The 53,554-nt window shown below is 69.3% G+C and carries 34 protein-coding genes; 12 read left to right on the top strand and 22 right to left on the bottom strand.

The window, feature by feature from the left end:
- Both ABTU92_RS17365 and ABTU92_RS17360 read left to right on the top strand, forming a co-directional pair.
- Positions 1-1,846, top strand: a 1,846-nt coding sequence (locus ABTU92_RS17365; protein WP_408092814.1) for a murein L,D-transpeptidase, incomplete at its 5' end; no start/stop codon positions are given.
- A 614-nt stretch (positions 1,847-2,460) separates the two neighbouring features.
- Positions 2,461-4,383, top strand: a complete 1,923-nt coding sequence (locus ABTU92_RS17360) for a DUF882 domain-containing protein (protein ID WP_408092812.1) — start codon at positions 2,461-2,463, stop codon at positions 4,381-4,383.
- Between the two features lie 474 nt (positions 4,384-4,857).
- Here ABTU92_RS17360 and ABTU92_RS17355 read toward each other — a convergent pair whose 3' ends face one another.
- From ABTU92_RS17355 to ABTU92_RS17320, 8 genes are all read right to left on the bottom strand, one after another.
- Positions 4,858-6,372 carry a glycosyltransferase family 4 protein gene (locus ABTU92_RS17355; RefSeq protein ID WP_408092810.1) on the bottom strand — a complete coding sequence of 505 codons (1,515 nt, stop codon included), beginning with the start codon at positions 6,370-6,372 and terminating at the stop codon, positions 4,858-4,860.
- A gap of 310 nt (positions 6,373-6,682) precedes the next feature.
- On the bottom strand, positions 6,683-8,113 hold the full coding sequence (locus ABTU92_RS17350; protein WP_408092808.1) for an FAD-dependent oxidoreductase: 1,431 nt from the start codon (positions 8,111-8,113) through the stop codon (positions 6,683-6,685).
- Positions 8,114-8,213: 100 nt separating this feature from the next.
- Positions 8,214-9,206, bottom strand: coding sequence for a cytochrome d ubiquinol oxidase subunit II (gene cydB / locus ABTU92_RS17345; protein ID WP_408092806.1), 993 nt, complete (start codon positions 9,204-9,206; stop codon positions 8,214-8,216).
- A 5-nt stretch (positions 9,207-9,211) separates the two neighbouring features.
- The gene (locus tag ABTU92_RS17340) at positions 9,212-10,621 is read right to left on the bottom strand and encodes a cytochrome ubiquinol oxidase subunit I (RefSeq protein ID WP_408092804.1); all 1,410 of its coding nucleotides are present in this window, start codon (positions 10,619-10,621) and stop codon (positions 9,212-9,214) included.
- A 64-nt stretch (positions 10,622-10,685) separates the two neighbouring features.
- Positions 10,686-11,933 carry a cupin domain-containing protein gene (locus ABTU92_RS17335; protein WP_408092802.1) on the bottom strand — a complete coding sequence of 416 codons (1,248 nt, stop codon included), beginning with the start codon at positions 11,931-11,933 and terminating at the stop codon, positions 10,686-10,688.
- 379 nt (positions 11,934-12,312) lie between these two features.
- Positions 12,313-13,263 (bottom strand): AEC family transporter, encoded by a 951-nt coding sequence (locus ABTU92_RS17330; RefSeq protein WP_408092800.1) that lies wholly within the window; start codon positions 13,261-13,263, stop codon positions 12,313-12,315.
- A complete protein-coding gene (locus ABTU92_RS17325) occupies positions 13,260-14,216 on the bottom strand; it encodes a VOC family protein (RefSeq protein ID WP_408092798.1) in 957 nt (318 codons plus the stop codon). The genes ABTU92_RS17330 and ABTU92_RS17325 overlap by 4 nt, the downstream gene beginning before the upstream one ends.
- A 110-nt stretch (positions 14,217-14,326) precedes the next feature.
- Complete coding sequence (locus ABTU92_RS17320; RefSeq protein ID WP_408092796.1) at positions 14,327-14,761, bottom strand: DoxX family protein; 435 nt, start codon at positions 14,759-14,761, stop codon at positions 14,327-14,329.
- Between the two features lie 239 nt (positions 14,762-15,000).
- Between ABTU92_RS17320 and ABTU92_RS17315 the strand changes: the two genes are divergently transcribed.
- Both ABTU92_RS17315 and ABTU92_RS17310 read left to right on the top strand, forming a co-directional pair.
- Positions 15,001-16,101, top strand: coding sequence for an SMP-30/gluconolactonase/LRE family protein (locus ABTU92_RS17315; RefSeq protein WP_408092794.1), 1,101 nt, complete (start codon positions 15,001-15,003; stop codon positions 16,099-16,101).
- Positions 16,028-16,912, top strand: coding sequence for a transporter substrate-binding domain-containing protein (locus tag ABTU92_RS17310; protein WP_408092792.1), 885 nt, complete (start codon positions 16,028-16,030; stop codon positions 16,910-16,912). The genes ABTU92_RS17315 and ABTU92_RS17310 overlap by 74 nt, the downstream gene beginning before the upstream one ends.
- Before the next feature lie 91 nt (positions 16,913-17,003).
- Here ABTU92_RS17310 and ABTU92_RS17305 read toward each other — a convergent pair whose 3' ends face one another.
- The 5 genes from ABTU92_RS17305 to fldA all read right to left on the bottom strand — a co-directional run bounded on the left by ABTU92_RS17305 (position 17,004) and on the right by fldA (position 22,231).
- Positions 17,004-18,503 (bottom strand): phosphomannomutase/phosphoglucomutase, encoded by a 1,500-nt coding sequence (locus tag ABTU92_RS17305; protein ID WP_408092790.1) that lies wholly within the window; start codon positions 18,501-18,503, stop codon positions 17,004-17,006.
- Between the two features lie 210 nt (positions 18,504-18,713).
- Positions 18,714-20,375: a phosphoglucomutase (alpha-D-glucose-1,6-bisphosphate-dependent) gene (gene pgm, locus ABTU92_RS17300; protein WP_408092788.1), complete on the bottom strand. Its 1,662-nt coding sequence runs from the start codon at positions 20,373-20,375 to the stop codon at positions 18,714-18,716.
- Positions 20,376-20,666: 291 nt separating this feature from the next.
- Entirely contained in the window at positions 20,667-21,167 is a 501-nt protein-coding gene (locus ABTU92_RS17295) for a TIGR02281 family clan AA aspartic protease (protein ID WP_408092786.1), read from the bottom strand.
- A gap of 156 nt (positions 21,168-21,323) precedes the next feature.
- Entirely contained in the window at positions 21,324-21,767 is a 444-nt protein-coding gene (locus ABTU92_RS17290) for a DUF2023 family protein (RefSeq protein WP_408092784.1), read from the bottom strand.
- Entirely contained in the window at positions 21,746-22,231 is a 486-nt protein-coding gene (fldA, locus tag ABTU92_RS17285; RefSeq protein ID WP_408092782.1) for a flavodoxin FldA, read from the bottom strand. The genes ABTU92_RS17290 and fldA overlap by 22 nt, the downstream gene beginning before the upstream one ends.
- A 489-nt stretch (positions 22,232-22,720) precedes the next feature.
- Here fldA and ABTU92_RS17280 point away from each other — a divergent pair, with 489 nt between their 5' ends.
- A complete protein-coding gene (locus ABTU92_RS17280) occupies positions 22,721-24,553 on the top strand; it encodes a M3 family oligoendopeptidase (RefSeq protein WP_408092780.1) in 1,833 nt (610 codons plus the stop codon).
- A gap of 145 nt (positions 24,554-24,698) precedes the next feature.
- Here the strand turns inward: ABTU92_RS17280 and ABTU92_RS17275 are convergent, their stop codons facing one another.
- The 4 genes from ABTU92_RS17275 to hrpB form a co-directional block, all read right to left on the bottom strand.
- Positions 24,699-25,676 (bottom strand): S1C family serine protease, encoded by a 978-nt coding sequence (locus tag ABTU92_RS17275; RefSeq protein ID WP_408092778.1) that lies wholly within the window; start codon positions 25,674-25,676, stop codon positions 24,699-24,701.
- A 218-nt stretch (positions 25,677-25,894) separates the two neighbouring features.
- Positions 25,895-26,962, bottom strand: a complete 1,068-nt coding sequence (locus tag ABTU92_RS17270) for a hypothetical protein (RefSeq protein WP_408092776.1) — start codon at positions 26,960-26,962, stop codon at positions 25,895-25,897.
- Between the two features lie 18 nt (positions 26,963-26,980).
- Positions 26,981-30,142 carry a penicillin-binding protein 1A gene (locus ABTU92_RS17265; RefSeq protein WP_408092774.1) on the bottom strand — a complete coding sequence of 1,054 codons (3,162 nt, stop codon included), beginning with the start codon at positions 30,140-30,142 and terminating at the stop codon, positions 26,981-26,983.
- 219 nt (positions 30,143-30,361) lie between these two features.
- Positions 30,362-32,872: an ATP-dependent helicase HrpB gene (gene hrpB, locus ABTU92_RS17260; RefSeq protein WP_408092772.1), complete on the bottom strand. Its 2,511-nt coding sequence runs from the start codon at positions 32,870-32,872 to the stop codon at positions 30,362-30,364.
- A 221-nt stretch (positions 32,873-33,093) separates the two neighbouring features.
- Here hrpB and ABTU92_RS17255 point away from each other — a divergent pair, with 221 nt between their 5' ends.
- From ABTU92_RS17255 to polA, 3 genes are all read left to right on the top strand, one after another.
- The gene (locus tag ABTU92_RS17255) at positions 33,094-34,158 is read left to right on the top strand and encodes an acyltransferase family protein (RefSeq protein ID WP_408092816.1); all 1,065 of its coding nucleotides are present in this window, start codon (positions 33,094-33,096) and stop codon (positions 34,156-34,158) included.
- 3 nt (positions 34,159-34,161) lie between these two features.
- Positions 34,162-34,548 carry a DUF488 domain-containing protein gene (locus tag ABTU92_RS17250; protein ID WP_408092770.1) on the top strand — a complete coding sequence of 129 codons (387 nt, stop codon included), beginning with the start codon at positions 34,162-34,164 and terminating at the stop codon, positions 34,546-34,548.
- Between the two features lie 124 nt (positions 34,549-34,672).
- Complete coding sequence (gene polA, locus ABTU92_RS17245) at positions 34,673-37,708, top strand: DNA polymerase I (protein WP_408092768.1); 3,036 nt, start codon at positions 34,673-34,675, stop codon at positions 37,706-37,708.
- Positions 37,709-37,839: 131 nt separating this feature from the next.
- On the opposite strand, the gene ABTU92_RS17240 is transcribed toward polA, so the two are convergent.
- Positions 37,840-38,031, bottom strand: a complete 192-nt coding sequence (locus ABTU92_RS17240) for a hypothetical protein (protein WP_408092766.1) — start codon at positions 38,029-38,031, stop codon at positions 37,840-37,842.
- Between the two features lie 31 nt (positions 38,032-38,062).
- A complete protein-coding gene (locus tag ABTU92_RS17235; protein WP_408092764.1) occupies positions 38,063-39,496 on the bottom strand; it encodes a patatin-like phospholipase family protein in 1,434 nt (477 codons plus the stop codon).
- Between the two features lie 377 nt (positions 39,497-39,873).
- On the opposite strand from ABTU92_RS17235, the gene ABTU92_RS17230 reads away from it, so the two are divergent.
- Positions 39,874-41,211, top strand: a complete 1,338-nt coding sequence (locus tag ABTU92_RS17230; protein ID WP_408092762.1) for an SLC13 family permease — start codon at positions 39,874-39,876, stop codon at positions 41,209-41,211.
- Positions 41,212-41,329: 118 nt separating this feature from the next.
- Here ABTU92_RS17230 and ABTU92_RS17225 read toward each other — a convergent pair whose 3' ends face one another.
- Positions 41,330-42,421 carry an NAD(P)/FAD-dependent oxidoreductase gene (locus ABTU92_RS17225; protein WP_408092760.1) on the bottom strand — a complete coding sequence of 364 codons (1,092 nt, stop codon included), beginning with the start codon at positions 42,419-42,421 and terminating at the stop codon, positions 41,330-41,332.
- Between the two features lie 293 nt (positions 42,422-42,714).
- Between ABTU92_RS17225 and clpB the strand changes: the two genes are divergently transcribed.
- The 3 genes from clpB to ABTU92_RS17210 all read left to right on the top strand — a co-directional run bounded on the left by clpB (position 42,715) and on the right by ABTU92_RS17210 (position 48,992).
- Complete coding sequence (gene clpB / locus ABTU92_RS17220) at positions 42,715-45,312, top strand: ATP-dependent chaperone ClpB (protein ID WP_408092758.1); 2,598 nt, start codon at positions 42,715-42,717, stop codon at positions 45,310-45,312.
- 328 nt (positions 45,313-45,640) lie between these two features.
- Positions 45,641-45,991 carry a hypothetical protein gene (locus tag ABTU92_RS17215; protein ID WP_408092756.1) on the top strand — a complete coding sequence of 117 codons (351 nt, stop codon included), beginning with the start codon at positions 45,641-45,643 and terminating at the stop codon, positions 45,989-45,991.
- 58 nt (positions 45,992-46,049) lie between these two features.
- On the top strand, positions 46,050-48,992 hold the full coding sequence (locus tag ABTU92_RS17210; RefSeq protein ID WP_408092754.1) for a PAN domain-containing protein: 2,943 nt from the start codon (positions 46,050-46,052) through the stop codon (positions 48,990-48,992).
- Positions 48,993-49,074: 82 nt separating this feature from the next.
- On the opposite strand, the gene ABTU92_RS17205 is transcribed toward ABTU92_RS17210, so the two are convergent.
- Both ABTU92_RS17205 and ABTU92_RS17200 read right to left on the bottom strand, forming a co-directional pair.
- Entirely contained in the window at positions 49,075-50,472 is a 1,398-nt protein-coding gene (locus ABTU92_RS17205; protein ID WP_408092752.1) for a nucleobase:cation symporter-2 family protein, read from the bottom strand.
- A gap of 219 nt (positions 50,473-50,691) precedes the next feature.
- Positions 50,692-52,650: a M23 family metallopeptidase gene (locus ABTU92_RS17200; protein WP_408092750.1), complete on the bottom strand. Its 1,959-nt coding sequence runs from the start codon at positions 52,648-52,650 to the stop codon at positions 50,692-50,694.
- Positions 52,651-53,554: the final 904 nt, after the last annotated feature.

The raw sequence follows: 53,554 nt of genomic DNA, 5'->3' as shown, positions 1-53,554 counted from the left end.
CGCGCCCGATGCCGTCCGGGTCGAGGCGACCGCGGTCCCCACCCTGACGCCCGAGGTCGCGACGCCCGAGACCGCCGCCGCGCCGGTGACCGCACCGGCCCCGGTCGCGGTGACGCCCGTCGATGTGGCGCCCGCCGCCGACACGGCCGCGCCGAAGGCCGCGACCGTGACGCCGCCCGCCGCCGAACAGCCCACCGGCTCGGTGCCGGCCGCCGTGGCGGCGCCGTCCGTTCCGGCGGCTCCGGCGGCTGCGGTCGTGTCGCTCGACCAGCAGGTCGGCGAGAAGCTCGCGGAGCTGCTCGCCAAGAAGGGCGACCGTCGCCTCGACGCCAAGACCCGGGCATCGCTCGAGAGCTTCTACGCGGCGCGCGCCAACGGTCCGGTGTGGACGAGCGAGGGCGTCGTCAACGCCCGCGCCAAGGCCGTCATCGCCCAGCTCGGCACGGCCGAAGCGGACGGCATGGACGCCGACGACTATCCGGTGCCGACCCTGAAGGCCGACGCGACCGCCGACGAGGTCGCCGACTACGAGATGAAGCTGACCCAGTCGGTGCTCGCCTATGCGAAGCACGCCGCGGTCGGCCGCATCCACTGGTCGCGCATCAACGGCGACGTGGTGTATTACCAGAACCCGCCCGAGGCCGCCGAGGTGATGGGCAAGCTCGTCTCGGTGAAGGGCGAGGACGCCGGCACGGCGCTCGACGGCTATCAGCCGCAGCACGCCCACTACAAGGCGCTCAAGGCGAAGCTCGCCGAGGCGCGCGGGCTCGCCTCCGAGGCGAGCAAGCGCATCGGCTACGGCCCCGCCCTCAAGGTCGGCATGGACGACGCCCGTGTTCCGGAGCTGCGAGAGAAGCTCGGCGTCGCCGGCTCCGGCACCGCCTACGACAAGCCGCTCGCCGATGCCGTCAAGGCGTTCCAGAAGAAGAAGGGCCTCAAGCAGACCGGCGTGTTCGACGCCGCCGCGGTCGACGCCCTCAACGGCCCGCGCAACGCGCGCACCGCCGACGTGATCCGGGCCAATCTGGAGCGCTGGCGCTGGGTGCCGCACGATCTCGGCAAGGCGCACGTGATCGTCAACATCCCGGAGTTCGTGCTGCGCGTCTACAAGGACGACGCGACGCTGTGGACGACCCGGGTGGTCGTCGGCAAGCCCGGCAACCACGCGACGCCGCTGCTGTCGGAGACGATGAAGTTCATCACCGTCAACCCGACCTGGAACGTGCCGCCGTCGATCGTCTACAACGAGTATCTGCCCGCCCTGCAGCAGGATCCGACCGTGCTGTCGCGCATGGGCCTCAACGTGTCGCGGCGCGCCGACGGGTCGATCCACATCTCGCAGCCACCCGGTGCCGGCAACGCGCTCGGCCGCATCCGTTTCAACTTCCCCAACAAGTTCCTGGTCTACCAGCACGACACGCCGGACAAGCACCTGTTCGCCCACGAGCGGCGCGCCTACAGCCACGGCTGCATGCGGGTGAAGGATCCGGACAAGTATGCCGAGGTGCTGCTCGGCATCGCGCTGCCCAAGGAGGGCTACTCGGCCGAGCGCATCCGCCGCATGTACGGGACCTCGGAGACCAACATCAACTTCCCGACCCCGATCCCGGTGCACCTCACCTACCAGACCGCGTCGGTCGACGAGACCGGCAAGCTGGTGCTGCGCGAGGACATCTACGGCCGCGACCAGCGCCTGATCGCCGCGATGAAGAGCGACGAGCGCAAGGTCGCCGACCAGCCGACGACGGAGCGCCGGGTCGCCTCCTCGACGCCGCGTCGCCAGGCCGTGCGGCTGCCGCAGGAGGAGCCGCGCAGCGTGTTCCCGCTGTTCAACCTGTTCCGCTGATCCTTTGACGCCGGCGCGCCGCGCCGGCGTCGTGATCACGAGCGACTGTCGCGATGGCCGGGCCTGTCCCGGCCATTTGCGTTTTCTGGACTTGGCGGGGCGCGCGAGGGACGTGCCGCCCACGGGTCTCGCGCCTCGTCATGCTCGCGCTCGTCGCGGGCATCCACGCGCTGAAAGCCCCGCAAGAACCAAGATCGTGGATGGCCGGGACGGAGCCCGGGCCATGACGAGGGCAGGCGTCACGGCGGGGTGAGGTGCGGCGAAAGGCATTTACGATTTAGCAAGACTTGCGCCAGGTCGGGCCAACGCTTCGTTCACGACGAGTCGCGGAATCCGCCCCGCTCGATCACGCCGCGAAGCGGCTCGGAGTCTCCGGTAAAATACTAGCGCGATCAAAAATTTAGCCCGGCGTGGCGCGGCCGTCACAGACGGCTTCTTTTCGCCATACTCACGGTTTAGTGAACAGACTGTGATGGGGAGAGGGGGGGCGCAGAGCTGCGTCGGCCGATCCCGAAAGAGACGAGAACTGCCCTGTCGTTCGACCGATCACGGGGGTGAGGTCGAGCGACGCGCTCCGCGGACACTGTTCGCGGAGACGTCGGAGCATTGTCTGGATGGGATCGCACGTGGCTCTGAGCGGCGTCCGCCGCGATTCGGCGACCGGCACGGTGTTCCGCGCCGGTCGCCGAATCGGCCTCGCCGCCGTGATCGTCGTCCTCGGCTGCAACGGCCTGCAGACCGCCGCCGCCAACGGCGACACCCGCACGCTGACCTTCCACCACACCCACACGGGCGAGAATCTCACGGTCACGTACCGGCGTAACGGCCGCTACGACACCGACGCGCTGAAGAAGATCGACTGGGTGATGCGCGACTGGCGGCGCAACCAGTCGGTCAAGATGGATCCGGCCGTCATCGACGCGGTGTGGGAGCTCACCCGCTCGGTCGACGGCGACACCGTCGACATCATCTGCGGCTATCGTGCGCCGGCCACCAATTCCATGCTGCGCTCCCGCTCCGGCGGCGTCGCCAAGGAAAGCCAGCATATGGTCGGCAAGGCGATCGACCTGAAGGTGCGCGGCGTCTCGTTGGAGAAGCAGCGCGCCGCGGCGCTCCGGCTGCATCGCGGCGGCGTCGGCTACTATCCGGGCTCGCAGTTCATCCACGTCGACACCGGCAGCATCCGCCACTGGCCGCGGATGACCTACGACCAGCTCGCCAAGGTCTTCCCGGACGGCCGCACCGTGCATGTGCCGTCCAACGGCAAGCCGCTGCCCGGCTATCAGCAGGCGCTCGCCCAGATCCAGTCGCGCGGCGGGTCGTCGACCGCGATGGCGTCGCTCGACGCCGGTTCGGGGCTGAAGCCCGCCAAGAGCCTGCTCGCCTCGCTGTTCGGCGGCAACGACACCGACGAGGCCGAGGGCACGGCGCGCGCGACCACACCGGCCGCTGCCACGAAGCCGGCCGCCGCCAAGCCGTCCAGCCCGGCGCCGGCGCGCCTCCAGACGGCCCGCGCCGAGCCCGCCAAGGCAGACCCTTCGAAAGCCGAGGGCGCCAAGTCCGACGACGCCAAGGTCGAGCCGAAGACCCGGACGGCCCGCATCGAGACGGCCCGCCCGTCCGCCGCGAGAGTCGCCGCCGAGCCGGCCGCGCCCCCGTCGGCCACGCCCGAGCCGGCCGGCCCCGAGATGTTCTCGCTCGCCTCGGCGTCGAGCACGCCGGTGCGCCTCGCCGGCGCCGGCGACATGCCGATCGCGAGCACCTCGGTCGCGGTGCTCGGCAGCGAGCCGCCGCGTCCGCGCGCCGAGATGGGCACGACCACGGCCTCGGTCGATCCGATGGCGCCGGTCGGCCGCGAGCGCACGCCGAGCCGGACCGGCTCGCTCTACGCCCCGAACCGCGAGGCGACGCATGATGCGGCCGGCCGCGACACGGACCGGGTGCCGCTGGAGCTCGCCCTCGCCTATGCGTCCGAGCCGTCCCGCCGTCCCGCCGCCGACTCGCCGGTGCGGGCCGCCGCGATGGGCTCGCTCGTCGATCGCGCCCGCCTGCCGGCCGACGGCGCGGCCCCGCCGAGCGCGCCGGCTCCGGTACAGGCTGCTCTCTCTCCGGCGCCGGCCGACGGCTCGCCGCTCGCGGTCGTCAAGAAGACGGCGGCGCGGATGCCCACTGGCCGCGGCGCCGATGCGCCGGCCGGTGGCCCCCGGACCGCCTCCGTCGATCCCGATGCCATCAGTCCTGGTGTCGCCGCCACCGCCACGACCGCCGTGGTGACGGTGAAGCCCGGCATGCGCTTCGACGATCCGTGGCTGCGCGCCGTGATGCTGTCGCCGAGCCTGCACTCCGCCATGACCGTCACGGCCTACGGGGATCCCGACTACGCCGAGCTGCGCAGCCTGATGGGCAAGCCGGTCGGATCGCTGGTGATGGGATTCGGTGCCGAGCCCTATCCGGGCCTCGCCTCCGACCGCTTCGGTGGTGGCGCCGTGGTGTTCCTCGCCACCGTCTCGTTCCGCCGCACCGCCTCGTTGCGCTGAGCTCCGCCGCGTCGAACGACGCGCCGCCGCGCCTGCCTCGTCGGGCTCGGTCCCTCCATCCCGTCTTTCGCCATCGACGCCGTTCGCTCGTAACTCCAACGGCACCGAGCCCTGACCCGTCATCCCGAGGTGCCCGGCGCAGCCGGGCCTCGAAGGATGCGGCCACCCAAGTGAGCGTCGCCGACTTGGGCTTCAATGGTGTCGATCTCGGGCAAGCCCGAGATCGATGGCCGTCACCCTTCGAGGGCTGCGCTTCGCGGAGCCACCTCAGGGTGACGGGGGCCGATGTGATTGCCGAGCGTCCAGGTGTCCGGCGCCGATCTCGAGTGGTTTCCGCTGACGTCGACCCACACTCCGCTCATTCCCGCGGAAGCGGGAATCCAGGGCGTCACGTGCGGCCCCTGGGTCCCCGCCTTCGCGGGCACGAGCGGCAATCGGGGCCGATTCATCACAACCGAAAGCTGCCCTGGAGCGTCACGATCGATCGATTGTCTCTTGGATCGATTCCATGGCGCGCGCGAAAAATTCGCCGGCGGCGCTATCCCAGCTCGGATGGTCGAACGAATCGGCGATCCGTTTCTCGTAACTCGCGCGCGCCTCGGGATCTTCGATCCACAGACGCATCATGTCGTACCATGCGTCGGGATCATTCGGATCGAGACATGGCGAGAAGTCGCGTGCCACCTCCGGAAGAGCGCCGCCGGTCGAGGCCAGCACCGCCTTGCCGAAATAGAATGCCTCGACGAGCGGCAAGCCATATCCTTCGTACAGGGACGGGTAACAACAGAATGCCGCGCCAGCATACAATGTCCTGACGGTCGCGTCGTCGGCATGCTCGAGTCGGAGCAGCGTGCCCGCAATGAGTTCGTCGGTGTCGAGGGTGCGGACGAGGTCGTCGACGAGCCATCCTTTCCTCCCGACGAAGACCAGCTTGAAACCGGTCTTCTGCGGCACCCCGTCGGCCAAGAGGCGCAGCCACGTCTCGTAAAGGAGGCGATGCCCCTTTCGGGGCTCGATCGTGCTCACAAACAGCGCGAACCGTCCCGGGATCAACCCCGCTGGCAGCCGCTCCAGGTTCGTGGCCCTGGTGTCCGGCACGTCGGCTCCGAGGGGAACGACGGCGCTTCTTCGAATCGTGATGCGTCGTTGCGCGCACCACGCCGTTGCATCGGTCAAGGCGCTGCGCGACGTGAAGACGACGACGTCGGCCAGAGCGAACGCGACACCGAAGTAACGTTCGAACGCGGCGACGTCATGCGGCTTGTAGAACTGCGGGAACAGCAACGGGATGATGTCGTAGCACATCAGCACGAGGCGGAACGGGGCGGCCTGCTTCTGCTCGCGGATCGACGATATGTCGGTGTGCGTCCATCCGGCACCCGCGCAAACCAGGACGTCGTCCGGGCGAAAATCGATGGGTGTCGCTCCCAAACGATCGACAGCGAGAAAATCGCGCCGTGTGCCGTCGGGCTTCAGCATGAATGCGCGGTACTTCCCCCACATCAGGCGCCGCTGAAGGCGGTCGAGCAGGTTGGCCTCGCCCGCCGACTGCGTCGAAAGACGCCGGCGCTCGAGCGCCTGGAGCAGCGAATGGCGGAATTGCAGGAGCCACCGCGCGACGCCCCGCAGGGGCTTCGGTATCAGGTCGCTCTTGCGCTTGCCCGTCCTGCCGGGGTCGCGCAGGCCGAGCGTATCGAGGACGGCGTCACCAGAAAGGAATCGTGCGGTGGTCGACCGATCGAGGGCCACGTAGGACCGCGTCTCCGGATCGAAGAACGCGCCGATCGCGGACGATTTGGTCAGCGAGAAACGGGCAAGCTCCCGCTCCACCCGAAGGATCCCGACGGGTGGACCGGCCCAACGGAGGCTCCAGGACAGATCGAAAAAAAGTCGCGGCACCGGCGCAGGCCCGGATGACGCCGAGATCTCCTGTCCCGCCGGAGCTGCGCGTCGATCGTTCGCGGTGGTGGTCTGGACTTGCGTCGTCATATCATGCCATGGGCCGCGAGCGATCGCGCGACCGTCTCCGACGATGGCTCGTCGATTGCTCCGAGTTCGAATGTGCTCGTGTCGGGTGCGATGTCGGCATCGGCGTTTCCGGTGATTGCGCGGGGACGATATCCGATCCCCCCGATCCCGTCTAATCTGAATTACATCAAGGCATTAAGTACGACACGACACCAGTCGAGCGGCCCGTGGCGCGGCGTGGCGAGGCACGCCCTCGGCCCTCACACGCGGGATCGCGTGAGGGCGGCACGACGCCGGCCGCACGATGCCGGGGCGCCGGCGCCGGCGCCGGTCAGCCGGCGGCGAGGCGGCGGCCGAGCCGCAGTCCCCAGGCGTAGATGGTCAGCGACGGATTGACCCGGCTGGTGCGCGGCAGCACGCTGCCGTCGCCGACATACAGCCCGGTCATGCCGTGCACTCGGCCGTCGGGATCGACGACGCTCGATGCGGGATCCGTGCCGGTCACCAGCGTTCCGACCGCGTGGGCCGTCCCGGCGAGGCCGGTCCAGCGGCTGGTGCCGGCGAAGCCGGCGTGCCGGAGCGCCCGCTCGAAGTCGTGGATGCAGGCCGCGTGCTCGTCGCGCGACGGGGCGATGCGGTCGAGCTCGTAGTCGAGGACCGGCCGGTGGCCGCGATGGGACACCACGCGATTGTCGCGGCTCGACCCGTCCTCGGTGGTGACGAAGAAGCCGAGCGCCCGCGTCCCGATCATGTCGCTGAAGAACGCCGGCGTCGCCGCCGGAAGCTGGGTCGCGAGCAGCTCGCCGTCCAGCCAGCCGAGGCACTGCACGGTCGAATGCGGGTGGTTCTCGTTGAAGAGGATCGCCGTCTTGCGCAGGACGTCGTGATCACGGAACGCCGAGAAGACGATCAACGCACTGTTGATGTGCATGCGGAAGTTGCGGCCGACCGTTCCGGCGCAGGGCAGCGTCCTGTCGAGGCCGGTGACGCTGAAATAGTCCTGCAGAAGGCGCGGCGACGACATCGCGCCGCAGGCGAGGACGACGCGCTCGCCCCAGTAATAGCTGCCGTCGGAGCAGACCACCCCTTCGACCACGTCCGGCCGGTCGTCCGGGTGAAGGAAGCCCGTCACCTCCTTGTCGAGGATCAGGCGGAAGTTCGGCGCCGCCTCGATCGGCAGGATGAAGCACTGCTCGGAGTCGCCCTTGTAGCCGGCCACCGAGGCGTAGCCGTCGAAGTGCTTGGCCTCCTGCGGGTCGTTCACGATCTCGGGCTTCAGCCCGAGCGGCAGCGGCTCCGGCCGCCAGGCCGGGTCGTCCTTCACGACCCTGTCGATCACCGACTGCAGCTCCGGCTCGTTGGCGAACCGGTTGACGTGCAGCATGCGCTCGGCCTCGTCGTAGTACGGCTCGAGCTCGGCGAGGCCGAACGGCCAGCCGAGGCAGTGAAAGGCGGGATCGGCCTCGAACTCGTGCGCCGAGAAGCGCAGGAGCGCGGCGCCGTACCACTTGGTCTTGCCGCCGAGATTGTAATGCTCGCCGGTCGGCACGAAGGGCTTGCCGTGGCCGTCCTGCCATTCGGTCTTGTTGGAGAACCGGCCCTCCCGGAAGACCACCATGGTCGACAGGGTCATGCCGTCGCGCGGCAGGCGGCCGCCCTTCTCGAGCATCAGCACGCGCTTGCCGGCCTGGACCAGCGCGTAGGCCGCGGCGCCGCCGCCGGCCCCGCTGCCGACCACGATGACGTCGTAGCGATCCTGCATCTCGTGATCTCCTCGATGGCGGGCGGGCCGGCGGGCGGGCAGGCGGTTCGGGTTCGGGACGGCTGCGGCGCGAAAGGGTCGGTTCAGGGCGCCGTACCGCTCAACCGTAGCCCCGCCGCAGCTTGCCGCGGAAGATCCAGTACACGGTGATCGTGTAGGCGAAGATCACCGGCAGGATCACGACAGTGCCCCAGAACAGGAAGTCGAGCGAGGGCTCCGGGGCCGCCGTGTCGGTGACCGTCAGCGCGTAGGGGATCATGTAGGGCCAGAACAGCACCGCGAGGGTGAGGAACGCCATCAGGAAGAACAGCGAAGTCATGGCGAACGGCAGGCCGTCGCGGCGCGTTCGCGCGCCGAGCACGATGCCGGCGACCGCGAGCACGCCGGCGAGCGGGAAGACGACCCCCCAAGTCCGCCCCGCGAGGTGGTCGGCGACGCGCTCGGCGACGACGAGCGTCGCTCCCGTGGCGATCGCCAGGGCGACCACCATGGCGCCGGCCAGCCACGGGATCAGCCGGTACGCCCGCTCGCGCAGCCCGTCCTCGCTCTTGAGGACCAGCCACGAGGCGCCCAGCAGCGCATAGCCGATCACCAGCCCGACGCCGCACAGCACCGGGAACGGCGCGAGCCAGGCGAAGGCGCCGCCGGCATACTGGCCGTTCGCCACCGGGATTCCCTGGATCATCGCGCCGACCGCGGCGCCCTGCACGAAGGCCACGGCCGTGGAGCCGAGCCAGAATCCCCGGTCCCACAGCGGCCGCAGCCGACCGCTGCGCGAGCGGAACTCGAAGGCGACGCCGCGGAAGATCAGGCCGACCAGGAGGAGCACGACCGGCAGGTAGAACGCCGACAGGAACACGGCGTAGACGGCCGGGAAGGCCGCGAACAGCACGGTGCCGACCACCACGAGCCATGTCTCGTTGCCGTCCCAGAACGGCGCGATCGCGGCGATCATCTGGTCCCGCTCGTGCTCGTCGCGGGTGGCGCCGAAGAGAATCCCGACGCCGAGGTCGGCGCCGTCGAGGATCACGTAGATCAGCACCGAGACGGCGACGACGCCGACGAAGAACAGGACGAGGGGCGAGGGATCCATGGCGTTCACTCGCGTGCCTTCACGTCGGCGCCGGTGGTGCTCGCTGCCGAGCCGGCGAACGCCATCGGGCGGCTGCCGCCGGTGACGCGCGGGGCGGGATCGCCGGGCGTCGGCCCGTCGCGCAGCAGCCGATAGATGTAGTGCGCCCCGAAACCGAAGACGATCAGGTAGACGGTCACGTAGACGGCGAGCGACATCAGCACGCTCTCGGTCGTCAGCGACGGCGTCACCCCGTCGCGGGTGCGCAGCAGGCCGTAGACGATCCATGGCTGGCGGCCGACCTCGGCCGTGTACCAGCCGGCGATCACGGCGACGAAGCCGGTCGGGAACGACAGGAACGCCGCCCACAGGAACCAGCGCGTCGTCTCCAGTGTGCCGCGCCAGCGCAGCACCAGGCCGAGCCAGGACACCGCCAGCATGACGAGGCCCATGCCGACCATGATGCGGAACCCGAAGAACGGGATGAGCACCGGCGGCCGGTCCTCCGCCGGGATGCTGTCGAGACCGATCTCGCGCGAATCCCAGGTGCCCGAGGCGATGAAGCTGCCGAGCCGCGGCACCTCCAGCGCGAACAGATTGCGGCCGGCGGCCTCGTCGGGAATCGCGATGATCACCTCGGAGGCCGGCTGCTGCGTCTTCCAGCGCGCCTCGATGGCGGCGAACTTGGCCGGCTGATAGGTGTGCACCACGTCGCCGGTCTTGTGCCCGACCGCGATCTGAACCGGGACGAGGACGGCGGCGAGCGCCAGGCCCCAGCTCAGCATGACGCGCGCCTCCTCGCGATGGGTGCCGCGGAGCGTGTACCAGGCGCCGGTCGCGATCACGGTCATGGCGGTGGTCAGGAACGCTCCGAGCAGCATGTGCGGCCAGCGCCAGCGCACCACCGGGCCCGTGGTGATGGCCCACCAATCGGTCGGGATCACCTTGCCGTCGACGATGGTGTGGCCGAGCGGAACCTGCATCCAGCTGTTGTTGCACATGATCCAGAACGACGACGCCATCGTTCCGAGCGCCACCATGCAGCAGGCGAACAGATAGAGGGCCGGCGGCACCCTGTCGCGGCCGAGCAGCACGACGCCGAGGAAGCTCGCCTCCAGGAGGAACGCCGTGAACGACTCGTAGGCGAGCAACGGCCCCTGGATCGCCCCCGTCATCTCCGCCATCGCGCTCCAGTTCGTCCCGAACTGGAAGGCCATGACGATGCCGGAGACGACGCCCATGCCGAACGACACGGCGAAGACCCGCAGCCAGAAGTCGAACACCCGGCGGTAGACGGGCTTCCCTGTCGCGAGCGCCATTCCCTCGAGCGTCGCGAGCCAGGCCGCCAGCCCGATCGTGTAGGACGGAAAGATGATGTGAAATGTGACGACGAAAGCGAACTGGATGCGCGACAGAAGCACCGGGTCGAGGTCCAATCCGCTCTCCTTTCGCGCCGTGTCGTTTCGCGCCGCGTCGCCGTCACGATGTCTCCGCCGTCGATCAGCCCGGCTGGATGCCGACCTGATCCTTCGGGAAGCGGGCGAGGACGGCAGGATCGATGTTGAGGTGCTGGGCGACCAGATCCGGCGGCGTGTGGGTCAGCCAGTTGGACAGGTCGACCTCCTGATACTCGGGTGCCTTGAAGATGATCAGCACCTGGAGATCCTCGGTTCCTGTGTTCTGGATGTAATGACCTTGGTTTCTCGGCACGACGCCGACGTCGCCCGGCTGGAAGTCGAAGGTGCGGGCCCGCGGACCGGCGTCGAACACGGTCATCCGGCCCTTGCCCTTGATCCAGTATTGCCACTCGTCCGCGTTGGGATGCCAGTGCATGCGACGCAGCGCCCCCGGCTTGAAGGTCTCCAGTGCGGCCGTGATGGTCTTCGAGGCCTTGAAGGTGCGGCTGTCGGCGAGATGGATCGTGCCGCCCGCGTTCTGCTTCACCGGCTTGGTCCCGGTGAGCGAGAACGTGAAGGGCTCCGGCGGCGTCCCGCCCGACGCCACCGACGCCTGTGCGGCGGCGAGCGGCCCGGCCTCCTTGCCCTGGAAGATCCACAGATCGTGCAGCGGGATGTTCTTGAAGGTGTCGGCCGGCACGCCGAAGTTCTGCGCGAGGATCTCGGGCGGCGTGTGGGCGATCCAGTCGGTCAGCAGCAGGGTGCTGAACTCCGACTGGCTGGCATCGTCGAAGACGAGCAGGAACTCGCAGCCCTCCGGGCCGAGGCCTTGCAGGGCGTGCGGGCAGCCGGCCGGGAAGAACCACAGGTCGCCCACCCCCACGTCCTGGACGGTGGCGCGGCCCTGCTGGTCGAGCAGCGTGACGCGGCAGCGGCCGCTGGTGACGATGCCCCACTCGTTGGCGAGGTGCCAGTGCAGCTCGCGGATGCCGCCGGGACCGAGCCGCATGTCGACGCCGGACACGTCCTTGGAGGCCGGAAACTCGGTGATCGTGACCTGTCGGCCCCAGCCACCAGCCTGGATGCGCTTCGGCATGATGTTGAAGGACGACCACAGCATCGGCATGGTGCCGACGTCGGTCGGGGGCGGGCTCTGGAACGACGGCAATTGCGCGGCGAGCGTCGGATTGTGCGGACCCGGCGTGGATGTCGCCGCCGGTGTCGAGTTGATCGCGCCTTGCGCGGGCTGATCGGGATTGCCGAACGATGCGGCTCCCGCACCGCTGGACGCGACGACGGCACCGCCGGCCGCGCTCATCGCCAACACCGTCCGGCGCGACAGATCATCCATTGGTCCTCCACTGTGAACAGGGGCATCGAAGGCGGGCTCGTCTCGTCGGTTGCGCTTCGGCGGTCGTAGAGAATCGGAACTCTCCCGAGTCCGTCCCGCCTTCGGCAACCGGCGATATCTTCGGTGGCTTCTCCGTTGGTCCGGGCAGGCGACCATGCCGGTCCGGGGTAGTAAAGTAACGGCTTCGCGAGCAGCTGGACACACAGGAGACGTCGGGTGCATGCCCGCCGACCAGAGTGGTTTCCGCTGACGTCGACCCATACTCCGCTCGTTCCCGCGAAGGCGGGAATCCAGAGCCACACGTCGGGCGGCCCCTGGGTCTCCGCCTTCGCGGGGACGAGCGGACGTCGAGTCCGATTCATCAAAATCGAAAGCCGCTCTAAGCGCCGAGCAGCCAGATGAACAGGCCCACCGTCGGCAGCGACAGGATGGTGCTCCAGAAGATGGTCGAGGCGATCTCGCGCTCCGCCGCCCTGAACTGCACGGCGAGGATCACGCAGACGACGGCACTCGGGATGGCGAGCGCGATCACGGCCTCCTTCATCTGATCGTCCGAGATCACGCCGAGCGACACGACCACGGCCCAGACGACCGCCGGAATCACGACGTTGCGCGACAGTGTCGACACGGCGATCGGCAGGTTGAACATCACCCGCTGGCTGTACAGCGTGATTCCGGACGAGAACAGCGCGACGCCGGCCGTGGCGGCCCCCAACAGGTCGAACGACTTCATCAACGGCGTCGGAAGCGGAATCTCCAGCAGCACCATGGCGAAGGCGAGGAGCGGCCCCCACACCATCGGCTCCTTCAGCGCGGCGGCGATCTGCGCCGGGATGCCGGTGGGCGGGCCGCTCGTGTCGCCGCGCTGCGCCGCGCCGGCGGTCAGCAGCATCACGGTGACCGGGATGTGGAACACGACGAGGACCAGGGAGCTGACCGCGACCGAGATCGAGGCGACGGACGGGCCGAACAGATAGCCCAGCACCGGCAACCCGACGAAGCCGATGTTCGGGCACCCGATGGCGAGCGCCTGCAGGGCCGCGCTCATCAGATCGCGGCGCACCGCGTAGCGCGCGATCAGGAACGGAATCATGTAGCTGGCGATCAGCGCGATCACCAGCACTGCGGTCAGCGCCGTATGGCCGACGAGCTGGGACCGCGGCGTCGACAGGATGCCCGTGAACAGCACGAGCGGCAGCGCGTAGATCATCACCATGCGGTTGAGGACGCGCGCCCCGTTCGCGTCGAAATCCTGGTGCCACGCCGCCACCATGCCGAGCACCAGCGTGACGACGATCGGAAGCATCGCGTTCAGGATCGTCGAGATCATCGCTCGGTCGCGCTCCCGTTCGCCGCTCCATCCTCCGCGCACAGGATGATCATGTGGCCGTCCGGGTCGCGGATCGCGGCGGCTCTCCGGCCGTCGCTCCAGGTCACCACGCCCGGAGACACGAACCGCACGCCGTGCCGCTGCAATCGCCGTACCAAGGCGTCGAGATCGTCGACCGCGTGAACCTGGCGCACCGAGGCGAGGTCGTTCGTCCGCACGTCCCCGGCCGGGACGGGGCCGCGGGGGGACCGGTAATGCAGCAGTTCCACATGGGGCGTGGGCGCGGTGGCGGGCGCGAGCGCCACCACGTCCACGGCGCAGTCGGTCAGGCCGTCGAGGCGATCCTGCTCGGGGCCGCGGTTCAGCGAGCGGCCAGCCAGCCTGTGGCCCAGCAGCGCGGTATAGAACGCGATGCTGCGATCGACATCGGTGACGCAGATCGCGGTGTGATCGAAGCCGAGGATGCCGGCACCCGTCATCTCGCGCCAGACCGGCGCGCCGACGCCCTCCGGAAAGGAGATCAGCTCGAGCGGATGCCCCTCCGGATCCCGGAACTTGAAGGCCGTCACGCTGCCGGTGGCAGGCGGCAGGAGCACGGGCGCCCCCGCCGTGATCGCCCCGTGCGCGCCTCCGTGCAGCCGCGTCCACACGGCGGCGATGTCGCCGCACACGAGCGCGATGTGCTGGAACCAGGGATCGTTCGATGCGCGCTCCGCCGGATAGCGATCCCCCGGCGGATCGAAGGCGACGAGCTCGACGCTCTGCCGTCCGACCGTGACCGCGATGGAGCGTGTCGTGGTTCCGGGAGCGAGCCCGAGCAACCTGTTGCAGGCCGGGTCGGCCGTCGCCTGCTCGGGTCCGACCGCGAGCCCGAGCCGATCCCGACAGAAGTCGGCGGCCGCCGTCGGATCGGCGACCGTGATGCTGATCCCGACCAGCCGGGTGACGGTCATGGCGTCACGCGATCACGCCGGCGCGAAGGTCGGCGCAGTCGGCCGCGGGTCGCCGGGAGCGAGGAGCGTTCCATCATGGGCGTGTCGCCGGACGTCACGGTCGCGCCGGATCAGCCCGAGAGACGTCCGATCATCCGGCCGACGTCGAGGATGAAGCCGCTCGTGTACATCACCAGAATGAGTCCGCCGACGAGGCCGAAGTTCTTGAAGAAGTCCCAGATGTGCGGGTAGCCCTCGCTCTGCGGCGACCAGAAGCGCGGATAGGTCCAGAACGCATGATAGACGAGGCCGGTGACGGCGCAGTAACCGGCGAGCACGAAGGCGGCGATCCCGTCGTAGATCCCGAGCACGATCAGGGGCGGCGTCACCAGCTCGCAGATCATCGCGAGGACCAGCAGAACCGGCCCCCCCGGCAGGATGCCCGATCGGGCCTGCTTCAGTGCGCTGCTCCAGTTGATCACCTTGTCGAGGAAGCTGAACGGGAAGATCCAGACGATGAAGACTCGCGCCAACACGGGCAGGCCGTCGCTGATCAGCCAGTCCATTGCAGCTCCCCTCTTCCGAACAGGACGCTCTCATCAATCTGTGAATTGGCGTATGTTCCCCGAACCGGGTATCAAAGTCACGCTGCGAAATTCGGCAGCGCGACCCCAACACCAGAGGCCGCGACGTTGACTCCGCCGTTCGACTTGCACGTCTCTGACCTGTACGTCTCTGACCTGTACGTGTCTGACCTGTACGTCTTTGACTTGCACGCTTTCGACTTGCACGTTAGAGAGCCGCGATGCGGCTGGCAACGGTCGGCCGCGCCGCCGCGGCCCGCGCGGCGCCCGCGGGTCGTGCGGCGCCGTCCCGGCAGCCGGCCGTTCGCCTCTGCCGCGCCGATGAACGGCTGAAGGCCATGGCGCAGTCCTCCGGCCAGGGCGATGGCGACGCCTTCACGATCCACCACGACGAGTTCCGCGCCGTGCTGGGGCCGCGTTTCCAGAGACACGTGCTGATCGAGACGAACGCCCACGAGGGACCCGTCTATGTCGCGGCCGAGCACGCGCTGTACTTCACCACGGTGCCCGAGCCGGGGCCCAAGAACGTCGCCATCATGCGCCTGCAGCTCGATGGCGATACGTTTCCGTTCCGGGCGGAGGCGCTCGAGGTCGTCCAGTCTCCGTCCAACATGGCGAACGGGATGACGCTCGACCGCGACGGTGCGCTGGTGATCTGCGAGCAGGGCACGCGGGAGACCCCGGCTCGCATCAGCCGCATGGATCTCGGCACGCGGACGGTCGAGACGGTGGTCGATCGGTGGCGCGGGCTTCGCTTCAACTCGCCCAACGACGTGGTGGTGAAGAGTGATCGCACCGTGTGGTTCACGGATCCGAACTACGGCGAGGTCCAGCGTTTCAAGGGGGCGCCGGAGATCGGCGCCTATGTGTATCGGCACGACCCCGCGACGGGCGAGACCACGGTGGTCGCCGACGGCTTCGACAAGCCGAACGGCATCGCGTTCTCGCCGGACGAATCGGTGATCTACATCACCGACTCCGGCGTCATCCAGGCGCCCGGCACCTACTATGTGGACCGCCCGCATCACGTCCGCGCCTACGACGTCCACGACGGCCGGCACCTGCGCAACGCGCGCCTGTTCGCGGTCGTCAGCCCCGGCTGGCCGGACGGCATCAAGCTCGACGTGCAGGGCCGCGTCTACACCTCGTCGACGACGGGCGTGCAGGTGTTCACGCCGGACGGCGATCTGATCGGCGAGATCGCCAGCCCCGGTGTCGCCAACTTCACGTTTGGTGGCCCCGAGCACGATGTCCTGTTCACCTGCTGCGACAAGCGGATCTGGCAGATCAAGCTCGGCGTCGCCGGCGTTCGCCGGTGGTGACCCACGATCGTCGAGGCCCGTCACGACGGCTCGCAGCCTGATACAATCTGAAGGGTTGGGACGCAGCATGGACCAGTTCGAATCGAAGGACCGACTGATCGCCGGCGTCTCCTTCGACATTCCCGGCATGGGCTACAAGGACCCGCGCACGGGCGCGATCGAGGGCTTCGAACCCGACCTCGCCCGGGCGATCGCGCAAGACATCTTCGGCGCGCCCGATCGCGTGGACTTTCATCAGGTCCACGATGCGGGGCGCATCCAGGCCCTGCAGGACCATGCCGTGGACATGGTGATCTCCCAGCTCACGATCACGCCGGATCGTGCGGAGCAGGTGCTGTTCTCCACGCCCTATTGCGTGACCGGAGAGGCGATCCTGGTGCCCACGGACAGCACGATCGAGCGATTCGAGGATCTGGCGGGAAAACGGATCGCCGTGACGGCCGGCTCGGTCTCGATCCGCCGGATGCAGGCGGCACTCCCGTCATTGCCGGGCGCGACCCTGGTCGTGACGCCCCTGAGTGCCGGAAATCTCGAGGCCGTCGCCAAGGGCGAGGCGGATGCGGCGTCGAACGACCTGATCAACCTGACGCTCATGCAGCGACGGGCGGATCATCCGGAGCGCTACCGGATCATCGACATCGGCAAGCGGTTCGACCCGAAGCCGTTCGGGGCCGCGGTCGAGAAGAGCCGCCACGCGCTCGTCGCGCGCTTGAACCAGGCTATCGAACGGCTGAAGGCGAACGGCGAGATCGACAGGCTGCTCGACGCCGCGCTCGCCGGCGCGGGCAGTCGGGCTGCCCCGCCGGACTGAGCGACTCCGTTCGGCCGAGGCCTGGCGACCCGTGATTCACGAGCGCCGGTCCGTCGAGCAGCACCGTCGTGTCCGACCAGAACGCCGCCGTTCAGATGGTCTGGTTGTAGGCCCCGACCTCCGGGTGGGTGCGCAGCACGCCGTCGACGGCGGCGAACATATCGCGCATCCGCGCCTCGGACACCGGACTCTCCACCACCACGACCAGCTCGGGCTTGTTGGAGGAGGCGCGCACCAGCCCCCAGGTGCCGTCCTCGACCGTGACCCGGATGCCGTTGACGGTCACGATGTCGCGGACCTTTTGGCCGGCCACCGGCGCACCCGTCGAAGCCGCATCCTTGAAGTGAGCGATCACCGCGTCGACGACGCCGTACTTCGTCTCGTCGGCGCAGTGCGGCGACATGGTCGGCGACGACCACGTCTTGGGCAGCGCGTCGCGCAGGTCCGACAGGCTCTTGCCGGAGTTGCGGTCGAGCATGTCGCAGATCGCGAGCGCCGAGACGAGGCCGTCGTCGTAGCCGCGGCCGAACGGCGTGTTGAAGAAGAAGTGGCCCGACTTCTCGAAGCCGACCAGCGCCGAAAGCTCGTGGGTGCGGCGCTTCATGTAGGAGTGGCCGGTCTTCCAGTACTCGGTCCGCGCGCCGTTGCCGATCAGCACCGGGTCGGTGGCGAACAGGCCCGTCGACTTCACGTCGACGACGAACTGCGCGTTCGGGTGCAGGGCGGAGATGTCGCGCGCCAGCATCACGCCGATCTTGTCGGCGAAGATCTCTTCCCCTTTGTCGTCGACGACCCCGCAGCGGTCGCCGTCACCGTCGAAGCCGAGGCCGACATCGGCGCCGTTCTCCAGAACCGCGTCGCGGATGGCGTGCAGCATCTCGAGGTCTTCGGGGTTCGGATTGTAGCGCGGGAAGGTGAAGTCGAGCTCGGTGTCGAGCGGCACCACGTCGCAGCCGATCTTTTCGAGGATCGTCGGCGCGAAGGCGCCGGCCGTGCCGTTGCCGCAGGCGCAGACCACCTTGAGCTTGCGCGTCAGCGGTGCGCGTTTCGTCAGATCGGCGATGTACCGTTCCGGAAAATTCTCGACGAAGCGATACGATCCACCTCCCACGAGATCGAAGTCGGCGGCGAGCACGATCTCCTTCAGCTGCGTCATCTCCTCGGGGCCGAAGGTGAGCGGCCGCGCCATGCCCATCTTCACGCCGGTCCAGCCGTTGTCGTTGTGCGAGGCCGTCACCATGGCGACGCAGGGCACGTCGAGATCGAACTGGGCGAAATAGGCCATCGGCGTGATGGCGAGGCCGATGTCGTGCACGGTGCAGCCGGCGGCGAGCAGGCCGGAGACGAGCGCCGTCTTGATCGCGGCCGAGTAGCTGCGGAAGTCGTGGCCCGTGACGATCGACGGCGCGACGCCGGCGCGGCGGATCAGCGTGCCGAGCCCGATGCCCAGCGCCTGCACGCCCATCAGGTTGATCTCTTTCTCGAACAGCCATCGCGCGTCGTACTCGCGAAAGCCTGTCGGCTTCACCAGTGGCAGTGACTCGAAGTCGTAGGTGTTGGGCGACAGGGCAGGGCGGGGGACGGGGAACATGGGGACCTATGGCGTGAGAAGTCGAACAAGGATGCGGTGGCGGTCGTCCCTCTCCCCGCGCGCGGGGAGAGGGTGGCTCGCCGCAATGCGGCGAGACGGGTGAGGGGGCGTCTCGACGCAGCAGAGACTCTGCGATTCGCGGAAGCGCCCCCTCACCCGGACCGCTTCGCGGTCCGACCTCTCCCCGCAAGCGGGGAGAGGTGAATTGAATCACGCCTCCGCCGTGCTCTCGCCCGAGAGCGCGGCGGAGACGATCGCCTTCGCCTCGTTGACGATCGCCTGCAGGTGAACGGCATTCCGAAAACTCTCCGCATAGATCTTGTAGATGTTCTCGGTGCCGGACGGGCGCGCCGCGAACCAGCCGGCGTCGGTCGTCACCTTGAGGCCGCCGATCGCCGCGCCGTTGCCGGGCGCGTTGGTGAGCTTCGCCGTGATCGGGTCGCCGGCGAGCTCGCTCGCCGTCACGGCGGCGGGTGACAGCTTGCCCAATCGCGCCTTCTCGTCGGGCGTCGCGGCGGCGTCGATGCGCGTGTAGTGCGGCGCCCCGAACTTTTGGGTGAGCGCCTGGTAGTGCTCGCCCGGATCCTTGCCGGTGACGGCCGTGATCTCGGCGGCGAGCAGATCCATGATCAGCCCATCCTTGTCGGTCGTCCACGTCGTGCCGTCGCGACGCAGGAAGCTCGCGCCGGCGCTCTCCTCGCCGCCGAAGCAGCACGAGCCGTCGACGAGGCCGGGCACGAACCACTTGAAGCCGACCGGCACCTCCGAGAGCCTGCGGCCGAGGCTCGCGACCACCCGGTCGATCATGCTCGACGAGACCAGCGTCTTGCCGACCGCCGAGGTCGTCGGCCAGTCCTCGCGATGGGTGAGCAGATACTGGATGGCGACGGCGAGATAGTGGTTCGGGTTCATCAGCCCGACGCCCGGCACCACGATGCCGTGGCGGTCGGCGTCGGTGTCGTTGCCGAAGGCGACCTGATACTTGTCCTTCAGGCCGACCAGGCTCGCCATCGCATGCGGGCTCGAGCAGTCCATGCGGATCTTGCCGTCGTGGTCGACCGTCATGAAGGCGAAGCGGAAGTCTACGCCCTTGTTGACGATGTCGATGTCGAGCCCGTAGCGCGCGTTGATCGGCTCCCAGTAGGCGAGCCCGGCGCCGCCGAGCGGATCGACCGCGAGCTTCAGCCCGGCCGCCTTGATGGCCGCCATGTCGACCACGGCCTCGAGGTCGTTCACGTAAGAGTGGACGAAGTCGTCCTGCCGGGTCGTGTCGGCGCCGAGCGCGCGCTCGTAAGAGACGCGCCTCACGTCGCGATTGCCGTCGCGCAGCAGCGCGTTGGCGCGGTTCTCGATCCACTTGGTCGCGTCGGTGTCGGCCGGCCCGCCGTGCGGCGGATTGTACTTGAAGCCGCCGTCCTCGGGCGGATTGTGCGACGGCGTGATCACGATGCCGTCGGCGAGATGGTCCGTGCGGCCGCGGTTGTAGACCAGGATGGCGCGCGAGATCACCGGCGTCGGCGTGTAGCCGTCGCCCCGCTGGATGACGGCCGTGACGCCGTTCGCGGCCAGGACCTCGAGGGCGCTCCGCTGGGCCGGGCCGGAGAGCGCGTGCGAGTCCTTGCCCATGAACAGCGGGCCGTCGATGCCCTGCGCCGCCCGGTATTCGCAGATCGCCTGCGAGATCGCGAGGATGTGGGCCTCGTTGAACGAGGACGCGAGCGACGTGCCGCGGTGGCCCGAGGTGCCGAAGGCGACCTTCTGGGTGGCGTCGGAGACGTCGGGGGTGCGCTCGTAATAGGCGCGGTCGAGGCGGTCGAGATCGACCAGCAGCTCCGCGGGCGGAAGCTTGCCAGCGAGGGGCGAAATCGTCATCGGGTGGTCCCTGGTGGGCGCGGACGGGGTCCGGCGGAAATGCCGGCCAATCTACTGCGCCCCGCCCGGTTTGGCACGCGGGGGATTTTTTCGGGAAGTCATCCCTGGGGGGCGGACCTCGCGGTCATCCCGGGCGTCCATCCTCTCCCCGTCATCCTGAGGTGCTCGCGAAGCGAGCCTCGAAGGATGCGGCCGCGGCTCCTCGGCCGTCGCCCTTCGAGGCCCGGCTTTGCCGGGCGCCTCAGGGTGACGGATCGAAGGTGCGACCTGGGCGTGACGAGCTCGCCTCGCCTACCTCTCGATCGTCAGCCGCCCGTGGCGGTGCTCGAAGTGGACCCGCGACAGGTACGACATGCCGAGCAGGTTCTCCGCCAGGGCGCCGTCGGGCAGCACCAGGGCGGCGACGTCGTAGACCACGATGCCGCCGACATCGACCCTGCCGATCCGGGTCGGCGCCGCCATCACGGTGCCGTTGGCGGTCGACACCCGGGCCGTGAACTCGGCGGCCCGCGGCCGTACGCCGAGCCGGGCGGCGTCGCTCGCCTTGAGGGCGATCACCGAGGCGCCGGTATCGACCAGGAACGAGAGGCGCACGCCGTCCAGATAGGCCGTGGTCTGGAAATGGCCGCGCGCGTCCTTCAGGAGCGTCAGGGTCCCGCCGCCCGAGTCCGGCGGAGCGGCGGCTTTCGTCGGCGCGGCCGGGGCCGGATTGGCGGTGGCGTCGAGATAGAGCTTCGGCACCGTGGCGGCGAGCGCCAGCGCCAGAAGCGCGAAGACGATGATGCTGCGCATCGGCGGCGAACCCCGGAAAATGTCCGGGGCGGAGTGAAGCACGCCGCGGTGATCGGCGGGTTGACGCTGCCGCGGCGTCTGGCGCGATGGCAAACGGACGGTTGCCGTCGGCCCGGCGATCTTACCGATCGCCCGTCTCGAACAACCCAGCCCGTCTCAGTGCATCACGGCCTGGGATGCCTCGGCCAGCGCCCGGGCGGTCTCGGCCGCCGTCTCGGCGGCGCTTCGGCTCGCCGAAGCACTCTCGCGGCCGGCCGCCTCGGCGCGGGCGACGTAGCGCAGGCACTGCTGCTCGGCGTCGTAGCCGAGCAGGATGCCCAGCATAAAGTCGTGCTCGGCCGAGAGGTCGCACAGCGGCCCGGACATGAACCGCTTGACCGCCGTGACGGCGGCCGGGCGGCCGAACACCACGTTGAAGCGCGACCGGCAGGCCGCGTGGACGTGATGGGCGACGCCCGACGCCACCAGCCGCTCGACGATCGGCGTCACCGCCTCGGCATTGACCGTCATCAGCACCAGGGGCCGCATCCCCTTCGACAGCTCGTAGAGGTGATGGCGGAAGATGCCGAGCGTGGCGCTCAGAGAAGCTGGCTGATCCATGCCGTGATCCTCTTGTCGGATTTCGACGATTCACCGTCCTCGTCGAGCGCCAGCCCGACGAACTTGCCGTCCCGCTCGGCCTTCGAGGCCGTGTAGACGTAGCCGGCCGTCGCGGTGAAGCCGACCACGATGGCGCCCTTGGCGACCACCTGGTCGTAGAGCAGGCCCATGGCGTCGACGAAGCTGTCCGGATAGCTCGCCTGGTCGCCGGTGCCGAACAGCGCGACCTTCTTGCCGGCGAGGTTCGCGGCGGCGAGCTTGTCGAGCCCGCCGAACTCCCAGTCGGTCTGCAGGTCGCCCGCCCCGTAGATCGGCGAGCCGAGGATGAGGAGGCTGCAGGTCTCGAAATCCGCCGTGGTCGCCTGGGCGACGTCGATCGCCTTGCCCTGGACACGCTTGGCGATGCGCGAGGCGACCGCGCGCGTGGCGCCGGCATCCGATCCGTAGATCACGTTCACGCTCATGGTCCCACACTCATGGGGTCAGGCCTTCGACGGGGGTCGAACAACAGGGCCCCGGCCGAGCCATGGTCGGCGGCGGGGCGTGCGCGTACCGGAGTACGGAGCGACGCTAGCCCGCGACTTCGCCTCGCGTAAACAAGAAAAGCGTATCGATACAGTAGATTAGAGAAATGACAGTGTGAGATGATTTTGCGTTCGTCATTATAGGTCGTACAAACAAGACATTCGCGATCTGGCAAGGCTCTGACCGACCGCGATGATCGGCTCCGTCTCGAACCGATCCGAATTTTGATCGTTTCGAAAGTGAACAATGCTGTCGGGATTGTTCGAAGATCGACGCGCCGCCCGGCGGGGCGGGACGCGCAAATGGCCGCAGGCCGGCCCGCGGAAGCCGCCATGCTTTGCCTCGCCGCGCCGCGCCCCCTACGATGGCGGCTGCACCGGGTCTCGCGGGCGAGCCCGGCGCCCGGACTTGGAAGGACCGCTGCCGCAATGACCGCGACGACTGTGACGAAGACCCCGGCCGCTCCGACCGCGGTCGATCTCGGGGCGCTGCCCGAGTGGAACCTCGCCGATCTCTACCCCGGCATCGACTCGGCCGAGGTGAAGCGCGATCTCGATCGCGCCCGCACCGGCTGCGTCGCCTTCGAGGAGGCATTCAAGGGCCGGCTGGCGACGCTCGCCGCGCAGCCCGACGCCGGGAAGGCGCTCGCCGACGCGATCAAGCAGCTCGAAGGCCTCGACGACCTGCTCGGCCGCCTGATCTCCTATGCGAGCCTCGTCCATGCCGGCGACACCACGGATCCGGTGCGGGCCAAGTTCTACGGCGACGTCCAGGACCAGATCACGGCCGCCTCGTCGCATCTCCTGTTCTTCGCGCTCGAGCTGAACCGCATCGACGACGCGCTGCTCGAAAAGGCCATGCAGGACCCGGCCCTCGGGCACTACCGGCCGTTCATCGAGGACGTGCGCAAGGAGAAGCCGTATCAGCTCGAGGACCGCGTCGAGCAGCTCTTCCACGAGAAGTCGGTGACCGGCTACGCGGCCTGGAACCGGCTGTTCGACGAGACCATCGCGGGGCTGCGCTTCTCCGTGCAGGGCAAGGCGCTGCCGCTGGAGCCGACGCTGACGCTGTTGCAGAACCCGAGCGAGACGGTGCGCCGCAAGGCCGCCGAGGCGCTGGCCGAGACCTTCGGCAAGAACCTGCGCACCTTCACGCTGATCACCAACACGCTCGCCAAGGACAAGGAGATCTCCGACCGCTGGCGCGGCTTCGCGGACATCGCCGACTCGCGGCATCTCGCCAACCGGGTCGAGCGGGAGGTCGTCGAGGCGCTGGTCGCCGCCGTGCGGGAAAACTATCCGCGGCTGTCGCACCGCTACTACGCCCTGAAGGCGAAGTGGTTCAAGAAGGAGCGTCTCGCCCACTGGGACCGCAACGCGCCGCTGCCCAAGGTGGCGACGCCGACCATCCCCTGGGACGAGGCGAAGGACGCGGTGCTGTCGGCCTACGGCCAGTTCTCGCCCCGCATGGCCGAGATCGCCGGGCGCTTCTTCACCGATCGCTGGATCGACGCGCCGACGCGGCCCGGCAAGGCGCCGGGCGCCTTCGCGCATCCGACCGTGCCGTCGGCGCACCCCTATGTGCTGCTGAACTACCAGGGCAAGACGCGCGACGTGATGACGCTCGCCCACGAGCTGGGTCACGGCGTCCACCAGGTGCTCGCCGCCAAGAACGGCCCGCTGATGGCGCCGACCCCGCTGACGCTCGCCGAGACGGCGAGCGTGTTCGGCGAGATGCTCACCTTCCGCAAGCTGCTCGACGCCATCACGGACAGGAAGCGCCGTCGCGCCATGCTGGCCGGCAAGGTCGAGGACATGCTCAACACGGTGGTGCGGCAGATCGCGTTCTACACGTTCGAGCGCGACATCCACACCGAGCGCCGCGAGGGCGAGCTGACCGCCGAGCGGATCGGCGAGATCTGGATGAAGGTGCAGTCCGAGAGCCTCGGCCCGGCGATCGAGCTGAAGCCCGGTTACGAGACGTTCTGGGCCTATATCGGCCACTTCGTCCACGCGCCGTTCTACGTCTACGCCTACGCGTTCGGCGACTGCCTGGTGAACGCCCTGTACGCCGTCTACGAGAACGCCCACGAGGGCTTCGCCGAGCGCTATCTCGACATGCTGGCGGCCGGCGGCACCAAGCCGCACGCCGAGCTGCTCGCGCCGTTCGGCCTCGACGCCCGCGACCCCGGCTTCTGGCAGGGCGGCCTCGGCCTGATCGCCAGCATGATCGACGAGCTGGAGGCGATGGAGGGGAAGTAGGGCGGGCGCGCGCGCCCGATCCTCCGCCCTCACCCTGAGGAGACTGCGAAGCAGCCGTCTCGAAGGGCGAGGGCGGTCCCTCGGGTTCCGTGGCCTCATGGTTCGAGACGCGGCCTGCGGCCGCTCCTCACCATGAGGGTGAGGGTCAATGCATCCGCGGCATGCGCAGGAAGCGTTGGCGGTCGCCCGAGGTGACGCGCAGCGCCAGCATGCGGCCGTCGCGCTGCACCGTGATCGGCACCTCGACGCCGGCGGCCCCGAGCGACCAGATCCGCTTGAACAGCGCGGCGAGCGTGTCGACCTGCGCGTCGGCGACCGAGAGCAGCACGTCGCCGGCGCGCAGGTCGGCCCGCTGGGCCGGGCTGTCCTTCGCCACCCCGACGACCACCAGCTTGTCCTCCAGCTCGGTGACGTAGACGCCGAGCCAGGGCCGCGCCGGCCGGTTCGGCCGGCCGTGGCGGAGCAGATCGTCGAGCACCGGGGTCAAGAGGTCGATCGGCACGATCATGTTGACGTGGAACACGGTGTCCGGGTCGCGCCGCTGCTCCAGATGCAGCGAGCCGATGCCGACCAGCTCGCCGGCGGCGTTGATCAGCCCGGTGCCGCCCCAGTTGGGATGCGCCGGCGCCGTGAAGATGGCGTCGTCGAGCACGTACTCCCAGTAGCCGGCGAACTCCTGGCGGGCGACGATGCGGGCCGCGATGGCGCGGTGGCGGCCGCCGGCGGCGGCCAGGATCGCGTGCTCGCCGACCAGCAGGTCGGCCGATTTGCCGAGCGGCAGCACCGGCAGATCGAGCCGGCCGAGCGCCTGCACCAGCCCGAAGCCGGTCTCGTGATCGAAAGCGAGAGGATGGCCCGGCACGACGCGGCCGTCGATGGTGCGCAGCCACACCGACTCGGCCTCGGTGATCAGGTAGCCGATGGTGAGCACGAGGCCGCGGTCGCCGATGACGACGCCGTGGCCGGCCCGCTCGGTGCCGAGCGTCTCGGCCGTGGTGGCGTCGGCCGGCACCTCGGCGCGCAGCGACACGACGGCGGACAGCGCCTGGTCGAGATCGAACTTGTAGCCCTCCGCCTTCGGCTGTGCGGCCGGCGGAATCTTCCAGTCCCCGGAGGACGGCATCGGCATCTCCCCTGAGCGATGCCGAAGGCATCGCCGGGCGCGCCCGGCGAGGCGCTCCCGCGCCAGATTTAGAGAGCCTGGACAGGGAGGACAATAAGCGGGCGCGCGGACCGCCATGCGAGATCGTCGCGTCCGGTCGCCCGGACGACTCGGGAGCAGGGTGATCCGGGAAGGACCGAACCCGCGCGGGACGAGCCGTTGCGGGGGGCGCCGTCGCGTCAACGCGCGGCGAGCGCCGCCGCGATCGCCTCGATGCGGTTGCGCGAATAGCTCGGCAGCCCGGCGCTGATCGAGGAGCCGGTGTTGAACGAGGAGTTGCCGGCGAGCACCTGGGCCGGGACCATGTTGCGCAGCACCGGCACGCCTTCGAGCTCCTTGCGCTTCTCGAACAGGTCGCTCTCCACGGCGAGCGCCACGAACATCGAGGCGATGGTGCGGTTGGGGTCGGCCGGGCTCGGCTGCAGCACGGCCAAGACCTTGCCGAACTGCATCACCTGGTTGACGTGCACGATGGTCTGCTCGAGCGCCGCCGCGACCGGCGTGTCGACCCCGGTCAGGGCCGCCACGGCGGCCTGGTCGATGTCGGCCGGCGGGACGATCCGGACCTCGCTCTGGAACTCCAGGTGGTCGGCGATCTGCTTGCCGGAGTCGCGCAGCTTGTTGAGCAGCATGATGGCGGCCGGCAGCTTGCCCTCGAACTGGTAGCGCGACTGGACGCAGATCGTCGTGGTCGGGCTCTCGCACCAGCGGCGGTCGGGGTTGTGGGCGGACAGCCTCGCGTCCTTGTTGGGCACCACGGCGTCCGGGCCGATCAGCCGATGCTTGATGGCCGGGTCCATCGTCTCCAGTGTCGGCAGCGTGACGAAGCGTGTCAGGTCGACGCTGGCCGGCGGCCGGGCGAGCTCGAGCTTCGCCTCGGCGACATACATGTGCAGCTTGCGCTTGAAGGTCTTGCTGACGCCGTTGACGGTCGCCGTGACGCTCGGCTCCTCGTAGGCCGGATAGAGGGCGAGCAGGCGCTTCTGCTGCGGCCGGGCTTTGGCCCAGTCGGAGAAGCGGATCAGCCCGGTCTTCGGGTCGACCAGGCTGTCGTCGCGGTGGTCCGTGAAGGCGATGGTGCCGGCCGGCAGCGAGCCCGGCGCGACCTTGGCGATGTCCGGCACCTCCTGGATGCGGAAGCCGGCCGCGGCGGCGGCGCCGATCGCGAGACCCAGCACGGCCGCCGTCAGGGTCGGAACGAGAATCCGCGCCGGAACGAGACGCTTCGCCGTCATCGGGGTGCTCACGGGATCGCTTCTCACCACTCACCAATACCTGTCGCGGTCGGCGTAGGGGTACTGCGGGTCGACCCGCTGGGCCGGATAGTCGCGGCCATAGTAGCGCGGCTCGGCGCTGCGGCCGAGCTGGCCGAACAGCCCGCCCGGCACCTGCGCCGGCGGCCGCACGCCCTGGCCGTAGGGAGAGCCGTACGGTGTGCCATAGGGCTGCGGACGCTGGTAGGGGCTCTGCTGCTGCCAGCCGAACGGGAAGCCCTGGAAGAAGCCGCCGCCCCCGCCCCAGCTGCCGCCGTAACCGCCGCCGTAGGGACTGCCGCCGGTGCCGTAGCCGTAAAGCTCGCCGTCGTAGGGATCGCGATAGCCCTGGCTCGCGACGTCGTAGGACGACACCATCTGGTGCTGGGTGTCGGCGACCTCGCCGGAGCGGTCCACCCGGAACCACTCGCTGAAGGCGCCGGCCGTGCTCTGCGGCAGGCGGGTGCCGCTGCGCAGGTCGATCGGCAGCGCGATCAGGCTCTTCTGCGCCTCGCGCGAGGGCGGGGCGAGCGGCGTCTTCCTGGCGACCTTGGCCCACACCTGGTCCATGATGGCGGCGAAGATCGGCACCGCCACCGAGCCACCGGTCTGGCCGGAGCCGAGCGTGCGGCGCTTGCCGTCTGCGTTGTCGTAGCCGACCCACACGGCGATCGTCACGTCGTTGGAGAAGCCGACGAACCAGGCGTCGTTCTCGTCGTCGCTGGTGCCGGTCTTGCCGGCGACATAAGGGGCGAGGCCCGCATAGGCGCGCGCGGTGCCGCGCGAAAGCACGCCCTGCAGCATGCTCTCGAGCTGGACGAAGGCGGCGCGGTCGCCGCCGGCGAGCGCGCGCGGCTCGCCCTTGTGGCGGTAGACGGTCTTGCCCTGCTCCTCGACCTCCTCGACCGCGTAGGGCTCCGGTCGCTGGCCCTCGTTGGCGACCGCCGCGTAAAAGGCGGCGAGGTCGATCAGCCGCACCGGCTGGGCGCCGAGCACGAACGGATAGTAGCCGACGCAGTCGCGATAGACCTGCGCCTCGAGCGCCAGCTCGCACACCTTGGCGAGGCTCTGGCTCGGGTCGGACGAGATGCCGCCGTCGAGCAGCTGCGCCGTGACGAGGTTCTTCGAGTATTCGAGGCCGAGCCGCAGCGTGAGGATGCCGGAGCCGCCGCCCGAATAGTTCTTCGGCGTCCAGTAGTCGCGCTCGCGGGTCGCCGCCGAGGTGCCGCCGATCGGCGGCAGGGTGATCGGCTCGTCGCGCACCAGCGTGTTGGGCTGCAGGCCCTTGTGGAGCGCGGCCAGATAGGTGAACGGCTTGAACGCCGAGCCGGGCTGACGCGATGTCTGCGTCGTGCGGTTGATCTGGCTGAGCGGATAGGAGAAGCCGCCCGCCATCGCGAGGATCCGGCCGGTCTTGTTCTCCAGCACCAGGGCGGCGCCCTGCACGGTCGGTCGGATGCGCAGATCGGCGCGGGCGCCCTTCTTTCCGTCGGTCGCCTTCACGTAGACGACGTCGTGGAGCGAAAGCGCGCGGCGCGCCTGCGCCGTCGCGTTCGACAGCGGCAGCACGCGCCCGTCGGTCAGGCCGACCCGGATGTCGGGAGCGGTCTGCACCACCACGGCCGGGCTCCAGTGCACGTCGTAGAGCGGCATGCGGGCGTTCTTCAACGCCTCCAGCCAGGGCACGGCGGGAGCGGGCGGCGCCGGCGAAGCGGTCTGTGCAGGTGCGGCGGGCTTGGCGGCGGGCTTGGCGGCCGGCTTGGCCTTCTTGCCGCGCCTCTGCTGGGGCGGCGGAGCGGGCTCGGCGGCGGGCTCCGGCGCCGTCGCGGTCGGCGGGGCCGCCGCCGGCGCGGGGGGCGCGGCCGCGGTGGTGTCCGAGGCCGCCCGGGCGGCCTGGAGTTTCTGGATGGCGGCCGCGAGGTTCAGCTCCGGCCCGGCGAACTGGGCGCGGCCGGTCGACGCCTCGTAGCGCCACAGCCCCTCCTGCAGGGCCGCCTCGGTCGCCTTCTGCAGGTCCGGATGAATGGTCGATTTCACCGTCGAAGAGGCCGCGGTGAGCGGCGACACGCCGGGCAGGCCGCGTGCCTCGCGGGCGATATGGTCGAGCACGTGGAAGCCCGACGTGCGGCTGAGCCGCTCGTAGGGCGCATAGGCGACCCCGGCGGCACGCGCCGCGCTCGCCTGCTCGGGCGTGACGAAGCCGTCCTCCTGCATGCGGTTCAGCACATAGGAGAGGCGCTCCTGGGCGCGCGCCGGATGGCGGTCTGGGCTGTAGTAGGTCGGCCCCTTGGTGAGGCCGGCGAGCGCCGCGCCTTCGGCCAGCGTCAGCTCGGAGGCGGGCTTGGCGAACCAGCTGCGCGCGGCGAGCTCGATGCCCCAGGAGCCGCGGCCGAGGAAGATCGTGTTGAGATAGAGCTCAAGGATCTCGTCCTTGGAGAGAATCTGCTCGACCCGCGCCGCGACGATCACCTCGCGGATCTTGCGCTCGTAGGTGAGGTCGTCGCCGACCAGGAGATTCTTCACCACCTGCTGCGTGATGGTGGAGCCGCCCTGCGGTCGGCCCGGCCGGGCGAGGTTGCCGACCATGGCGCGGATCAGGCCGCGCTCGTCGATTCCCGTGTGCTGATAAAACCGCTTGTCCTCGGCGGCGACGAACGCCTCGCGCACGTGCTTCGGGATGTCGGAGAGCGGCACGTAGACGCGGCGATTGTCGGGCTCGAACACCTCGGCGAAGCGGCCGCCCTTCTGGTCCAGGATCGTGGAGGTGCCGGCCGGCTTGTAGCCCTTGAGCTTCTTGTGGTCGGGCAGGTCGGCGACCGCCTTGTTGTACCAGTCGACGACGGCGCCGATGTCGGCCGGCGAGTCGGCCACCGTCTCGTTCTTGCAGAATTGCTTGTAGAGCGGCGGCAACGCCTTGAAGTCGAGCCCCTTGAACGCCTTGATCTCGCCCGTGAAGGCCTGCGGGTCGTCGAGCGCGGTCGAGATCAGGCCGTCGATGTCGATCGACTCGATGTCGAACGCCTTTCGCATGTGCGTGCAGCCATCGCGCAGGATCTGCACGACGCGGGCCTGATCGCGGTCGCGGTCGAACGTCGTCTCGATCGCCTCGGGCCGGGTCGCGACCTGGCTCAACGCCAGGAACGCCGCGAGCAGCTTCACCAGGATCACATCCATGCCACCGACCCGGTTGGTCCGCCCCGACACGCGGACGGCGTTACAGATTTAGGCGACTTACAACGGCGAATTTACGGTGGCGTTCCGTCGGGTCCGTGCAAATTTGCGGCATCGCAGGGGCTTAGCCCCGCCCGCGGCCCCGGTTTCCGTCGACGAGGTTAACGGCGCGGCCGTTAAGGGAGGATTTCGGCCGGCTGGTCGGGTGTCGCGTCCCGGGCGTCACGTCCCTCTCGGCTTCGCCCGGCGGGTGGCGGGGGCGGAGAGCGGATCCTCGGGCCACGGATGCTTGGGGTAGCGGCCGCGCAGGTCGGTGCGGACGTCGGCGTACGAGCCGCGCCAAAACGTCGGCAGATCCTTGGTGATCTGCACGGGCCGGTGCGCCGGCGAGAGAAGCTCGACGATCAGCGGCACGCGGCCGCCGGCGATGCTCGGATGCTGGTCGAGCCCGAACAGCTCCTGCACCCGGATGGCGAGCTTCGGCCCCTCCGGGCTCTCGTAGTCGATCGGCACGGTGGAGCCGGACGGCGCGTCGAAATGGGTCGGCGCGTCGTGGTCGAGCTTCTTGCGCAGGTTCCACGGCAGCAGGGCGTGCAGCGCGTTGGAGAGCGTGTCGGCGCCGATCTCGGCGAGCGAGGTCTTGTCCATCAGGGCCGGCGCCAGCCAGTCGCCGACGGTGGCCAGCAACGTGTCGTCGGACAGGTCCGGCCACTCCTCGCCCTCGTGCCGGCGCAGGAAGCTCACCCGGTCGCGCCATTGCGACAGCGCCGAGGACCACGGCAGCCGCGCGAGGCCGAGCGTGCCGATGCCTTCGGCGAGCCTTTGGGCCGTCTCGGCGTTCGGCACGATCTTCACCGGCCGCTCGGCGAGCGCGACGGCGCCGAGGCGCCGCGCCCAGCGCCCGCGAAGACTGGCCGAGCCGGAATCGAACGTCACCTCGTCGCTGTCGACGATGCGGTCGGCGAACAGCGCCTCGATGTCCTCGATCGCGATCGGGGCAGCGAGCCGGACGCGGCTGGCGCCGGCGCTCCCGGCGAGCTCAGCGACGGTGAGGAACGGCGCCCGCGCCAGCGCCGAGGCGGTGTCGACGGTGGCGCCGCGGCCGCTCGCCAGCAGCACGCCGCCGCCCGCGCCGCCGCGCGCCTTCGCCACCCGGTCCGGATAGGCGAGCGCCAGCACGGCGCCGGCCGCCGTGTCGGTGCCGCCGGCGAGGCGGGCGCCGTCCGGAAGGCCGAGGCTGCCGCCGGCCCGCTTGCCGGCATTCGCCATCTCGGCCCAGCGGCCGGCCATGCGGCGGGCGTCCTCGGCGCGGCGCGAGCGGTCGCGCCGCAGACCCTCGACGCGGTGGCGCAAGTCCGGGTCGGTGCCGCCGAGCCCGCGCTCGGTGATCACCACGGCGATGTCTGCCGCCAAGGGAGCCGCGCCGAGCCCGGCCGCCGCCAGCACCATGCGGGAGAGCCGCGGCGGCAGCGGCAGGGCGCGCAGGCGCTGGCCGAGATCGGTGATGCGGCCGTCCGGGCCGAGCGCGCCGAGGCTTTTCAACAGCGCGGTGGCCTCGGCCAAGGCGGGGGGCGGGGGCGGATCGAGAAACAGGAGCTTACCCGGGTCGGTCACGCCCCAATGGGCGAGGTCGAGCACGAAGCCGCCGAGATCGGCGGCGAGGATCTCGGGCTGCACGAACGGCTCGAGCGAGGCCGTCTCGCGCTCGTCCCACAACCTGTAGCAGACGCCCGGCTCGGTGCGCCCGGCGCGGCCGCGGCGCTGGTCGGCCGCGGCGCGCGACACCCGCACGGTCTCCAAGCGGGTGAGGGCGAGATCCGGCTCGTAGCGTGGCACCCGGGCGAGGCCGGAGTCGACCACCACCCGGACGCCCTCGATGGTCAGCGAGGTCTCGGCGATCGATGTCGCCAGCACGACCTTGCGGCGGCCGGCCGGCGCCGGCGCCACGGCGCGGTCCTGCACGTCGGCGTCGAGTGCCCCGAACAGCGGCACCACGTCGACGGCCGGATCGGCCAGCTTCTCGGCCAGGAGACTTTCGGTGCGGCGAATCTCGGCGGCGCCCGGGAGGAACACCAGGATCGAGCCGGGCTCGGTCCGCAGCGCCCGCAGCACCGCCTCGGCGACCTGCGGCTCCAGGTGCCTGCCGGGATCGCGCGGCAGGTGTCTCGTCTCGACCGGGAAGGCGCGGCCCCGGCTCTTCACCACGGGGGCGTCCCCGAGGCTTTTTGCGATGCGGGCGCCGTCGATGGTGGCGGACATGACGAGGAGCTTGAGGTCCTCGCGCAGCCCCTCCTGAGCGTCGCGGGCGAGCGCCAGGCCGAGATCGGCATCGAGCGAGCGCTCGTGGAACTCGTCGAACAGCACCGCGGCGACGCCGTCGAGCGTCGGGTCGTCGAGGATCATGCGGGTGAACACGCCCTCTGTGACCACCTCGATGCGGGTCTTCCCCGAGATCTTCGAGCCGAAGCGCACCCGGTAGCCGACCGTGTCGCCGACGCTTTCGCCGAGCGTCGCGGCCATGCGGGCGGCGGCCGCGCGGGCGGCGAGCCGACGCGGCTCCAGCACCAGGATCTTCTTGGCCCTGGCCCACGGCTCGGCCGCCAGCACCAGCGGCACCCGCGTCGTCTTGCCGGCGCCGGGCGGCGCGACCAGCACGGCGGCGTCGCGCGTCGCGAGCGCCGCGGTGAGCGCCGGCAGGGCCTCGTCGATCGGCAGGGGGACGTCGAACCGCATCGGACTCTTCACGTTCGTGTGTGCCGGCTACGCCCGGCGATTAACTGCGATAAAAGACCACCCTTGCGGGCGAGTGCGGTTCTTGCCCTTTTTAGGAGGGCGCGACCATCCCGACCCGAACCGGCTGGTGCCGGACCCGGGAGCGAGGCGAGGACGCCAGAAACAGGCAAGGACGGACGATGGCAACCCCCGTGACCGCCACTCCCGCGACCGCCGCTGCGATGGCCGCCCCGATGGCCGCCCCGATGGGCGCCCCTTGCCGGGTCGACTGGGTCGACACCGCCAAGGGCCTCTGCATCCTCATGGTGGTGCTCTTGCACTCGACCTTCGGGGTCGAGCAGGCGGTCGGCCGCGAGGGCTTCATGCACGCCGTCGTCGCCTTCGCCAAGCCGTTCCGGATGCCGGACTTCTTCCTGATCTCCGGCCTGTTCCTGGCGCGCGTGATCGACCGCGACTGGCGCCTCTACACGGACCGCAAGGTCGTCCACTTCGCCTATTTCTATCTGCTGTGGATGACCATCCAGCTGGTCGTGAAGTCGCCCGTGCTGGCCGCCGAGCACGGCAGCTGGTGGGGTGTGCCGGGCGACTGGGCGCTGGCGCTGATCGATCCGTTCGGCACGCTGTGGTTCATCTATCTGCTGCCGGTGTTCTTCGTGGCGACCAAGCTCGCCCGGCAGCTGCGCATCCCGCCGCTCGCCGTGTGGCTGGTCGCGGCCGCGCTGGAGACCGCCCCGATCCACACCGGCTGGATGGTGCCGGACGAGTTCGCGGCCCGCTTCGTCTACTTCTACACCGGCTTCCTGCTCGCCCCGCGGGTGTTCGCGCTGGCCGAGGCGGCCGCGGCGCGGCCGTGGCTCTCCGTCGGCGGGCTCGCCGCGTGGGCGCTCGTCAACGGCGCGCTGGTGTTCGGCGGGTTCTCCGAGTGGCCCATCGTCTCGCTCGCGCTCGGTCTCGCCGGCGCCTGCGCCATCATCGTGCTGGCGACGCTTTTGGTGCGCAGCCGCGTGTTCGATCCGATCCGGTACTGCGGCGAGCACTCGATCGTCGTCTACCTCGCCTTCTTCCTTCCCATGGCGGCGACCCGCATCGTGCTGCTCAAGACCGGCGTGATCGACAGCGTCGGGCTGATGTCGCTGATCGTGACGGCCGCCGGCATCCTCGGCGCGCTGGCGATGTGGTGGGCGGTGCGCGGCACCCGGCTCGATTTTCTCTTCACCCGGCCCGACTGGGCCCATGTCGCGCCCCGCAAGCGGCCGGCCGAGGCCCGGCTGCAGCCGGCCGAGTAGGCCATGGCCCTGCGGATCGTTCGCCTCGGGACACCCCGGCTGCCGCGCGAAGGCACCCGAATCGGCACGGTGCGTCGGCCGCCGCGCGGCGTCCGCAAGGAGCGTTGGGCCACCGACGACTGGTTCGACACCTGGCTGCCGGAGCTGTCGCCGAGCGCCGAGCTGGTCGCGAAGGCCCATGCCGCGGCGACGGAGGCCGGCTGGAAGGCGTTCGCGCGCGCCTTCCGGGCCGAGATGGGCGAGCCGGCAGCGCGCCATCTCCTCGACCTCCTCGCGACCCTGTCGCACGCCTCGAACCTGTCGATCGGCTGCTACTGCGAGGACGAGACCCGCTGCCATCGCGCGATCCTGCGCGAGCTCCTGGTCGCCCGCGGCGCTGTTCTGGATTGAGCTTCGTCCGCCCCGGCGGCGGGCTGGCATTGGGCTGCGGGAGTGTATAGTTCGGGTCCGCGACGGCGGTCCTCGACCGCTCGATCCTCGATCCTCGATCCCGAATCCCGAACCCGAGCCGAGAATGTCCGCCGAACCGCTCGCCCGCCCGCTGCGCAAGGGCGACCACGTCTTCCTGATCGACGGGTCGTCCTTCGTGTTCCGCGCCTACTTCGCCATGTTCAAGGCGGCGCAGAGCCGGGGCCGCTCCTTCACCCGCTCCGACGGCCTGCCGATCGGCGGCGTGATGGCCTTCTGCAACATGATGTGGAAGATCCTTCGCGAGGGGCTCGATGGCGTGAGCCCGACCCACCTCGCCGCGGTGTTTGACCACTCCGGCAAGACCTTCCGCAACGACCTCTATGCCGACTACAAGGGCCACCGCCCCGAGCCGCCGGACGAGCTGATCCCGCAGTTCCCGCTGATGCGCGACGCAGTGCGGGCCTTCGGCCTGATCCCGATCGAGCAGGAAGGATTCGAGGCCGACGACCTGATCGCCACCTATGCGCGCGTCGCCCGCGAGGCCGGCGCCGACGTGACCATCGTGGCCGGCGACAAGGATCTGATGCAGCTCGTGCGCGACGGCGTCGTGATGTACGACCCGATGCCCGGCAACGAGCGCCGCATCGGCCGCGACGAGGTGATCGCCAAGTTCGGCGTGCCGCCCGAGAAGGTGCCGGACGTGCAGGCGCTGATCGGCGACCCGACCGACAACGTGCCGGGCGTGCCCGGAATCGGCGTGAAGACCGCGGCGCAGCTCATCGGCGAGTACGGCGATCTCGATACGCTGCTGGCCCGCGCGAGCGAGATCAAGCAGGAGAAGCGCCGGCAAACCATCCTCGACAACGCCGAGACGGCACGGCTGTCGCGGCAGCTCGTGCTGCTCGACGATCACGTCGACCTCGTCTGTCCGCTCGACGACCTGCTGCTCGACGGGCGTGACGCGAAGAAGCTGATCGCCTTCCTCAAGGCGATGGAGTTCTCCACGCTCACCCGGCGCGTCGCCGAGGCGCTGGCGATCGATCCCAACGACGTCGACGCCGATCCTGCGCTGCGCGCGGCGCCGAGTTCGGGAACGGCTGCGGACGCGGCCTCCGGGCCGTCGGAGCCCGCGGCCGGCGAGCCGCGCCGCGCCGGCGCCTCCGGCCAGCTCGGCTTCGATCTCGGCGACACGCGGCCGAAGCCGGCGGTGCGGACGAACGGCGGCGGCGACGTCGTGGTGTCGCCCGACCAGCTCGTCGCGGCCCGCAAGGCGGAGCTTTCGACCCAGAAGCTCGACCGCGCCGGCTACCGCACTCTTCACGATCTCGCCGCCCTGAGGGACTGGGTGCTGGAGGCGGTCGACCAGGGTTTCGTCGCGCTCGATCTCACGGTGACGTCGCACGATCCCATGCGGGCCGATCTGGTCGGCTTTTCCATCGCGCTCGCGCCCGGACGCGCCGCCTACGTGCCCTTGGGTCACCGCCGCGGCGACGATCTCCTCGCCGGCGGTGGGCTCGTTCCTGATCAGATCCGGCTCGACGATGCGCTGGCGCTCTTGAAGCCGATGCTGGAGAGCCCGGGGGTTCTGAAAATCGGGCACGACTTGAAGGCCGACCTGCACGCGCTCGCCCGCCACGGCATCACGGCGGTGGCGATCGACGACATCCAGCTCATGTCCTACGTGCTCGACGCCGGCCTCGGCCCGCACGGGCTCGCCGATCTGGCGCGTCGCCATTTCGGCCACGACGCGCTGGCGCTGATCGACATCGCCGGCAAGGGCAAGGCGCAGGTGCCGTTCGAGCAGGTCGAGATCGCGCGCGCCTGCCCGTATTGCGCCGAGCAGTCCGACATGGCGCTGCGGCTGTGGCGGCTGTTTCGCGCGCGGCTCGTCGCCGAACGGATGACGACGGTCTACGAGACCCTCGAACGCCCATTGGTGCCGGTGCTGATGCGCATGGAGCGGCGCGGCATCGCCATCGACCGCGAGATGCTCTCGCGATTGTCCGGAGAACTTGCGCAGAAGGCGGCGGCGCTCGAAGCCGAGGTGCAGGAGCTGGCCGGCGAGCCGTTCAATCTCGGCAGCCCCAAGCAGCTCGGCGACATCCTGTTCGGCAAGTTCGCACTGCCCGGCGGAAAGAAGACCAAGACCGGCGCCTGGTCCACGTCGGCCAATGTGCTGGACGAGCTCGCCGAGCAGGGGCACACGCTGCCGGTGAAGCTGCTCGAGTGGCGGCAGCTGACGAAGCTGAAATCGACCTACACGGATCTGCTGCCGACCTTCGTCAATCCGGAGACGCGGCGCGTCCACACGACTTTCGCGCTCGCCGCGACGACGACGGGGCGCCTGTCGTCGGCGGATCCGAATCTTCAGAACATCCCGGTGCGCACCGAGGAGGGGCGCAAGATCCGGCGCGCCTTCGTCGCGCAGCCGGGGACCAAGCTCGTCTCCGCCGATTATTCCCAGATCGAGCTGCGGCTGCTGGCCGAGATCGCCGACATCGCGGCGCTGAAGACAGCCTTCCAGGACGGGCTCGACATTCACGCCATGACGGCGTCGGAGATGTTCGGCGTGCCGGTCGCCGGCATGCCGGGCGAGGTGCGGCGCCGCGCCAAGGCGATCAATTTCGGCATCATCTACGGCATCTCGGCCTTCGGGCTCGCCAATCAGCTCGGCATCCCGCGCGAGGAGGCCGGCGCCTACATCAAGCGGTACTTCGAGAAGTTCCCGGGCATCCGCGACTACATGGAGGCGACCAAGCTGTTCTGCCGCACGCACGGCTATGTCACGACGCTGTTCGGGCGGAAGTGCCACTACCCGGACATCGGCGCGTCGAACCCGTCGCTGCGCGCCTTCAACGAGCGCGCGGCCATCAACGCCCGCCTGCAGGGCACGGCGGCCGACATCATCCGCCGCGCCATGGCGCGCATGGACGATGCGCTGGCGGCGAGCAGGCTCTCCGCCCGCATGCTGCTCCAGGTCCACGACGAGCTGGTGTTCGAGGTGCCCGAGTCCGAGGTGGAGGCGACCCTTCCAGTCGTGAAGCGCGTGATGGAGCAGGCCGCCATGCCGGCCGTCGCCCTCTCGGTGCCCCTCCACGTCGACGCCCGCGCCGCCGACAACTGGGACGAGGCGCATTGACACTCTCTTCGGCCGGTCGGCTCGCTCCCTCACCCTCTCCCAAAGGGAGAGGGTCGACGCGCGTTGCGCGTCGGGGTGAGGGGTTAGGGCGCCAATTGGAGACCTCGGCACCCCCTCACCCGGATCTCGCGCTATTGCGCGAGATCCGACCTCTCCCCGCTGGGGAGAGGTGAACGCGCCAGCTCCGACTGGCTCAGCCCCGATCGCTTGCGCGCCTTCGCGACCGCGGCCGCCAGCGCGAACTCCTCCTCCAGCGCCTCGTACTCCTGGCGATAGGTCAGATCCTTCATCCACCGCTCGTGAAGATCTCCGATCCTGGTCATCGCAGCCTCCAGTCGGGTCTCCAGCGCCCGCTCACTGTCCCTGCGGCACCGGCTCCGCCGCCGCCACGGTCCGGGGCGTGGCGCGCAGGCTTCTCAGGAACGAGCGATAGGCCGGGTGCTGGGCGAGCGCGTCGCCGCCGGCGGCGATCAGGGCGTCGACCTGGTCGACCGGCAGGCGGAAGCGGGTCGGCACGGCATTGAGGGCGGCGGCGCGGGCGGGATCGAGCTTGTCGAAGGCGACCCGGCCGATGAAGCCGTCGAGGTCGCGGCAGTTCCAGCCCGCCGTGGTGCCGCGCAGCCGCTGCACCTCGGCCATCGAGAGCCCGCAGCGCCAGCGGATCAGCTGACCGCGCCAGTCCTGCAGGCTGAGCTGGAAGGCGCTGTAGCTCGACCACACGCTGGAGGCGAGCGCCGCATTGGTGGAGGCGGCGATCAGCTCGACGCCGGTCGGGCCGTCGAGCGTCTGGGCCCAGGTGCCTTCCGTCACCTGCTCGGAATCGACGACGATGAACAGGATGCGGCGGATGCGGGCGGCGTGCGCGGCGGTGAGCGGGCCGTAGGGCGTGTTCGCCGCCTCGCGGGCGACCGTGAAGCTCGACAGGCCGAAATTGTCGACGACGCCGCCGTCGACCAGCTTGACGTAGCGCATCGAGCCGTCGCGATAGCGGGTCATGCCGCGGGCGACCGCCTTCATCATCGGGCTCGCCGCCGGGTCGTCGCGGGCGCGCGCCATCCAGGCCGGGAGCGGGGCGTCGCACTTGCCCGGGAAGGTCTCCAGCACCACGGGCGCGAAGGCGAGCGGGACGGCCGCCGACGCCGCCACGGCGGAGGAGAGCGGATAGCGGGCGAGATCGCTGCACAGCGCCGCGAAGGTCGACGGCGTGAAGACGAAGGGCGTGCGGTTGTAGAGGTCGCTGGCGTTGATCACCACCTGGGGGCGGCGATGCGTCAGCAGCGCCCCGAAGGTCGCGCCGTCGAACAGGTTGGCGTCGAGCCAGCGGCGGAACGGCGCGTCGCCGTTGACGCCACCCCCGAAGGCGCGGGCGATGTTGCCGAACGACACGGCCGTGTTGAGGGCCGCCTCGGCGTCCTGGATCAGGAAGCGCTCGCGGAAATCCTGGAGCGCGTCGCGCCGGCGCAGGCCGAAATAGGCGGCCGTCACCGAGCCGCCCGACACGCCGGTGACGATGTCGACCCGGTCGATCAGGCTCCGCCCGCGGCCGCCCGGGATGTCGGTGCGGGCGAGCTCCTTCAGCACGCCGAACGAGAAGGCGGCCGCGCGGGTGCCGCCGCCCGAGAAGGCGAGCCCGATCATCACGTCGTCGTCGGGCATGTCGGTGAGGGAGTCGAGGGTCTCGCGCAGCGGCGTCGCGGTCGGCACGTTGGCGGGCAGGTTCTGGACATGGGCGCAGCCGGCCAGGCTGGCGCCCACCAGCGCGATCGAAAGACCCAGACGCCACCCCATCGACGCGATACTCCCCGGCCGGCCCGCCTGATCTCGCTCGAAAACCCGGCCGCTACAAAGCGGTGCAATATGGCACCGTCGTGGTTACGGGGGCTTTACCGGCCGGCCGGTCGCGGCGCCATCCTGCCGCCTCGGGCGAGCCGGCGTCCGGTTGTCGTGCCCGAGGGCCGCGACCGCCGGCAGCAACAGGTGCCGGCGCTTTCGCATCGCGGCGCGCCGGAGACGACGCCGAGCCATGCTGCACAGGCGCAATGCGCCGGCTGCAGAAGACGATACGGGGTTGTTCGCTTGACGGGACCGGCGCGTTCCGGGAACCGTGCCGGCGTGTCGCGCGGCAGATCGACAGAGCGAAGCTCGGGCCGCGCAGGGGAAGTGTGATGGACCACGGCTTCGTTCCGAACGTGTATTTCGGGCTCGACCCGATGGCGGTCTCGACCGTCATTCTCGCGATCACCTATGCGGTGATCATCTGGGACAAGCTGAACCGGGCCATCGTGGCGCTGCTCGGCGCCGCCGTGATGATCCTGATCGGCGTGCTCGACCAGCACGAGGCCCTCAAGGGCGTCGACTGGAACACCATCGGGCTGCTCACCGGGATGATGATCCTGGTGTCGATCTCGCGCCGCTCCGGCATGTTCCAGTATCTGGCGATCTGGGCCGCCAAGAAGGCCAAGGCCAACCCGGCCGGGATCCTGATCCTGCTGCAGATCACCACGGCGGTCCTCTCGGCCGCGCTCGACAACGTGACGACCGTGCTGCTGGTCGTGCCGGTGACCATCGCGATCGTGCGCGAGCTCGATGTGCCGCCCTATCCGTACCTGTTCGCCGAGGTGTTCGCCTCCAACATCGGCGGCACCGCGACCCTGATCGGCGATCCGCCCAACATCCTGATCGGCTCGCTCGCCGGCCTCGACTTCAATGCCTTCCTGATCCATCTGGCCCCGATCGTGGTGGTCGTCATGGCGGCGCAGCTCGGCATGATCCATCTCCTGTGGGGGCGCTACCTCAAGTCGATCCCGGAGCGGCAGGCGCTGGTGATGGGCATGGACGAGCGCGCCGCGATCGAGGATCCGGTGCTGCTGAAGCAGGCACTCGCGGTGCTCGGCCTCGTCATCGTCGGCTTCGTGCTGGCGCGTCCGCTGCATCTCGAGCCCGCCACCATCGCGATCGGCGGCGCCGCGCTGCTGATGCTGCTCGACAACTGGCAGCACCACGCGGAGCACCAGTCCGAGAACGTCCACAAGACCTTCGGCGACGTCGAGTGGATCACCATCTTCTTTTTCGTCGGCCTGTTCATCGTCGTCCACGGCGTCGAGGTCGGGGGGCTCCTGAACCTGCTCGCCCAGAAGCTGGTCGACGCCACCGGGGGCGACCTCGCGGTCGCCGGCTACGCCATCCTGTGGGCGTCCGCCGTGCTGTCGGCGATCGTCGACAACATCCCGTTCGTCGCCACCATGATCCCGCTGATCAAGTCGATGGCGCCGGCCTTCGGCGGCCCCGACGCGATCCAGCCACTGTGGTGGTGCCTGGCGCTCGGCGCCTGCCTGGGCGGCAACGGCACCATGATCGGCGCCTCGGCGAACCTGATCGTCGCGGGCTTGAGCGAGCGCAACGGCGTCCCGTTCCGCTTCGTCACCTACACGCTCTACGGCTTCCCGATGATGCTGGTGTCGATCGCCATCGCCCACGTCTATGTCTGGCTGCGGTATTTCTGACGGTGGGTCATTCCGGGGCGCGGCGAAGCCGCGAACCCGGAATCCAGCCCCGAGTCCGGTGCATGCCGCTGGATTCCGGGTTCGCGGGCCGAAGGCCCGCGCCCCGGAATGACGGCCCTCACGCCAGCCGCGCCACCACGTCATCGGCGAGCGACAGGCAGCTCGTCAGGCCGGGCGACTCGATCCCGAACAGGTTCACGAGACCCGCCAGGCCGTGCTCGGCCGGCCCTTCGACGAGGAAGTCGGCCGCCGGCTCGCCGGGGCCGGTGAGCTTCGGGCGGATGCCGCAATAGTCGGGCGTCAGCGCGCCGTCCGGCAGGGCCGGGAAGTAGGTCCGGATGCTGGCGTAGAACTTTTCCGCGCGGGCCGGGTCGACATCGTAGCTCTCGGTCGCGATCCACTCGACATCCGGGCCGAACCGCATCCGGCCGGCGAGGTCGAGCGTCACATGGGTGCCGAGCCCGCCCTCGACCGGGGCCGGGTAGATCAGCCGGCTGAAGACCGGCCGGCCCGCATACTGGAAATAGTTGCCCTTGGCGAGCACGAGGCGCGGCACCCGCGCGGCCGGGTAGCCCTCGATCGCGCGCGCCAGCGCCTGGGCGCCGAGGCCGGCGGCGTTGACCACGGCGTCCACGGTCAGGCTGCCGGGCTCGGTCCCGCCGTAGCGGACCTCCCAGCCGGCCGGGCCCGGCGTCAGGCCCGTGACCGGTGTCATGAAGGCGACCACGCCGCCGGCATCCTCCAGGTCGCCTTGCAGGGCCAGCATCAGGCCGTGGCTGTCGACGATGCCGGTCTCCGGCGACAACGCGGCGGCGACGCAGGTCAGCGCCGGCTCCAGTGCCATTGCCTCGGCGGCGGAGAGCATGGTCATGCCCTCGACCCCGTTCGCGGTCGCCTGGGCGCACAGCATCTCGATCTTGGCGCGCTCGGCGTCGCGCACCGCGACCAGAAGCTTGCCGCACTTGCGGTGCCGCACCCCGTGCGTCTCCGCATAGGCATAGAGCATCCGGCGGCCGCGGACGCAGTGGAAGGCCCGCACCGAGCCGGGCGGATAGTAGATGCCGGCGTGGATCACCTCGCTGTTGCGCGACGACGTGCCGGTGCCGATCGCGCCGGCGGCCTCCGCGACGATCACGTCGTGCCCGGCCTGCGCCGCCGCCCGCGCCACGGCGAGCCCGACCACCCCGGCCCCGACCACCAGAACCTGCATGTCCCCTCCCGGGCGTCGCCCGTCGGTCCCCGACCGGGCTCGCCCGTCGGCTAACACCCGGCTGCGGGCGGGGCAACGGCCGCCGCCGGCCGGCTGCCGTGCGTCCATCCCCGCAGCAAAATGGGGACTACGGTCCTGTTCGCCCCCTTCCGCGAGCGGCGGGGCATTACCACATTTCTCCCGACGGGTGCGGTGCCGTGACGGGCCGTGCCGAGACAACCCGAGGCGCGCGCGCCTCGACGATGGTCGCTTCGCGCCTTCGGGGCGGGCCGGCCAGGCCGAGGGAGACGTTCATGAATTTCGACAAGTACACCGACCGGTCGCGGGGATTCGTCCAGTCCGCCCAATCGCTTGCGCTCCGCGAAGGGCACCAGCAGTTCGCCCCCGAGCACATGCTCAAGGTGCTGGTCGACGACCCCGAGGGGCTCGCCTCCGGGCTGATCCAGCGCGCCGGCGGCAACGCCCGCCAGGTCGCCCAGGCGGTGGAGACCGCGCTCAAGAAGCGGCCGAAGGTCGCCGGCTCGGGCGCCGGCCAGCTCTACATCGACCCGGCGCTCGCCCGGGTGTTCGACATCGCCGAGAAGGCGGCCGAGAAGGCCGGCGACAGCTACGTCACGGCCGAGCGGCTGCTGCTCGCGCTGGCGATCGAGAAGGATTCGGAGGCGGGGCGGGCGCTCGCCGCCGCCGGAGTGACGCCGCAAAACCTCAACGCCGCCATCGAGAGCCTGCGCAAGGGCCGCACGGCGGATTCCAGCTCGGCCGAGAACGCCTACGACGCCCTGAAGAAGTACGCCCGCGACCTCACCCAGGCGGCGCGTGACGGCAAGATCGATCCGGTCATCGGCCGCGACGAGGAGATCCGCCGCACCATCCAGGTGCTCTCGCGCCGGACCAAGAACAACCCCGTGCTGATCGGCGAGCCCGGCGTCGGCAAGACCGCCATCGTCGAGGGCTTGGCGCAGCGCATCGTCAACGGCGACGTGCCGGAGAGCCTGAACGACAAGAAGCTGCTGGCGCTCGACATGGGCGCCCTGATCGCCGGGGCGAAGTATCGCGGCGAGTTCGAGGAGCGGCTGAAGGCCGTGCTGCAGGAGGTGACGTCGTCGGACGGCGGCATCGTGCTGTTCATCGACGAGATGCACACGCTGGTCGGCGCCGGCAAGTCGGAAGGCGCCATGGACGCCTCGAACCTCCTGAAGCCGGCGCTCGCCCGCGGCGAGCTGCACTGCATCGGCGCGACCACGCTCGACGAGTACAAGAAGCACGTCGAGAAGGACGCGGCGCTGGCGCGGCGCTTCCAGCCGGTCTTCGTCTCCGAGCCGACCGTGCCGGACACCATCTCGATCCTGCGCGGACTCAAGGAGAAGTACGAGGCGCATCACGGCGTGCGCATCACCGACGCGGCGATCGTCGCGGCCGCGACGCTGTCGAACCGCTACATCACCGACCGCTTCCTGCCCGACAAGGCGATTGACCTGGTCGACGAGGCGGCGGCGCGGTTGAAGATGCAGGTCGACTCCAAGCCCGAGGAGCTCGACACGATCGACCGCGAGATCATCCGGCTGAAGATCGAGCAGGAGGCGCTCAAGAAGGAGCACGACCCCGGCTCGCGTGCCCGCCTCGGCGGGCTGGAGGCGGAGCTCGCCGCGCTGGAGAAGCAGTCGGCCGATCTGACGACCCGTTGGAAGTCCGAGAAGGAGCGGCTCTCCGACGCCCAGAAGCTGAAGACCGAGCTCGATCAGCTCCGCGTGGAGCTCGCCAACGCGCAACGCCGCGGCGAGTATCAGAAGGCGGGCGAGCTCGCCTATGGCCGCATCCCGGAGATCGAGCGGAAGCTCGTCGACGCCGAGGCCGCCGAGGGCAAGGGCGCCATGGTCGAGGAGGCCGTGACGGCCGATCACGTCGCCCAGGTGGTGTCGCGCTGGACCGGCGTGCCGGTCGACAGGATGCTGGAGGGCGAGAAGGAGAAGCTCCTCAAGATGGAGGAGGCGATCGGCCGGCGCGTCGTCGGCCAGGCCGAGGCCGTCAAGGCGGTCTCGACCGCGGTGCGGCGCGCCCGCGCGGGGCTCCAGGATCCGAACCGGCCGATCGGCTCGTTCATGTTCCTCGGCCCCACCGGCGTCGGCAAGACCGAGCTGACCAAGGCGCTCGCCGAGTTCCTGTTCGACGACGAGCAGGCGATGGTGCGCATCGACATGTCCGAGTACATGGAGAAGCACTCGGTCGCCCGGCTGATCGGCGCGCCGCCCGGCTATGTCGGCTACGAGGAGGGCGGGGCGCTGACCGAGGCGGTGCGGCGGCGACCGTACCAGGTGATCCTGTTCGACGAGATCGAGAAGGCCCACCCGGACGTCTTCAACGTGCTCTTGCAGGTGCTCGACGACGGCCGCCTGACCGACGGCCAGGGCCGCACTGTCGACTTCCGCAACACGCTGATCGTGATGACGTCGAATCTCGGCTCGCAGTTCATGGTCGACCAGCCGGAAGGCGAGGACACCGACGCCGTCAAGGAGCAGGTGATGGCGGTGGTGAAGGCCTCGTTCCGGCCGGAGTTCCTCAACCGGATCGACGAGATCATCCTGTTCCACCGGCTGGAACGGGCACAGATGGGCCGGATCGTCGAGATCCAGCTCGGTCGACTGCAGAAGCTGCTCGACGAGCGCAAGATCACGCTGACGCTGGATTCGCGCGCAAAAGACTGGCTCGCCGAGAAGGGCTGGGATCCCGCCTACGGCGCCCGCCCGCTCAAGCGCGTCATCCAGAAGGCCGTGCAGGACCCGCTCGCCGAGCTCATCCTGTCCGGCAAGGTGAAGGACGAGGAGAGCGTCGCGGTCACGGCCGGCAAGTCCGGCCTCGCCTTCAACGGCGAGACGGTGGCACGCGCGGCGTGACGGGCGGCGGAAGAGCGTCGCTCCGCGAACCGATATGAAAGACGGCCGGGGATTCGTCCCGGCCGTCCTCTTTACATTTGTCCGTGAAATGGGGCTCGTGGCTCCTCCTCACGTGTTCGGTGACCCCCGCGAGGTCGCCGGTCCACGATAGGCATGCACGCGCTTTCAGTATGCCTGATGCCTTCGTGCGACCAAATCGCCGGTCCGCCACATCCTGCGCGCGAAAATGTGATCGCTAAACGCGCGCCATCCAATTGAGGGATGGTATCGGTTCAATCTATTGTTTCGGCAGGAGCGTTTTTTAAGGCCTCTTGTCGCGGGGGTGGCCATGGAGCTGTCATTTGACGGAATGAGCAGCGCCAAAGCAGGCTATCTGGCACAGGAGCTCGAGCTGGCGCTTCTTAAGGCGGGCCTTCCGTCCACAGCAGTCTCGGTCCAGCGAATCTCAGCGGAAAACATGGATATCGGGACGGTGGTGACGATCGCCGTGGACGCCGTGAGCACGGTGCTCGACGGTTCCGCCGCTGTCGCAACCGTGATTCTGTGCATTCGCGAATTCGCCAACCGGCACGGAGCGAGTGTTAAGGTCAGAAACGGCGAAGAAACGGTGTTGATTTCCCCCGAGACGGTGGACGGGGCGCGTTCGGCGCGTTCCGAAGTGGGTTCCGCGACGAACTGAACTTCCGACGGTCCTGAAAGGAACGTCTGTCGTCGCTCCTAACATCCGGGGCTAGGGCATGGATAAGCTCGGAATTGTCGTTCTCGGTGCGAGCACGTTCGAGTTCCATCCTGACCTGGACAATCCACGGTTTTTGTACTCGGCCCGCGAGTTTCTGAAGGCATTGCGCGGTAACAATGTCGCGGCAGATCGCAAGCCGGAGATTCTCGATCTTTTCGACCGACCCTACGCTCCCGACGAGACGATCGACAGGATCGCCGACTTCGCGAGTCGGCCGCTCGATGGCATCGTGGTCTATTATTGCGGCCACGGTGATGCGCCCCGCGACAAGGAATACAGGGTCTTTCTTCGCAAGAGCAAGCGAGAGCGCCGCAACGCGACGCTTCTAAGCGTGCAGGGTTTGATCCACGATGTGGAACGGGTCGCCATCCGCAAGCAGCTCGTGTTCGTGCTGGACGCGTGCTACTCGGGCGAAGTCATCAAGCAGATGTCCGAGTACATGGATGCGGCGGGCGCCGAGACGCTTCTCCGGCGAGCGTTCGCCGACAGTATCGCCCATATGGGCACCGCGATCGTGGCTGCCGCCGGAGGCGAGCAGCCTGCCCTCGCCAAGCACGAGGATGAACTGACGCTCTTCACCGGCGCCGTCGTGAACTGCCTCCGCGACGGAGTTTCCGATCTCAGCGGGCAACCGACTCTGTCGTGGTCCGACGTTCGGAACTTCGTCGAGACGACGACCCGCGCCCGTCTGGGGTCGGACGCTCCCGTGCCTCAGATTTACAGTCCGGCCGATCACGGCAGCGGCGTTGCCGGTGTGCCCTTCTTCGAGAACAAGGCCCACCGGACGCCGGCGGCGCAGTCTAGCTCGGACAAGGAACTTGTGTATTGGCTGGACATTCGCGACAGCCGGGATCCAGCGGATATCGGCACCTTCCTGCGCAAGTTCCCGACGGGCACCTATGCGCCTCTGGCCCGCATCAAGGTCAGGGAACTCGCTCGCACCCAAACCGATCCCGTCGTGTTGGAGCGGTTCATGCGCGAGCATCCCGCGCTTGCCGAGGCGACCTCATGCCGTCGCCATCTTGCGGCGCTGCGTTGGGCGGTGCTCCGGACGTCCCCTGCCGAACCGACGAAAGGTTCTGCGCGGGAGACGATGATCGATCAGCTTCGCGAGTTCGTTCTCGAATTCCAGGAGATGCCCGAGGGCACTGAGGCCTATCGACGTCTGGCAGAGTTGAGCTGGATCCAACTCGCCGGTTCCACTGACATCAACGTACTCGAGCGGTTTACGAACGAGTTCGAAGATGCGCCGCAAGCTGAAATTGCGAGATCGAAGATAGACGAGCTTCGAACCGCTCGCGGCGGACAGCTCGGTTGGCGAAGCGCATTCAGGAGAGCCGCAAGTTGGTCTGTGCAGTGCATCCGGCGGCCTTACCTCGCGTCGCTGATCAGGTCGCGCCTGGTCGCACCAGTAGGAGGTCTGGCGGCACTAGTCGGAGCGTTCGTCTATTTTCCGCTCATCGTGAACGATGGACCAGCAGTCCCGGAGCTTTATCCGCGAGAGGAGGACGAGCGGATCTTCGCCGGCCTGGGAAGCGATCGAGCGAAGCTTCTGGGGTATGTGAACGGCTGTCGTGGCAAGGCTTGCTGGTTTGTTCCGGATGCCACCGAACGTATTCGGCAGATCGACGAGGACGGAAGGCTCCGGGAGGCCGACCGTCTCGCTTACGTGGCCATCGGCAACGATTCGGTCAAGCTGGCCGCCTATTTGAAGGACTGCGAGACCAAGACCTGTGGTTTTGCGGCGGACGCCAAGGGGCGTCTCGACAAGATCCGCGCCGAGCAACAGGCCCGGGAGGTGGATCGTGCCGCGTATGCGGCGGCGGGGAACGATCCGGTCAAACTGGCCGCCTATGTGAAGGATTGCGAGACCAAGGCCTGTGGCTTTGCGGTGGACGCCAAGGGACGTCTCGACAAGATCCGGTCCGAGCAGCAGGCCCGGGAGGTGGATCGCACCGCATATGCGGCGGCGGGGAACGATCCGGTCAAGCTGGCCGCCTATGTGAAGGACTGCGAGACCAAGACCTGCGGTTTCGCGACGGATGCCAAGGGGCGCCTCGACAAGATCCGAGCCGAGCAGCAGGCCCGGCAGGCAGACCTAGTGGCGTTTTCGACCGCCGGAGAAGATCCGACCAAGCTCCGTTCCTACATCGACGGGTGCCGGGGCAAGGACTGCATGCGCCTGGGCGAAGCGACGTCGCTTCTCGCGGCGGTCGAGAACGAGGTTCGCGCAGCAAAGCTGATCGGGTACGAACCAGCGGCGCTCCAACGCTGTTCTCAATCCTGCCGATTCGCCGCGGCTCGGGTCGAGGCTGACGCATTGTTGAGGGACATTCGACAAGACGAGCAGGCTTATCTCGGTGCGCGCGGGCGCCTCGATGCGTTGAGCGCCTATGCCGCGACCTGTCGCGTCTGCCGTTTCAAGCCGGACGCCAGCCGCGAGATCGCGGCGCTCCAGATGCCGCCTGCCGGGTTCCGACTCTACAGCAATCACGACATCTACGGTGGTGACATCGAGCGTCTTCGCAACAGCGACCTGAATTCCTGCGAAGCAGCATGTCGATCCAACACGGCGTGCCGGGCTTACAGCTTCGATAAATGGAATCGAGACTGCTACCTGAAGTCCGGCACGACGGAGTTCCGTCGAGACCCGCAGTCAGAAGTCGGGATCAAGCGCGACGTCGCCGAGCCGCAGAGATCGAGTTCGGCACTGCGCATCTGTACTTACGGCAATAGCACGCTGTCAGGAAGCGAGATCGCGACGGGGCTCTCCCAAAGCGCCGCCACATGCAGACAAAGTTGCGAAGGCAACGACGCCTGCGCAGGCTATACGTTCTTGGCATCCGAAAGCCGTTGTCGGTTGTTCAGCAATCCGAACGATCGGACATCCAAGCAGCCAAACGCGGAAAGCGGAATCAAGACGCAACGGTCGTGCTCCTGAAGCGGCCGAAGCAGGCCCAGGACGAGGGGCCCACCGACCTCTTGAAGCAAGGCGGTGAGCCCGAATGTCTTCCGCAGGTCCCTCACACGTGCTCCGCCGTCGCGGCCACGTCGGCAGCGTCGTGCTCGGCCTTCTCGGCCGAGCCGACGCCGTTGAAGAAGGCGTTGAGCGCGACCGAGACGATGGCGGCGAGCAGGATGCCGGACTCGAGCAGCGGGTGCAGGGCGTGCGGCAGCGCCTTGAAGAAGTTCGGCGCCACCAGCGGGATCATGCCGAAGCCGACCGACAGGGCGACGATGAACAGGTTGTAGCGGTTGCCCTTGAAGTCGACCGCGGTGAGGATGCGGGCGCCGGTCGCCGCCACCATGCCGAACATCACGAGGCCGGCGCCGCCGAGCACGACGAGCGGCACCGCCTCGACCAGCGCCGACATCTTCGGCAGCAGGCCGAGCATCAGCAGGATCACGCCGCCGGCCGCCGTCACCCAGCGCGAGCGCACGCCGGTGACGCCGACGAGGCCGACATTCTGCGAGAACGACGTGTAGGGGAACGTGTTGAAGATGCCGCCGAGCAGCGTGCCGACGCCGTCGGCGCGCAGACCACGGGAGAGCGCCTTGCGGTCGACGTGGCGGCCCGTCATCTCGCCGAGCGCCAGGAACATGCCGAGCGACTCGATCATCACGACGATCATCACGATGCACATCGTGGCGATCGGCACGAGATGGAACTGCGGCATGCCGAAGTGGAACGGCAGCACCAGCCCGACCCACGGGGCCGACAGCACCTTCTCGAAATGCATCACGCCGAGCGCCGTGGCGAGCGCCGCGCCGGCGACGATGCCGAGCAGCACCGCGATGTTGGACAGGAAGCCCTTGCCCCATTTGATCAGCGCGAGGATGACCAGCAGAACGAAGAGGGCGATGCCGAGCCCCGGGAGCTGGCCGTAGTTCGGGTTCGGGAAGGCGCCCGGCACGCCGTCGACCACGCGGGTGAGGGTGGGCAGCCCGCCGCCGGCCCAGTTGATGCCGACCCGCATCAGCGAGATGCCGATGATCATGATGATGGTGCCGGTGACGACCGGCGGGAACAGCGGCAGGAGCCGGCTGATGAACGGCGCGATCACGATGCCGAACACGCCGGCCGCGATCACGGATCCGTAGATGCCCAGCAGTCCGATGTCGGGCTGCGTCGCCATCGCCAGCATCGGGCCGACCGAGGCGAAGGTGACGCCCATCATCACGGGCAGCCGGATGCCGACTCCGGGGAAGCCGATGCACTGCACCAGCGTGGCGAGCCCGCAGGCGAACAGGTCGGCGCTGATCAGGAAGGCGACGTCCTCGGGCGGCAGCTTGAGGGCGCGGCCGATGATCAGCGGCACCGCCACGGCGCCCGCGTACATCACCAGGACGTGCTGCAGGCCGAGCGTGATCAGTCGTGGTGCGGGTAGGATTTCGTCGACGGGATCGATAGCGCGCTGCAAGGCTTTCCCCCTCGTTGACAGGCGGGTCCGGCACCGTGGTCGAGCGTGGGCCGGACTTGCGAGCGCACGGAAACGACGCCGCACTGCACTGCGGTGCAGCGACGACGTGCGGTCCGAGAACCGGCGCGGACCCGGAGAAGCACTGCCGCAGGACGCGGCAGAACGCCCGCGACGTGATCACGTTTCGGAGAAATTTGCGTCCGAGGATTTACGGAGAGATCACTGACGGCTGGATTGCGCCACGCGCGCGGGGCTCTGGCCCATCATGCCGTTGATCCGGTCGCGCTCGCGCTCGAAGCCCGCCAGCACCGGACCGTCGAGAACGCGGCCGCGCGGCAGGCGCACCCGCATCGGGTCGACGAAGCGGCCGTTGACCAGGATCTCGTAGTGGAGATGCGCGCCGGTGGAGAGGCCGGTCGAGCCGACGAAGCCGATCACCTGACCCTGGCGGACCCGGGTGCCGACGTCCATGCCGCGCGCATAGGCGGTCATGTGGCCGTAGGCGGTCTCGTAGCCGTTGGCGTGACGGATGCGGATGTACTTGCCGTAGCCGGACTCCCAGCCGACCTTCTCGATCGTGCCGTTGCCGGAGGCGAAGATCGGCGTGCCCATCGGGGCCGACCAGTCCACGCCGGTATGCATCTTGGTGTAGCCGAGGATCGGGTGGTGGCGCGACCCGAAGCCCGACCGCATGATGCCGGCGGCGACCGGCTTGCGCACCAGGAACTTCTTCGCGCTCTTGCCGGTCTCGTCGTAGTAGTCGACGACGCCGTCGTCGCTGGATTGGAAGCGGTAGAACCGCTTGGTCTCGCCGCCGACCACGAGGCCCGCGAACAGCACCTCGGACCGGCCGCCGGCCTCGTCCTCGCCCGAGTAGACCACCTCGAACGAATCGCCCGCCTGCGCCTTGCGCTGGAAGTCGACGTCGTAGGAGTAGATGCGGATCAGATCCTCGATCACCGGGCGCGGGATGTTGTTGCGCAGCGCCGTCTCGTAGAGGCTCTGGTAGAGCCGCATGCCGGTGCCGTCGTCGTCCTCCTCGGGCTCCGCGACCTGCTGGGTCATGGCGCTCTGGACGTCGACGGAGACGTACTTGCCCATGTCGGAGAGGGCGACCACTGCCTCGGTGGTCGTCTCGCCGATCAGCACGACGCGGGCCGGCTGGGCGCGGCCGCCGATCATCGGCGACATCAGCACGCGCAGCTTCTGGCCTTCCTTGAGGGCGCCGTCGCGGCCGCGCGACCCCAGCAGGACGGCGATCGCCTTGACGTCGTCCGGCGAGGCGCCGAGCTCCTTCAGCAGCGAGCCGACCGTGTCGCCCTTCTTGACCGGCAGGATGCGCTCGTTGGCGGCGAGGCCGCCGGTCGCCTGCGCCGCGGTCTTCGGCAGCAGCGTGATGTTCTCGGGAACGATGCGGGCCTCGAAGCCGGCATAGGGGTCGATGTCGCCCTCGACCGCATAGGCGAGGCGGGTCGCGCCGGGCAGATCGGCCGAGGCGTAACGGGCCGAGCCGGCGCCGGTCCAGTGGGCCGCCTCGCGCACGCGACCGAGCACGTCTTCGAGCGGCAGCGACACGGCGATGCGGGCGCGCGGCAGCACGCCGGCGAGGTCGCGCGTGATGTAGGAGACCTCGGCGTCCGGCGCGGCGTTGGCCACGTCCTCGCTGGCGGCGCTGGCGCCCGGCTCGGCGATCAGCTTCTGCGGATTGAAGGGCGGGACGCTCGCCGCGAGCTCGGTCGGCGACAGCGACAGGTTGGCGCCGACCCGTACATAGGGCCGCACCCGCACCATCTCGCGGTCGCCGTGGCGGGCCGTGGTCGAGACGCGGATGAGCTGGCGGGAGGCGACGGATTCGGCGACGGCCGGCAGCCGGTCGCCCTTGCGCAGGCCGACGCGCTCGCCCTGGCCGCCGAGCGTGCCGCGCAGGCCGGCCTCGAAACGCTCTGGGCTCGCCGCGAAGTTCGCTTCGCCGTCGAGCGCCGCGAACACGGCGCCGCCCATCAGGGCCGCGCCACACAGGCCGGTGAGGATGGTGCCGGAAAACCATTGGACCGAGATGCGGCGGCGGTCGAGCTCGCCCACCTCTCCGTCGACCGAAAGCGGCGGCTCGTTGCCGAGATCGATGACGGCGGGACCCGATCCCGGCCGATACGACCCGCGCGGCCTACCCTGATCCACGTGCCCCGATCCCCCTCGTCGAGCCGCCCTGGCGGACCGCTCACCATCCGGTTCCGCACCGCCCCCCGGCGGTGAAGCCGACCGCTGTCCGCCTTGCACGGACTCGGCCGAGCCTGCGATCGATCGCTCCGCGGCGACCTTCTGGCGACGGTCTTGCGGTGCGCGATCGTCGAATCCGGATGGAACCCCTTACCCGTAGGTGACCAGAGGCCCGAATTTTGTGGCCGCAATGCGGCTCGGACGCCGCGCCGACGCACGCGCGGCCGCCGTCGTGGCGCCGGCGCAACACTTTCGGCTGTCTGATGGTTTTCCGCTCGGCGGTTCGGATTAACCATCCACCTCTGACGGGCGTCTTCGCGATGCGGGACGGGCGGACAGGGTGGTCGCCTTCGACCGGTGATGGGGTGGTTGCGGGGAGTTGCTCCGTCGTCGCGCGACGGCGCGCCAGCGCCGCGCCCGGACCGTTCCCCGTCTGTCGAGAGCTCGCGCGGTCACGGGCCTATCGTCCGAGCGCGCGGACTTGCCGGGACGCGACGCCGAACGAGGCCCCGCAAAGCCTCGGGCCCAGCGGGACTCTGGCCCTCGTATTTCCGGAGGCGGCTTGGGCGCGCCATAGCAGTGCCTCGCCGCGGCCGTCGGGCCCGGCGCGCCACTGACGTCATCGGCCTGCTGCCGTCAGGTCGGGAGGCGATCCTGCATCGTCGCGGTGGCCCGCTCAACGGGCTCGCGGTGATCGATTTTTCTCGCAGGCGTCCCGCGGACGCCGCTCGGTCAGGGCTCCTGACTTATCTCCAGCCCATTGAAAAAACAGCGTAAAACCGGAGGACGAAAATTCTGCGAAATCGGTGTTGACTTCCCGGGGGCAGGGGAGCATAAAACGCCAGTTCACGGGCCGCCGCCGCCT

This window comes from Rhodoplanes sp. SY1 (assembly GCF_046000175.1).
GTDB lineage: Bacteria > Pseudomonadota > Alphaproteobacteria > Rhizobiales > Xanthobacteraceae > Rhodoplanes.
This window is presented reverse-complemented; position numbering and strand designations above follow the sequence as displayed.

Coding starts and splice junctions, on each gene's coding strand:
- ABTU92_RS17360 (WP_408092812.1), top strand. CDS start 2,461: ATGGGATCGCACGTGGCTCTGAGCGGCGTCCGCCGCGATTCGGCGACC.
- ABTU92_RS17355 (WP_408092810.1), bottom strand. CDS start 6,372: ATGACGACGCAAGTCCAGACCACCACCGCGAACGATCGACGCGCAGCT.
- ABTU92_RS17350 (WP_408092808.1), bottom strand. CDS start 8,113: ATGCAGGATCGCTACGACGTCATCGTGGTCGGCAGCGGGGCCGGCGGC.
- cydB (WP_408092806.1), bottom strand. CDS start 9,206: ATGGATCCCTCGCCCCTCGTCCTGTTCTTCGTCGGCGTCGTCGCCGTC.
- ABTU92_RS17335 (WP_408092802.1), bottom strand. CDS start 11,933: ATGGATGATCTGTCGCGCCGGACGGTGTTGGCGATGAGCGCGGCCGGC.
- ABTU92_RS17330 (WP_408092800.1), bottom strand. CDS start 13,263: ATGATCTCGACGATCCTGAACGCGATGCTTCCGATCGTCGTCACGCTG.
- ABTU92_RS17325 (WP_408092798.1), bottom strand. CDS start 14,216: ATGACCGTCACCCGGCTGGTCGGGATCAGCATCACGGTCGCCGATCCG.
- ABTU92_RS17320 (WP_408092796.1), bottom strand. CDS start 14,761: ATGGACTGGCTGATCAGCGACGGCCTGCCCGTGTTGGCGCGAGTCTTC.
- ABTU92_RS17315 (WP_408092794.1), top strand. CDS start 15,001: ATGCGGCTGGCAACGGTCGGCCGCGCCGCCGCGGCCCGCGCGGCGCCC.
- ABTU92_RS17310 (WP_408092792.1), top strand. CDS start 16,028: ATGTCCTGTTCACCTGCTGCGACAAGCGGATCTGGCAGATCAAGCTCG.
- ABTU92_RS17305 (WP_408092790.1), bottom strand. CDS start 18,503: ATGTTCCCCGTCCCCCGCCCTGCCCTGTCGCCCAACACCTACGACTTC.
- pgm (WP_408092788.1), bottom strand. CDS start 20,375: ATGACGATTTCGCCCCTCGCTGGCAAGCTTCCGCCCGCGGAGCTGCTG.
- ABTU92_RS17295 (WP_408092786.1), bottom strand. CDS start 21,167: ATGCGCAGCATCATCGTCTTCGCGCTTCTGGCGCTGGCGCTCGCCGCC.
- ABTU92_RS17290 (WP_408092784.1), bottom strand. CDS start 21,767: ATGGATCAGCCAGCTTCTCTGAGCGCCACGCTCGGCATCTTCCGCCAT.
- fldA (WP_408092782.1), bottom strand. CDS start 22,231: ATGAGCGTGAACGTGATCTACGGATCGGATGCCGGCGCCACGCGCGCG.
- ABTU92_RS17280 (WP_408092780.1), top strand. CDS start 22,721: ATGACCGCGACGACTGTGACGAAGACCCCGGCCGCTCCGACCGCGGTC.
- ABTU92_RS17275 (WP_408092778.1), bottom strand. CDS start 25,676: ATGCCGTCCTCCGGGGACTGGAAGATTCCGCCGGCCGCACAGCCGAAG.
- ABTU92_RS17265 (WP_408092774.1), bottom strand. CDS start 30,142: ATGGATGTGATCCTGGTGAAGCTGCTCGCGGCGTTCCTGGCGTTGAGC.
- hrpB (WP_408092772.1), bottom strand. CDS start 32,872: ATGCGGTTCGACGTCCCCCTGCCGATCGACGAGGCCCTGCCGGCGCTC.
- ABTU92_RS17255 (WP_408092816.1), top strand. CDS start 33,094: ATGGCCGCCCCGATGGCCGCCCCGATGGGCGCCCCTTGCCGGGTCGAC.
- ABTU92_RS17250 (WP_408092770.1), top strand. CDS start 34,162: ATGGCCCTGCGGATCGTTCGCCTCGGGACACCCCGGCTGCCGCGCGAA.
- polA (WP_408092768.1), top strand. CDS start 34,673: ATGTCCGCCGAACCGCTCGCCCGCCCGCTGCGCAAGGGCGACCACGTC.
- ABTU92_RS17240 (WP_408092766.1), bottom strand. CDS start 38,031: ATGACCAGGATCGGAGATCTTCACGAGCGGTGGATGAAGGATCTGACC.
- ABTU92_RS17235 (WP_408092764.1), bottom strand. CDS start 39,496: ATGGGGTGGCGTCTGGGTCTTTCGATCGCGCTGGTGGGCGCCAGCCTG.
- ABTU92_RS17230 (WP_408092762.1), top strand. CDS start 39,874: ATGGACCACGGCTTCGTTCCGAACGTGTATTTCGGGCTCGACCCGATG.
- ABTU92_RS17225 (WP_408092760.1), bottom strand. CDS start 42,421: ATGCAGGTTCTGGTGGTCGGGGCCGGGGTGGTCGGGCTCGCCGTGGCG.
- clpB (WP_408092758.1), top strand. CDS start 42,715: ATGAATTTCGACAAGTACACCGACCGGTCGCGGGGATTCGTCCAGTCC.
- ABTU92_RS17215 (WP_408092756.1), top strand. CDS start 45,641: ATGGAGCTGTCATTTGACGGAATGAGCAGCGCCAAAGCAGGCTATCTG.
- ABTU92_RS17210 (WP_408092754.1), top strand. CDS start 46,050: ATGGATAAGCTCGGAATTGTCGTTCTCGGTGCGAGCACGTTCGAGTTC.